Source organism: Actinacidiphila acidipaludis, assembly GCF_019890725.1.
Taxonomy (GTDB): Bacteria; Actinomycetota; Actinomycetes; order Streptomycetales; family Streptomycetaceae; genus Actinacidiphila; species Actinacidiphila acidipaludis.
In genome coordinates, this window is the sequence record NZ_JAINZZ010000003.1 from 172709 (window position 1) to 230379 (window position 57671).

Annotated in this window: 40 protein-coding genes and 1 tRNA gene (2 of these 41 running past the window's edge); 25 read left to right on the plus strand and 16 right to left on the minus strand. The window is 72.1% G+C overall.

Going from position 1 to position 57671, the window contains the following annotated elements; genetic code table 11:
* The 5 genes from K7862_RS04080 to K7862_RS04100 all read left to right on the plus strand — a co-directional run.
* Positions 1 to 644 carry the 3' portion of a response regulator transcription factor gene (locus K7862_RS04080; RefSeq protein WP_222960679.1) on the plus strand. The gene continues 31 nt to the left of window position 1, outside the view, so only the last 644 of its 675 coding nucleotides appear in the window; its start codon lies off the left edge, out of view; it ends in the stop codon at positions 642 to 644.
* A 238-nt stretch (positions 645 to 882) separates the two neighbouring features.
* Positions 883 to 1926, plus strand: coding sequence for a galactose-1-phosphate uridylyltransferase (gene galT, locus K7862_RS04085; RefSeq protein ID WP_222960680.1), 1044 nt, complete (start codon positions 883 to 885; stop codon positions 1924 to 1926).
* Positions 1923 to 2906, plus strand: coding sequence for a UDP-glucose 4-epimerase GalE (galE, locus tag K7862_RS04090; RefSeq protein ID WP_222960681.1), 984 nt, complete (start codon positions 1923 to 1925; stop codon positions 2904 to 2906). Before galT ends, galE begins: the two co-directional genes overlap by 4 nt.
* Positions 2903 to 4042, plus strand: coding sequence for a galactokinase (galK, locus tag K7862_RS04095; RefSeq protein ID WP_222960682.1), 1140 nt, complete (start codon positions 2903 to 2905; stop codon positions 4040 to 4042). Before galE ends, galK begins: the two co-directional genes overlap by 4 nt.
* A gap of 272 nt (positions 4043 to 4314) precedes the next feature.
* Entirely contained in the window at positions 4315 to 5115 is an 801-nt protein-coding gene (locus K7862_RS04100; RefSeq protein ID WP_222960683.1) for a response regulator transcription factor, read from the plus strand.
* Here the strand turns inward: K7862_RS04100 and K7862_RS04105 are convergent.
* Positions 5074 to 5571 (minus strand): MarR family winged helix-turn-helix transcriptional regulator, encoded by a 498-nt coding sequence (locus K7862_RS04105; RefSeq protein WP_222960684.1) that lies wholly within the window; start codon positions 5569 to 5571, stop codon positions 5074 to 5076. The genes K7862_RS04100 and K7862_RS04105 overlap by 42 nt on opposite strands.
* A gap of 145 nt (positions 5572 to 5716) precedes the next feature.
* Here K7862_RS04105 and K7862_RS04110 point away from each other — a divergent pair, with 145 nt between their 5' ends.
* Both K7862_RS04110 and K7862_RS04115 read left to right on the plus strand, forming a co-directional pair.
* Complete coding sequence (locus tag K7862_RS04110) at positions 5717 to 6547, plus strand: trans-aconitate 2-methyltransferase (RefSeq protein WP_222960685.1); 831 nt, start codon at positions 5717 to 5719, stop codon at positions 6545 to 6547.
* Positions 6544 to 6924 carry a VOC family protein gene (locus tag K7862_RS04115; protein ID WP_222960686.1) on the plus strand — a complete coding sequence of 127 codons (381 nt, stop codon included), beginning with the start codon at positions 6544 to 6546 and terminating at the stop codon, positions 6922 to 6924. The genes K7862_RS04110 and K7862_RS04115 overlap by 4 nt, the downstream gene beginning before the upstream one ends.
* Positions 6925 to 6995: 71 nt before the next feature.
* On the opposite strand, the gene K7862_RS04120 is transcribed toward K7862_RS04115, so the two are convergent.
* The 6 genes from K7862_RS04120 to K7862_RS04145 all read right to left on the minus strand — a co-directional run bounded on the left by K7862_RS04120 (position 6996) and on the right by K7862_RS04145 (position 11883).
* A complete protein-coding gene (locus K7862_RS04120; RefSeq protein ID WP_222960687.1) occupies positions 6996 to 7490 on the minus strand; it encodes a hypothetical protein in 495 nt (164 codons plus the stop codon).
* A gap of 59 nt (positions 7491 to 7549) precedes the next feature.
* Positions 7550 to 8152 carry an aminoacyl-tRNA hydrolase gene (gene pth / locus K7862_RS04125; RefSeq protein ID WP_222960689.1) on the minus strand — a complete coding sequence of 201 codons (603 nt, stop codon included), beginning with the start codon at positions 8150 to 8152 and terminating at the stop codon, positions 7550 to 7552.
* Positions 8153 to 8258: 106 nt separating this feature from the next.
* Entirely contained in the window at positions 8259 to 8885 is a 627-nt protein-coding gene (locus K7862_RS04130) for a 50S ribosomal protein L25/general stress protein Ctc (RefSeq protein WP_222960691.1), read from the minus strand.
* Positions 8886 to 9083: 198 nt separating this feature from the next.
* Positions 9084 to 10061: a ribose-phosphate diphosphokinase gene (locus K7862_RS04135; protein ID WP_222960694.1), complete on the minus strand. Its 978-nt coding sequence runs from the start codon at positions 10059 to 10061 to the stop codon at positions 9084 to 9086.
* Positions 10062 to 10257: 196 nt separating this feature from the next.
* Positions 10258 to 11715 (minus strand): bifunctional UDP-N-acetylglucosamine diphosphorylase/glucosamine-1-phosphate N-acetyltransferase GlmU, encoded by a 1458-nt coding sequence (gene glmU, locus K7862_RS04140; protein ID WP_222960699.1) that lies wholly within the window; start codon positions 11713 to 11715, stop codon positions 10258 to 10260.
* A 96-nt stretch (positions 11716 to 11811) separates the two neighbouring features.
* Positions 11812 to 11883 (minus strand) — tRNA-Gln (locus tag K7862_RS04145).
* 250 nt (positions 11884 to 12133) lie between these two features.
* On the opposite strand from K7862_RS04145, the gene K7862_RS04150 reads away from it, so the two are divergent.
* Together K7862_RS04150 and K7862_RS04155 are read left to right on the plus strand one after the other, a co-directional pair.
* Positions 12134 to 13126 carry an acyl-CoA desaturase gene (locus tag K7862_RS04150; RefSeq protein ID WP_222960700.1) on the plus strand — a complete coding sequence of 331 codons (993 nt, stop codon included), beginning with the start codon at positions 12134 to 12136 and terminating at the stop codon, positions 13124 to 13126.
* 85 nt (positions 13127 to 13211) lie between these two features.
* Complete coding sequence (locus K7862_RS04155) at positions 13212 to 13814, plus strand: TetR family transcriptional regulator (RefSeq protein ID WP_262412659.1); 603 nt, start codon at positions 13212 to 13214, stop codon at positions 13812 to 13814.
* 150 nt (positions 13815 to 13964) lie between these two features.
* Here K7862_RS04155 and ppc read toward each other — a convergent pair whose 3' ends face one another.
* Positions 13965 to 16712 (minus strand): phosphoenolpyruvate carboxylase, encoded by a 2748-nt coding sequence (gene ppc, locus K7862_RS04160; RefSeq protein ID WP_222960702.1) that lies wholly within the window; start codon positions 16710 to 16712, stop codon positions 13965 to 13967.
* Positions 16713 to 16891: 179 nt separating this feature from the next.
* Here ppc and K7862_RS04165 point away from each other — a divergent pair, with 179 nt between their 5' ends.
* On the plus strand, positions 16892 to 18244 hold the full coding sequence (locus K7862_RS04165; RefSeq protein ID WP_222960703.1) for a sensor histidine kinase: 1353 nt from the start codon (positions 16892 to 16894) through the stop codon (positions 18242 to 18244).
* A gap of 91 nt (positions 18245 to 18335) precedes the next feature.
* On the opposite strand, the gene K7862_RS04170 is transcribed toward K7862_RS04165, so the two are convergent.
* The 5 genes from K7862_RS04170 to K7862_RS04190 all read right to left on the minus strand — a co-directional run bounded on the left by K7862_RS04170 (position 18336) and on the right by K7862_RS04190 (position 25263).
* Positions 18336 to 19283 carry a DivIVA domain-containing protein gene (locus K7862_RS04170; protein ID WP_222960704.1) on the minus strand — a complete coding sequence of 316 codons (948 nt, stop codon included), beginning with the start codon at positions 19281 to 19283 and terminating at the stop codon, positions 18336 to 18338.
* 243 nt (positions 19284 to 19526) lie between these two features.
* Positions 19527 to 22373, minus strand: coding sequence for an SUKH-4 family immunity protein (locus tag K7862_RS04175; protein WP_222960705.1), 2847 nt, complete (start codon positions 22371 to 22373; stop codon positions 19527 to 19529).
* 7 nt (positions 22374 to 22380) lie between these two features.
* A complete protein-coding gene (locus K7862_RS04180; protein WP_222960706.1) occupies positions 22381 to 23391 on the minus strand; it encodes an HNH endonuclease in 1011 nt (336 codons plus the stop codon).
* Between the two features lie 108 nt (positions 23392 to 23499).
* Positions 23500 to 24189: a sensor domain-containing protein gene (locus K7862_RS04185; protein WP_222960707.1), complete on the minus strand. Its 690-nt coding sequence runs from the start codon at positions 24187 to 24189 to the stop codon at positions 23500 to 23502.
* Positions 24190 to 24402: 213 nt separating this feature from the next.
* Positions 24403 to 25263 carry a hypothetical protein gene (locus tag K7862_RS04190; RefSeq protein WP_222960708.1) on the minus strand — a complete coding sequence of 287 codons (861 nt, stop codon included), beginning with the start codon at positions 25261 to 25263 and terminating at the stop codon, positions 24403 to 24405.
* A gap of 316 nt (positions 25264 to 25579) precedes the next feature.
* Between K7862_RS04190 and K7862_RS37275 the strand changes: the two genes are divergently transcribed.
* The 4 genes from K7862_RS37275 (at position 25580) to K7862_RS04205 (ending at position 30305) form a co-directional block, all read left to right on the plus strand.
* Positions 25580 to 26089 carry a YwqJ-related putative deaminase gene (locus K7862_RS37275; protein ID WP_262412624.1) on the plus strand — a complete coding sequence of 170 codons (510 nt, stop codon included), beginning with the start codon at positions 25580 to 25582 and terminating at the stop codon, positions 26087 to 26089.
* Entirely contained in the window at positions 26086 to 26586 is a 501-nt protein-coding gene (locus tag K7862_RS37280; protein WP_308011832.1) for an SUKH-3 domain-containing protein, read from the plus strand. The genes K7862_RS37275 and K7862_RS37280 overlap by 4 nt, the downstream gene beginning before the upstream one ends.
* A 375-nt stretch (positions 26587 to 26961) precedes the next feature.
* A complete protein-coding gene (locus K7862_RS04200; RefSeq protein WP_222960710.1) occupies positions 26962 to 27738 on the plus strand; it encodes an ABC transporter ATP-binding protein in 777 nt (258 codons plus the stop codon).
* Positions 27735 to 30305 (plus strand): ABC transporter permease, encoded by a 2571-nt coding sequence (locus K7862_RS04205; RefSeq protein ID WP_222960711.1) that lies wholly within the window; start codon positions 27735 to 27737, stop codon positions 30303 to 30305. Before K7862_RS04200 ends, K7862_RS04205 begins: the two co-directional genes overlap by 4 nt.
* A gap of 86 nt (positions 30306 to 30391) precedes the next feature.
* Here the strand turns inward: K7862_RS04205 and K7862_RS04210 are convergent, their stop codons facing one another.
* The gene (locus K7862_RS04210; protein ID WP_222960712.1) at positions 30392 to 31720 is read right to left on the minus strand and encodes a cation:proton antiporter domain-containing protein; all 1329 of its coding nucleotides are present in this window, start codon (positions 31718 to 31720) and stop codon (positions 30392 to 30394) included.
* 527 nt (positions 31721 to 32247) lie between these two features.
* Here K7862_RS04210 and mfd point away from each other — a divergent pair.
* The 3 genes from mfd to K7862_RS04225 all read left to right on the plus strand — a co-directional run bounded on the left by mfd (position 32248) and on the right by K7862_RS04225 (position 38206).
* Positions 32248 to 35793 (plus strand): transcription-repair coupling factor, encoded by a 3546-nt coding sequence (gene mfd / locus K7862_RS04215; protein WP_222960713.1) that lies wholly within the window; start codon positions 32248 to 32250, stop codon positions 35791 to 35793.
* Positions 35794 to 36063: 270 nt separating this feature from the next.
* Positions 36064 to 37164: a glycoside hydrolase family 19 protein gene (locus tag K7862_RS04220; protein WP_372461495.1), complete on the plus strand. Its 1101-nt coding sequence runs from the start codon at positions 36064 to 36066 to the stop codon at positions 37162 to 37164.
* A 94-nt stretch (positions 37165 to 37258) separates the two neighbouring features.
* Positions 37259 to 38206 (plus strand): TolB family protein, encoded by a 948-nt coding sequence (locus K7862_RS04225; protein WP_222960714.1) that lies wholly within the window; start codon positions 37259 to 37261, stop codon positions 38204 to 38206.
* A gap of 86 nt (positions 38207 to 38292) precedes the next feature.
* Here K7862_RS04225 and K7862_RS04230 read toward each other — a convergent pair whose 3' ends face one another.
* Together K7862_RS04230 and K7862_RS37285 are read right to left on the minus strand one after the other, a co-directional pair.
* Positions 38293 to 39948 (minus strand): DUF2079 domain-containing protein, encoded by a 1656-nt coding sequence (locus K7862_RS04230; RefSeq protein ID WP_222960715.1) that lies wholly within the window; start codon positions 39946 to 39948, stop codon positions 38293 to 38295.
* A gap of 212 nt (positions 39949 to 40160) precedes the next feature.
* The gene (locus tag K7862_RS37285; protein ID WP_272493219.1) at positions 40161 to 41852 is read right to left on the minus strand and encodes a DUF2079 domain-containing protein; all 1692 of its coding nucleotides are present in this window, start codon (positions 41850 to 41852) and stop codon (positions 40161 to 40163) included.
* Positions 41853 to 42091: 239 nt separating this feature from the next.
* On the opposite strand from K7862_RS37285, the gene K7862_RS04240 reads away from it, so the two are divergent.
* The 8 genes from K7862_RS04240 to K7862_RS04275 all read left to right on the plus strand — a co-directional run.
* Complete coding sequence (locus tag K7862_RS04240) at positions 42092 to 42613, plus strand: type 1 periplasmic-binding domain-containing protein (protein WP_222960716.1); 522 nt, start codon at positions 42092 to 42094, stop codon at positions 42611 to 42613.
* Between the two features lie 316 nt (positions 42614 to 42929).
* On the plus strand, positions 42930 to 53930 hold the full coding sequence (locus K7862_RS04245; protein ID WP_222960717.1) for a LamG-like jellyroll fold domain-containing protein: 11001 nt from the start codon (positions 42930 to 42932) through the stop codon (positions 53928 to 53930).
* Entirely contained in the window at positions 53917 to 54507 is a 591-nt protein-coding gene (locus K7862_RS04250) for a hypothetical protein (protein WP_222960718.1), read from the plus strand. The genes K7862_RS04245 and K7862_RS04250 overlap by 14 nt, the downstream gene beginning before the upstream one ends.
* Before the next feature lie 825 nt (positions 54508 to 55332).
* Complete coding sequence (locus K7862_RS04255; RefSeq protein WP_222960719.1) at positions 55333 to 55557, plus strand: hypothetical protein; 225 nt, start codon at positions 55333 to 55335, stop codon at positions 55555 to 55557.
* Positions 55557 to 55796: a hypothetical protein gene (locus tag K7862_RS04260; RefSeq protein WP_222960720.1), complete on the plus strand. Its 240-nt coding sequence runs from the start codon at positions 55557 to 55559 to the stop codon at positions 55794 to 55796. The genes K7862_RS04255 and K7862_RS04260 overlap by 1 nt, the downstream gene beginning before the upstream one ends.
* A 458-nt stretch (positions 55797 to 56254) precedes the next feature.
* On the plus strand, positions 56255 to 56773 hold the full coding sequence (locus tag K7862_RS04265; protein ID WP_222960721.1) for a hypothetical protein: 519 nt from the start codon (positions 56255 to 56257) through the stop codon (positions 56771 to 56773).
* Positions 56774 to 56785: 12 nt separating this feature from the next.
* Positions 56786 to 57304 (plus strand): SUKH-4 family immunity protein, encoded by a 519-nt coding sequence (locus K7862_RS04270; RefSeq protein WP_222960722.1) that lies wholly within the window; start codon positions 56786 to 56788, stop codon positions 57302 to 57304.
* Positions 57297 to 57671, plus strand: partial view of an Imm1 family immunity protein gene (locus tag K7862_RS04275; RefSeq protein ID WP_222960723.1) — the 5' portion only. 93 nt of this gene lie beyond the right edge of the window; only the first 375 of its 468 coding nucleotides appear in the window; it begins with the start codon at positions 57297 to 57299; its stop codon lies beyond the right edge, outside the window. The genes K7862_RS04270 and K7862_RS04275 overlap by 8 nt, the downstream gene beginning before the upstream one ends.

Genomic DNA, 57671 nt, shown 5'->3' on the forward strand with positions numbered 1-57671 from the left:
ACCGGCTGCTCGCCGAGGCGCTGGCCTCTGCTCTGAAGCTGCGCGGTCACCGGGTGCTGGCGGCGGCCGCGCCCGCGCAGGGCGCCGCGGAACTGGTGCTGAGCCGCTCACCGGAGGTGTGCCTGCTGGGCACCGCGGCGCCGTCGGAGCCGGGGGTGTTCGATCCGGTGGTACGGATCAAGCGGGAGCGGCCCGCGGTCGCCGTGGTGGTGCTGGGTCCGGTGCCCGATCCGCGGGGGATAGCGGCGGCGTTCGCCGCGGGCGCCTCGGGATACGTGCGGCACGACGAGCGCATCGAGGGTGTCGAGCGGGCGATGGCCAAGGCACGGGCGGGTGAGGTGGCGGTGGCGCCGGGCCTGCTGCAGGGCGCGTTCGCCGAACTGCTCAACCCGGCGCGGCAGCCCGACGACGAGGGCGTGCGGCTGCTGGAGATGCTGACGCCGCGCGAGGTCGAGGTGCTGGTGCGGGTCGCCGAGGGCGAGGACACGCGGGTGATCGCGGCGGGGATGCGGATCGCGCCCAGCACCGCGCGCACCCATGTGCAGCGGGTGCTGATGAAGCTGGGAGTGGGCTCCCGGCTGGAGGCGGCGGCGCTGGCCGCCCGGACCGGGCTGCTGGAGCGCGCGGCGGGCGACCGGGCCTGACGCGGGCCTGACGGGTCCGCCCCGGCTCCTCCGCCGGGATGCGCGCCGATTCCCTCGCACCGCCTCCCCGACGTGTTCGACTCCTGTTCGGCTTTGTTTGTTTGTGCCCGTACCGGGCTTTCGCTGAGCGTCTCTGCCCGCCATGAACTTCGTGCTGCCCCGCGCATTGACTCAACTGTTCTGTTGTGGTTCATTGTGTGCGGTTCTGTTGAGTGCACAGGGTGTGAGGTGCCGCAGGGTGAAGAAGACGACGACGCGGCTCGCGGACGGCCGTGAGCTGATCTACTACGACTCGGCCGACGCCGTCGTCCGCGACGCCGTCGATCTGCGCCCGCTCGAGCCCGTCTCCACGGACTCCGACCTGCGGGCCGACCGGCTGCTCGGCGACACCGTCGCCATCGCCTCGCACCGGCAGGGCCGCACCTACCACCCGCCGGCCGACGAGTGCCCGCTGTGCCCGTCCCGCGAGGGCAGGCTCAGCGAGATCCCGGCGTCGGACTACGAGGTGGCGGTCTTCCAGAACCGCTTCCCGTCGCTCACCGGCGACAAGGGCCGCTGCGAAGTGGTGTGCTTCACCTCCGACCACGACGCCTCGTTCGCGTCGCTGAGCCCGGCCGGCGCCCGGCTGGTGCTCGACGTGTGGACGGACCGCACCCAGGACCTCTCCCAGATGCCGGGCGTGGTGCAGGTCTACCCGTTCGAGAACCGCGGCGAGGAGATCGGGGTCACCCTCGGCCACCCGCACGGCCAGATCTACGGGTACCCGTTCGTCACCCCGCGCACGTCGCTGATGCTGCGCAACGCCGCCGAGCACCTGCAGCGCACCGGCCGCAACCTCTTCGACGACGTGGTCGCCGACGAGTTGGCCGACGGCCGCCGGATCGTGCTGGAGGGCGAGCACTGGACGGCCTTCGTGCCGTACGCCGCCCACTGGCCCTACGAGGTCCACCTCTACCCCAAGCGCCGGGTGCCGGACCTGCTGGGGCTGGACGAGGACGCCCGGGCCGAGTTCCCCGGGATCTACCTGGAGCTGCTGCGCCGCTTCGACCGGATCTTCGGCGAGGGGCAGCCGCCCACCCCGTACATCTCGGGCTGGCACCAGGCGCCGTTCACCGCGGCGGACCGCCGGGACTTCGCGCTCCACCTGGAGCTTTTCACCATTCGCCGCACATCGGGCAAGCTGAAGTTCCTCGCGGGTTCGGAATCGGGCATGAGCGCCTTCGTCAACGACGTGCCACCGGAGTCCGCGGCCCAGCGACTGCGAGAGGTAGCGAGCAATTGAGCACCGCCCAGAAGAAGCTCCTGGTCACCGGCGGAGCCGGATACGTCGGCGGCGTGGTCGCCGCTCACCTCCTCGAGGCCGGCCACCAGGTGACCGTGCTCGACGACCTGTCCACGGGCTTCCGGGTCGGCGTCCCGGAGGGCGCCCGCTTCGTCGAGGGCCGCATCCAGGACGCGGCGAAGGTGCTCGACGGCTCGTACGACGCGGTGCTGCACTTCGCCGCCTCCTCGCAGGTCGGCGAGTCGGTCGCGAACCCGGAGAAGTACTGGCGCAACAACGTCGCCGGCACCCTGGAACTGCTCACCGCCATGCGGGAGTCCGGGGTCCGCACGCTGGTGTTCTCCTCCACCGCGGCCACCTACGGCGAGCCGGACCAGGTGCCGATCACCGAGACCGCCGCCACCGCGCCCACCAACCCCTACGGCGCGACCAAGCTCGCCGTGGACCACATGATCGCCTCGGAGTGCGCCGCGTACGGGCTGTCCGCGGTCTCGCTGCGGTACTTCAACGTCGCGGGCGCCTACGGCCGGTACGGCGAGCGCCACGACCCCGAGTCCCACCTGATCCCGCTGGTGCTGCAGGTGGCGCAGGAGCGCCGTGCCGCGATCTCGATCTTCGGCGACGACTACCCGACGCCCGACGGCACCTGCCTGCGCGACTACATCCACGTCGCGGACCTCGCCGAGGCCCACCTGCTCGCCCTGGACCACGCGCCCGCAGGCGAGCACCTGATCTGCAACCTCGGCAACGGCAACGGCTTCTCGGTCCTGGAGGTCGTGGAGGCCGCCCGCCGGGTGACCGGCCACGCGATCCCGGCGACCGTCGAGCCGCGCCGGGCCGGCGACCCCGCCGTCCTGGTGGCCTCCGCGGACCGCGCCCGGGAGCGGCTGGGCTGGCAGCCGCGCCGCACCGACCTCGTGGAGATCATCCGCGACGCATGGAACTTCGCCACTTCAGCAGGGGAGGACGGCGCGCAATGACCGACGCCGCGTTCGAGATCGCGTTCAAGAACGTCTTCGGGCGCGCGCCCGAGGGCGCGTGGTCGGCACCGGGCAGGGTCAACCTGATCGGTGAGCACACCGACTACAACGACGGCCACGTCATGCCGTTCGCGCTGCCGCACGCCACCCGCGCCGCCGTCGCCCGCCGCGACGACGGCCTGCTGCGGCTGCACTCCGCGGACATGGACGGCGGGGTCGTCGAGCTGCGGGTCGCCGACCTGGCCCCCGGCACCACCGAGGGCTGGGCGCGCTACCCCGCGGCGGTGCTGTGGACGCTGCGCCAGGCCGGTCACGACATCGGCGGCGCGGACCTCCACTTCGACAGCAGCGTGCCGGTCGGCGGCGGCCTGTCGTCGTCGGCGGCGCTGCAGGTCGTCACCGCCCTGGCGCTGACCGAGCTGCACGGCGTGACGGGCCTGTCGCGCCAGGAACTGGCCCTGCTGTGCCAGTCCTCGGAGAACACCTACGTGGGCGCGCCGGTCGGCGTCATGGACCAGACCGCGTCCGCCTGCTGCACCGAGGGCCACGCGCTCCACCTGGATGTGCGCGGGCTGGTGCAGCACCAGGTGCCGTTCGACCTGGCCGCGGAGGGCCTGCGACTGCTGGTGTGCGACACCCGGGTCAAGCACGCGCACGCCGACGGCGCCTACGGGAAGCTGCGGGCCGGCTGCGAGTCCGCGGCCGGGACGCTCGGGCTGCCCGCGCTGCGGGACGTCGCCTTCGACCAGCTCGACGCGGCGCTGGAGTCCCTGCCGGACGAGCGGCTGCGCCGGCTGACCCGGCACGTGGTGACCGAGAACCACCGCGTGGAGGAAGTCCTGGCGCTCCTGCGGGCAGGCCGCACCCGGGACATCGGCCCGGTGCTGACGGCCGGCCACGCCTCGCTGCGCGACGACTTCCAGGTCTCCTGCCCCGAGCTGGACCTCGTGGTGGACACCGCGCTGGCGGCCGGCGCGCTCGGCGCCCGGATGACCGGCGGCGGCTTCGGCGGGTCGGCGATCGTGCTGGTGGAGGAGTCGGACGAGGCGGCCGTCGCCGCCGCGGTGGAGGCCGCGCTGCCTCAGGTCCGGCAGTTCGCGACGGTTCCGGGGCCCGGCGCGCACCGCCTCTGGTGATCGTCCGCGCTGCTGGGCGGGCAGGTCAGAGGTGTAGACCAGTGCAAACGCGCGGAAGAACAGGCCGGTAACTTCCGGCAAGACGGTTCCATATCGCCGCCGAACCCCTACGCTTTTCCCACAGCGCCGGTGGGGGCCGGTGCTCATCAGGGGGCGAGACGCAAGGGGTTCGGCACCCGGACCGGGACGGCGGTCCCGGTCCGGGTGCCGGATCCCACGCGAGCAGTGCCCCGCCACTGGGGGAGTGCCCTGTACCGGGAAAGTGGTGTCCCGTGGGAAGAATCCGCGTTCTCGTCGTCGACGACCACCGCATCTTCGCCGAGTCCCTGGCCGCCGCGCTCGCCGCGGAGCCGGACGTCGACGTGTCCGCCGCGGGCAGCGGTCCCGCCGCCCAGCGGTGCCTGGACCGGGCCGCGGTCGACAACCGGCGCTACGACGTCCTGCTGGTCGACGCCGACCTCGGCGCCGGGCCGCGTCCGCCGGTGACGCTGGCCGCCGTGCCCTCGCTGACCGCGGGCGCCCGCCCGCTGGAGCCCCGCGACCCGGTCATGGACGGCCTGGCGCTCGTGGAGCGGGTGCGCGCCGAGCACCCGGGAACGCGTACGGTCGTGCTCGCCGAGCGGGACGACCCGCTGCGCGCGGCCCGCGCCCTGCAGGCCGGCGCCTCGGGCTGGGTGGCCAAGGACTGTTCGCTGTCGCGGCTGCTGGCCGTGGTGCGCGGCGTGCTGCGGGACGAGACGCATCTGCCGCCGGCCCTGCTGACCGGTGTGCTGCGGGAGTTGACCTCGGCCCGGCGCAACCGCACCGAGAGCGAGCGGCTGGTGGAGTCGCTGACGCCGCGTGAGCAGGAGGTGCTGCGCTGCATGGTGGCGGGCCTCGGTCGCAAGGCGGTCGCCGAGCGGCTGTTCCTGTCCCCGCACACCGTCCGCACCCACATGCAGAACGTGCTCGGCAAGCTCGGTGTGCACTCCACGCTCGCCGCGGTCGCGTTGGCCCGCCGGGCCGGGGTGGGACCGGTCGAACTGGTGCCGTCAGCCGGGGACGTTGTCGAACGGCGCGGTCAGCTGTCGTAGCAGACCGGCGAGTTCGGTGCGCTGACGGTCGCTGAGTTCGCCGAGGATGGCCCGCTCCTGGGCGAGCAGGCCGGCCAGCGCCTGGTCCGCGCGGTCCTGGCCCTCCGCCGTCAGCCGGACCAGCACCCCGCGCCGGTCGCTGGGGTCCGGAAGCCGTTCGACCAGGCCCTTCTTGGCCAGCCGGTCGATGCGGTTGGTCATCGTGCCCGAGGTGACCAGCGTCTGGGTGAGCAACTGCCCCGGGGAGAGCTGGTAGGGCGCGCCCGCGCGGCGCAGCGACGTCAGGACGTCGAACTCCCAGGGCTCCAGGCTGTGCTCGGCGAACGCCAGCCGCCGTGCCCGGTCCAGGTGACGGGCGAGCCTGCTGACCCGGCTGAGCACCTCAAGCGGTTCCACGTCGAGGTCGGGGCGCTCACGGCGCCATGCAGCGACCAGCCGGTCGACCTCGTCCTCCATGGGATCAGTGTAATAGGTCTGTCGACATGAAGTCTCTTGACATCAAGATACTTGGCGGTGGAGTCTGGAACGAGAGGGCCGCACACCCGGCAGTCCCCCCGCGCCGGTGCGTCGGCTTCGCGAACCACCCCAGGGAGTACGAACGATGCAAGCAGCTCCGACGTGGGACCCGCAACAGTATCTCCGGCACTCCACCCACCGCACCCGCCCCTTTCTCGACCTCCTCGCCCGCATCCCCGACCTGCCCGGCGGCAACTCGCCCCGGATAGCCGACATCGGCTGCGGTCCGGGCAACGTCACCGCGCTGCTCGCCGACCGCTGGCCCAGCGCCCGGATCACCGGCTTCGACAGCTCACGGGAGATGCTGGCCGCCGCCGAGCACTACGCCGGACCCACCGCCGGCGGCGGCAGCCTGGACTTCCGGCGGGCGGACGCCGCCCAGTGGGTCCCCGGCGAGACCTTCGACCTGATCGTGTCCAACGCCGCGCTGCAGTGGGTGCCCGGGCACGCGGACCGCTTCCCCGACTGGCTGGACCGCGTCGCGCCCGGCGGCGCCCTCGCCTTCCAGGTCCCCGGCAACTTCACCGCCCCCAGCCACGCGCTGCTCGCCGAGCTGTGCGAGAGCCCGCGCTGGCGCCACCGGCTGAACGGCCACGGCCGCCGCTACGTCCACATCCTCAGCCCCGCCGACTACCTCGAACGCCTCACCGAGCTCGGCTGCGAGGCCGTCGACGTCTGGGAGAGCACCTACGTGCAACTGCTGCAGGGCGAGGACCCCGTTCTGGACTGGACGACGGGCACCGCGCTGCGGCCGGTGCTCACCGCGCTGGAGGACGACCCGTCCGCGAGCTCGGAGTTCGTCGGCCAGTACCGCGACCTGCTGCGCAAGGCCTACCCGGCCGGGCCGCACGGCACCGTCTTCCCGTTCCGGCGGATCTTCGCCGTCGCCCGCACCGCACAGGAGCCGCGCGCATGATCGCCGCCGTCGACCACGTCCAGCTCGCCGCGCCGCCCGGCAGCGAACCGGAACTGCGCGCCTTCTACACCGGGGTGCTGGGCATGACCGAGCTGCCCAAGCCGCCGGTGCTGGCGGCCCGGGGCGGCTGCTGGTTCGCCGCCGGCGGCGCGGTGCTGCACCTGGGCGTCGAGGAGGACTTCCGGGCCGCCCGCAAGGCCCACCCTGGCCTGCGGGTCACCGGCATCCACGCCTTCGCCGAACGCCTGCGGGACAAGGGCGCGACGGTGGTGTGGGACGACGACCTGCCCGGGCACGCGCGCTTCTACAGCGAGGACCCGGTCGGCAACCGCCTGGAGTTCCTGGAGCCGCTCGCGCCGGACGGCGCCTCCTCCTGACAGCCGGGGGCCTGTCCCGGCACGAAGACCGGGCCGGGCCCCCGGGCGCCGGGGCGCGGCGTGCGCCCGCCCTACAGCGTCAGGAACGCCCCGCCGACCAGCGCGGCACCGGCCGCGGCCAGCGTCCAGGCCGTACGCGGCATCCGCAGGCCGCCGCCGACCACGACCGCGGCCAGCAGCAGCGCCCCGCCCAGCGGCAGCCAGGCGAACAGCACGCCGCCCAGGCCCGCCCTGATCCCGGTGTCGGTGCCGGGCTTGAGCACCACCGGCACGTGCGCGCCGACCTTGTGCCGGACCGGCAGGCTGACCGTCACCTTCGGGCGGGCGGTCGCGGCGCCCTCGGGCATGAACGGGCCGGTGCAGCTCGAGTCGCCGCAGGCGGCCAGCGTCACGGTGCCGCGCTCGCGGCCCTTGGTGAGCATCACGTGCTGGGCGGTCTGCCAGGAGGCCCACACCCCGGAGGCCAGGATCAGCGCGGTGATCGCCCCGAGGCCCAGCACGCGGGCGAGCAGCACCAGACCCCAGGCTCTCTCGGCGACGCGCCGGGAACGGCTCCTCTTGACCATGCGGGCGATCTTTGGCCATGGCATGCCGCCGGGTCAACCTGGGGCCGGCAAGCGGCGGTTCAGCTGTTGTACGTGCTCTGCGCCCGCTCCAGACCGTCGCCGATCAGCGCCTCGACGGCGTCGGCGGCCCGGTCGACGAACCAGTCCAGGTCCTTGCGCTCGGCCGACGAGAAGTCCTTGAGCACGAAGGCGGCCACGTCCATGCGGCCCGGCGGGCGGCCGATGCCGGCCCGCACCCGCAGATAGCCGGCGCCCAGCGACTTGGTGATGGACTTCAGCCCGTTGTGGCCGTTGTCCCCGCCGCCGAGCTTCAGCCGCAGCGTGCCGTAGTCGATGTCCAGCTCGTCGTGGATGGCGACGATCTGCTCGGTCGGCACCTTGTAGAAGTCCTTGAGGGCGGTGACCGGGCCGCCCGACAGGTTCATGTAGGACATCGGCTTGGCCAGCACCACGCGCCGGCTCGACGGTCCCGGCGGGCCGATCCGGCCCTCCAGCACCTGGGCCTGGGTCTTGCCCGAGCGCTTGAAGGTGCCGCCGATCCGCTGGGCGAGCAGGTCGGCGACCATGAAGCCGATGTTGTGCCGGTTGCCCGCGTACTCGGGCCCGGGGTTGCCCAGGCCCACGACCATCCAGGGCCCTGCCATGCTGCTGGGGGTGCTCATCGAAGTCTCCGTCCCGGACATGCGGCCGCCGCCGCACCCCAGGAGGGTACGACGGCGGCCGGTGCTGCGGGTGCAGCGGTCGATCGAGGTGGGATCCGCGGGCGGATCAGGCCTCGGCGGCTTCCTCGCCCTCGGCGGCGGCCGGAGCGGCCTCACCCTCGGCCTCGGCCTCCTCCTCGGTCTCCTCGACCTCGACCTGCGCGGCGACGATCTGGATGACGACCGCGTCCTCGTCGACCGTCAGCGTGGTGCCCTTCGGCAGCTCGATGTCCTTGGCGAGGATCGAGGCGCCGGCCTCCAGGCCCTCGACGGAGACGGTGACGCCCTCGGGGATGTGGGTGGCCTCGGCCTCGACCGGCAGGGCGGCGAGGACGTGCTCCAGCAGGTTGCCGCCCGGGGCCAGCTCGCCCTCGACGGCGATCGGGACCTCGACGCTGACCTTCTCGCCGCGCTTGACGGCCAGCAGGTCGACGTGCTCCAGGAAGCCCTTGATCGGGTCGCGCTGCACGGCCTTGGGGATGACCAGCTCGGACTTGCCGTCGATCTCCAGGGAGATCAGCACGTTGGCGGTGCGCAGCGCGAGCAGCAGCTCGTGGCCGGGCACGGAGACGTGCTTGGGCTCGGCGCCGTGACCGTAGATGACGGCGGGGACCTGGTTGGCGCGGCGCACGCGGCGGGCGGCGCCCTTGCCGAACTCGGTACGCGGCTCGGCGGCGATCTTGACCTCGGCCATGATGCTCAACTCCTCGTGGTGGGGAACCTGGCGGTGGAACAGTCGGTCGCCCGACCCACGACAGGCCGTTCTCCTGCGAGGAGCGCGTCGATAACGGAGGACCGGGTCCGGACACGCGTCCGGGGCCTCCCTCGCCGAGCAACGCGGACAGCGTAACCGGCGGGAAGGCCCCGGACGAAATCGATCAGTGCCCCGGGATCAGTGGGAGTCCTCGAACAGGCTCGTCACCGAGCCGTCCTCGAAGACCTCGCGGACCGCGTTGGCGATGGTGGGCGCCATCGACAGCACGGTGATCTTGTCGAGGTCGAGCTGGCCCGGGGTGGGCAGCGTGTCGGTCAGCACGAACTCGCTCACCTTGGAGTTCTTCAGCCGGTCCGCGGCCGGGCCGGAGAGCACCCCGTGGGTTGCGGTCACGATGACGTCCTCGGCGCCGTTGGCGAACAGCGCGTCGGCGGCGGCGCAGATGGTGCCGCCGGTGTCGATCATGTCGTCGACCAGCACGCACACGCGGCCCTTGACGTCACCGACGACCTCGTGGACCTTCACCTCGTTGGCGATGTTCGGGTCGCGGCGCTTGTGCACGATGGCCAGCGGGGCGCCGAGCCGGTCGCACCAGCGGTCGGCGACGCGGACCCGGCCGGCGTCCGGGGAGACGATCGTCAGCTTGGAGCGGTCGACCTTGGAGCCCACGTAGTCCGCCAGGACCGGCAGCGCGAACAGGTGGTCCACCGGGCCGTCGAAGAAGCCCTGGATCTGGTCGGTGTGCAGGTCGACCGTGAGGATCCGGTCGGCGCCCGCGGTACGGAACAGGTCCGCCACCAGCCGCGCCGAGATCGGCTCGCGGCCGCGGTGCTTCTTGTCCTGCCGGGCGTAGCCGTAGAACGGCACGATCACCGTGATGCTCCGCGCGGAGGCCCGCTTCAGAGCGTCGATCATGATGAGCTGTTCCATGATCCACTGGTTGATCGGGTTGGTGTGGCTCTGGATGAGGAAGCAGTCGGCGCCGCGGGCCGACTCCTCGAACCGCACGTAGATCTCGCCGTTGGCGAAGTCGAAGGCGCGGGTCGGCACGAGCTCGACGCCCAGTTCGCTTGCCACCGCCTCCGCCAGATCGGGGTGGGCGCGGCCGGAGAAGAGCATCAGCTTCTTCTCACCGGTCGTCTTGATCCCGGTCACTGCACCGTCTCCTTGGTGTTCGACTGGTGTTCGACGCAGCGTCGGCCGAGGTTCGGCGAGCTGGCGGAATGGTGTGCAACCCACACGGTACGCCCCATCCGCTGCACCTGTGCACCTCAGAGGCGGTGCTGACCGGTGAGTGAGACGACGCTCACGCGCGCCGTGTGAGACGGTCCTCACACGGCGCGCGCGACGCTCACTCGCTGTCCGGATCCCCCTGCTGAGCGGCGCGTTCGGCCGCCTGGGCGGCGGCGCTGCCGGGACGCTTGCGGGCGACCCAGCCCTCGATGTTGCGCTGCTGCCCGCGGGCGACGGCCAGCGAGCCGGCCGGTACGTCCTTGGTGATCACCGAGCCGGCCGCGGTGTACGCGCCGTCGCCGACCACGACCGGGGCGACGAACATGTTGTCCGAGCCGGTCTTGCAGTAACTGCCGATGGTCGTGTGGTGCTTGGCCTCGCCGTCGTAGTTCACGAAGACGCTGGCCGCGCCGATGTTGGTGTACTCGCCGATGGTGGCGTCGCCCACGTAGCTCAGGTGCGGCACCTTGGTGCCCTCGCCGATGGAGGCGTTCTTCATCTCGACGTAGGTGCCGGCCTTGGCCTTCAGGCCCAGCCGGGTGCCCGGGCGCAGGTAGGCGAAGGGGCCGACGCTGGCCTGCTCGCCGATCTCGGCCTGCAGCGCGACGGTGTTGGACACCGTGGCGCCGGCGCCGACGGCGGTGTCGGTGAGCGTGCAGTTCGGGCCGACCTCGGCGCCGCTGCCCACGCTGGTGGTGCCCATGAGCTGGGTGTTGGGCAGGACCAGGGCGTCCGGCTCGAAGGTGACGTCCACGTCCACCCAGGTGGTCGCCGGGTCCACGATTGTGGCGCCGTCCAGCATCGCCCGGGTCAGCAGCCGGTCGTTGAGCACCCGGCGGGCCTCGGCGAGCTGCACCCGGTTGTTCACGCCCGCGATCTCACGGTGGTCGGGCGCGGTGTAGGCGCCGACCCGGTGGCCGCCCTCGCGCAGGATCGCCAGGGTGTCGGTGAGGTACTCCTCGCCCTGCGAGTTGTCCGTGGTCACCTTGCCGAGCGCCTCGGCCAGCAGCGCCGCGTCGTACGCGTACACACCGGAGTTGATCTCCGTGATGGCCTGCTGGGCGACGCTGGCGTCCTTCTGCTCGACGATCTCGGTGACCTGGCCGTCGGCGGCACGGACGATCCGGCCGTAGCCGGTCGGGTCGGGCACCTGGGCGGTGAGCACGGTGACGGCGTTGCCGTCCGTCTCGTGCAGGCGGACCAGGGTCGCCAGGGTCTCGGCGGTCAGCAGGGGGGTGTCGCCGTAGGTGACGACCAGCGTGCCGTCCAGGACGATGCCCTGCCGGGTCAGCTCCTCCAGGCCCATCCGGACCGCGTGCCCGGTGCCGTTCTGCTCGTGCTGCACGGCGATCAGCGCCTGCGGGTCGAGGGCGCCGAGGTGCTCGCCGACCTGCGCGCGGGCGTGGCCGACGACGACGACGAGATGCTCGGGGTCCAGCGCGCGGGAGGCGGCCACGACATGGCCGACCAGCGAACGTCCGCTGATGGTGTGCAGGACTTTCGGGGTGGCCGACTTCATGCGGGTGCCCTCACCGGCGGCGAGGATGACGACGGCAGCCGGACGGTTGGGGCTCACGACGGAGACTCCTCGGCTTCGGGGTGCTGGACCCCCGCAGGATACCGACGCGGTGTACCGGGGGTGACCGCCGGTCGTACCGGCTCCCCACGACTGCTCCGCCGCCAGGACTCGAACCCGGACTTAAGGCACCAAAAGCCCCAGTGCTGCCAATTACACCACGGCGGATCAACTCGACATCCCGGGCCCGCTGTCGGACCCCGTCGGGACGGTCGGACCCATCATGCCGTACGGGCGGGGGTGGTGGCGACGGTGATCCGGGGTAGACATCCCCGTTGATGGATGAAGGCGGGCCTTACCTCGTGTGGTCCTGTTGCCCGGCCACACCCCGCTGCAATACTTACGGAGCCGTAGGTTCCGTGTGCTTACGCCATCACCAGCTTTGACCTGCCCTCACTTCAGCCGACAAGGGACAGACATGACCACACAGACGGACGTGATCACCGAGTCCCGGGAACCCGGGCCTCAAGGACAGGAGCCGGACAATCCCAGCGCCACCCGAGGTGGCGAGAGCAAGCGCTCGATCGAGCAGATCGCGCTGCTCCTGTTCATCTGCATCCCGTTCGTGGCTCTGGTCGCCGCCGTCCCGCTGGCCTGGGGTCGCGGGATGAGCTGGCTCGACCTGGGGCTCATGGTCGGCATGTACTTCCTGGGCTGCCACGGCATCACCATCGGCTTCCACCGGCACTTCACCCACGGGTCGTTCAAGGCCAAGCGGCCGCTGAAGATCGTGCTGGCGATCGCCGGCTCGATGGCCGTCGAGGGCCCGATCGTGCGCTGGGTCGCCGACCACCGCCGGCACCACAAGTTCAGCGACGCCGAGGGCGACCCGCACAGCCCGTGGCGCTACGGCGAGACGCTGCCCGCGCTGATGAAGGGCCTGTGGTGGGCGCACATGGGCTGGCTCTTCGACGAGGAGCAGACCCCGCAGCAGAAGTACGCGCCCGACCTGATCAAGGACCCGGCCATCCGCCGGATCTCCCGCGACTTCTGGGTGTGGACCGCGGTCTCGCTGCTGATCCCGCCGCTGGTCGGCGGCCTGGTCACCATGTCGTGGTACGGCGCGTTCACCGCGTTCTTCTGGGGTTCGCTCGTCCGGGTGGCGCTGCTGCACCACGTCACCTGGTCCATCAACTCCATCTGCCACGCGGTCGGCAAGCGCCCGTTCAAGTCCCGTGACCGTTCCGGCAACGTGTGGTGGCTGGCGGTCCTGTCCTGCGGCGAGTCGTGGCACAACCTGCACCACGCCGACCCCACGGCCGCCCGGCACGGCGTGCTCCGCGGCCAGATCGACTCCAGCGCCCGCGTCATCCGCTGGTTCGAGCAGGCCGGCTGGGCCACCGACGTCCGCTGGCCGGACGCCGACCGGATCGCTTCCCGCCGCCAGGAGCCGGCGAGCGAAGCGGCATGATGGACATGTGAGCGACCGCAACAACGCACGGGGGACGGCCGGCGGTACCGCGGGCCCGTCGGCGCGACGCGCCCGGCGGGTCCGCATGACCGGCAAGGAACGGCGCGAGCAGCTCCTCGACGTGGGACGGGTGCTCTTCGCCGAGCGCGGCTACGAGGGCACGTCGGTCGAGGAGATCGCGCACCAGGCCGGGGTGTCCAAGCCGGTCGTCTACGAGCACTTCGGCGGCAAGGAAGGCCTCTACGCCGTCGTGGTGGACCGCGAGATGCGCCGCCTGCTGGACATGGTCACCGGCGCGCTGACCGGCGGGCATCCCCGCGAACTCCTGGAACAGGCCGCCTTCGCCCTCCTCGACTACATCGAGCAGTACACCGACGGCTTCCGCATCCTCGTGCGGGACTCGCCCGTCGCCCAGTCGACGGGCACCTTCGCGTCGCTGATCAGCGACATCGCCACCCAGGTCGAGGACATCCTCGGGCACGAGTTCTCCGAGCGCGGCTTCGACGCCAAGCTCGCGTCGCTCTACGCCCAGGCCCTGGTCGGCATGGTGGCGCTCACCGGCCAGTGGTGGCTGGACGCCCAGCACCCCGGCAAGGCCGACGTCGTCGCCCACCTGGTCAACCTGTCCTGGAACGGGCTGTCGGGCCTGGAGCCCCGCCCGCGGCTGATCGGCCACCGCAAGAGCTGACCGGGCGCCGCCCGGACCGCCAGGGACCGGCGCTGACCGGCGCGGACCGCCGCGGACCTCGGCGGACTCCGCGAACGACGAGGGCACCGCCGCGACGCGCGGCGGTGCCCTCGGACGAGCCGGTCCGGAGTGGCGGACCGGCCTCGCGTCTCAGCCGGTGTTGCGCAGACCCGCCGCGACACCGTTGACGGTCAGCAGCAGCGCCCGGGACAGCAGCGGATCCGGCGTCTCGTCGGCCTCCACGGCCGCCCGCTGGCGGGCCAGCAGCGACACCTGCAGGTAGGAGATCGGGTCCAGGTACTGGTCACGGATGCGGAACGTCCGCGACAGCGCCGGGCTGCCGGCCAGCAGCTCGCTCTCCCCGGTGATCCGCAGCACCTCCTGCACGGTCAGGTCGTGCTCCGCCTCGATCGTGGCGAACACGTGCTTGAGCTCGTCGGGCACCAGCGTGTCCACGTAGTGCCGGGCGATCCGCAGGTCGGTCTTGGCCAGCGTCATCTCGACGTTGGACAGGAAGTTGCGGAAGAAGTGCCACCGGCCGAACGCCTCGTCGATCACCGCGTCCAGCCCCGCCTCGCGGGCCGCCTTCAGACCGGACCCGACGCCGTACCAGCCGGGCACGATCTGCCGGGACTGCGTCCAGCCGAACACCCACGGGATCGCCCGCAGGCCGTCCAGACCCGCGCCGGAGTCCGGCCGGCGCGACGGGCGCGAGCCCAGGTGCAGCTCGCCGAGCTGGTCGACCGGCGTGGAGGCGAAGAAGTACGGCGGCAGGTCCGGGTCCTCGACCAGCGCCCGGTACGCCGCGTGCGCCGCCTCCGAGACGATGTCCATCGCCCCGTCCCAGCGGGCCAGCGCCTCGTCGGACTGTCGCGGCGCGGTGTGCATGGCCGACGCCTGCAGCGTCGCCGCGACCGTCAGCTCCAGGTTCTCCCGGGCCAGCGACGGGATCAGGTACTTGTCGGAGATGACCTCGCCCTGCTCGGTCACCTTGATCTCGCCCTCCAGGGTGCCCCAGGGCTGGGCGAGCACCGCGGTGTGCGAGGGGCCGCCGCCGCGGCCGACCGTGCCGCCCCGGCCGTGGAACAGCCGCAGCCGCACCCCGTGCCGGTGCGCGACGTCACGCAGCCGCCGCTGCGCCCGGTGGATCTCCCACTGCGAGGTGGTGATGCCGCCGAACTTCGAGGAGTCGGAGTAGCCGAGCATGACCTCCTGCACGTCGCCGCGCAGCGACACCAGCCGCCGGTAGGACGGGTCGGAGAGCATCTCGTCCAGCAGCTTGTCGGCGATCCGCAGCTCGTCGGTGGTCTCCAGCAGCGGCACGATGCCGATCTTGGCGACCCCGGCGTGCAGGTCGATCAGCCCCGCCTCGCGGGCCAGCACGGCCGCCGCGAAGACGTCGTCGGAGCCCAGGCACATGGAGATGATGTAGGACTCGACGACCTCGGGGCCGAAGCGCTCGAACGCCTCGCTGATGGTGTGGAAGACCCCCAGCGTCTTGGCGCCGGCCGCGTCCAGCGGCGCCGGCGTCGGCGCGAGCGGCCGGCGCGAGCGCAGCTCCTTGGCGAGCAGCTTGCGCCGGTAGTCGCGCGGCATGTCCGCGTACCGCCACGACTCCTCGCCCAGCCGGTCGAAGAGCTGGCCGAGCGCGTGGTGATGGGCCTCGGCGTGCTCGCGCACGTCCATCGTGGCGAGCTGCAGGCCGAACGCGGAGAGCGTGCGGATCGTCCGGTCGAGACGGCCGTCGGCGATCAGGCCGCCGCGGTGCGTCCGCAGCGAGTCCTGGATCAGCTTCAGGTCCTGCAGCAGCCCGCCGGTGCCCAGGTAGTCGCGGCCGGCGACGTGCGGAGTGCCGCCGGCCAGCCGCTCCCGGGTGTTGACGAGCTTCTGGCGGATGCAGGTGGCCTTGAGCCGGTAGGGCTCCTCGGCGTTCAGCCGCTTGTAGCGCGGGCTGATCTCGGGCAGCGCCACCAGGTCGTCGGAGAGGGAGTCCAGCAGCTCCTGGCTCGCGCCGGAGTTGCGGATGGAGTTCGACAAGGCGCCGCGCAGGAAGTCCACCAGCTCCAGCGCGTCGGTGATGCCGTGCTCGTGCTGGAGGATCAGCACGTCCCAGGTGACCTGCGGGGTGACGTTCGGGTTGCCGTCGCGGTCGCCGCCGATCCAGGTGCCGAAGGTCAGCGGGCGGGTCTCCGGCGGCAGCGGGAAGCCGACCCGCTCCAGCTCCGCCGCCAGGTCCTCCAGGACGTCGCCGACCGCACCGGCGTGGAGTTCGTCCAGGTAGTAGATGGCGTTGCGGGCCTCGTCCGCGGGCTCGGGCCGCACCACCCGGAGCTCGTCGGTCTGCCACAGCAGGTCGATGTTCTCGGCCAGCCGCAGGTCGGCACGGCGCCGGTCGCCCGCCGCGTTCGCCGAGCCGTCGCCCTCGCTCTGCTCCAGCAGCTCGGCGATCCGGCGCAGCTTGTTCAGCACCGAGCGGCGGGCCGCCTCGGTCGGGTGCGCGGTGAAGACCGGGCGCACGTTGAGGTTCTTGACCGTCTCGCGCACATGCGCGGGGTCGCCGTCCTTCAGCAGGTCGGCGGTCTGGGCGAGCAGGCCGCCCTCCTCGGCCCGGCGGTCGCGCAGGTCGCGGCCGCGGTGCACCTGCTCGGTGACGTTGGCCAGGTGGAAGTAGGTGGAGAAGGCACGGACCAGCTTGGCGGCGGTCTCCAGGTCGGTGTCGCCGAGAAGGGCGGCGGCTGCCTCGCCGTCGCTGCGGGTCAGCGCCCGCACCTTCTCCACGAGGTCCAGGAGTTCCTGACCCTCCTGCCTGACCAGGGTGCCGCCGAGCAGCTCGCCCAGGCGTCGGATGTCGGCCCGGAGGGCGGTGCTGCTGTCCGGGGGGGTGTCGGCACTGCTCACAGGTGCGGCTCCTTGTGCAGGTGATGGACGGGATGTGACGGAGCACGTCGTGCTCACGGACCGCGCTGTCCGACCCCACCAGGATAAGTGGCGGTCCTGTGGCCGAGACGGGCCGCCCACCAGCCGGACACCCGGACGGGGCCGGTGCGCCGCCCGGCGCACCGCCTACGCTGGACGCCATGAGTACGACGGGGGCGCACGTACCGGACGACGGGGCTGGAGGACGGCCCGGGTCCGGCTGGTGGTGGTGGCCGAGGCGGCGCAGCCTCGTCTTCGACGCGGGTCTGGCCGCGGTGTCGGCGCTGGAGTGCGCCTTCGAGGGCGCCACCTTCGCGCAGAAGACCGGGATCGCGACGACACTCGGCGCGCTCTTCGGCATGCTCGTGGGCGCGGTGCTGCTGCTGCGCCGGCGCTGGCCGGTGGCGGTGGTGCTGGTCGGCATCGCGGTCAGCCCGGCCCAGATGGGCTTCCTGCTCTCCCTCGTCGGCCTCTACACGCTCGCGGCCTCCGAGGTGCCGCGGCGCATCACCGTCGCGCTCGCCTCGATGAACGGCTTCGGCACGATGCTGGTGGCGTTCCTCAACTTCGAGGACAGCATGCGCGACTCCGGCAGCCACTCGATGACGATGCTGGTGACGCTGATCGTCTCCGCGCTGATGGCGCTCGGACTGACCGCGCCGCCGGTGCTGCTCGGCCTGTACGTGCGGGCCAGGCGGCGGCTGGTGGAGAGCCTGCGGGAGCGGGCCGACGGCCTGGAGCGCGAGCTGGAACTGCTCGCGGAGAAGGCGCTGGAGCGGGCCGAGCGGGCCCGCGCCGACGAGCGCACCCGGATCGCGCGCGAGATGCACGACGTCGTCGCCCACCGGGTCAGCCTGATGGTGGTGCACGCGGCCGCGCTCAAGGCCGTCGCCCTCAAGGACCCGCAGAAGGCGTCCGCGAGCGCGGAACTGCTGGGCGACATGGGGCGGCAGGCGCTGACCGAGCTGCGGCAGATGCTCGGTGTGCTGCGCACCGCCTCGGTCGCCGTGTCCGGCACGGCGGCCGGGACCGGGGCCTCGTCCTCCTCGGTCCCGGACGGCGCCACCGTGGTCGCGGTGGCCGGCGCCGCCCTGACGGCCGCGGGGACCGAGGAGGACGAGGGCCCCTGCCTGGAACAGCTCGCCGCACTGGTGGAGGAGTCGGCGGCGGCCGGCATGGGCGTGGAGTTCCTGACCGAGGGCGAGTCCCGGCCGTGCGGCAAGCGGATCGAGGCGACCGTCTACCGCGTGGTGCAGGAAGCGCTGACCAATGTGCACAAGCACGCGGCCGGCGCCAAGGCGCGCGTCCTGCTCGTCTACCGCGAGGCCGAGGTGGCGGTGCTGATCACCAATGGCCCGTCGGACGGATCGGCTCCCACCCGGCTGCCCAGCGGGGGCCACGGCCTGGTCGGCATGCGCGAGCGTGTCACCTCCCACGGCGGCGGCTTCGCCGCCGGGCCGACCCCCGAAGGCGGCTTCCGGGTCTCCGCGATGATCCCGCTCGCGGCCGTCTGAACCCTCAGCGGGTGGCCGGGGGGCCTGATCCTCAGGGGAGTGGCCAGGGACCCGTATGACGCTCAGGGCGCGGCCGGGGGCCGGGTGAGCCTCAGGGCGCGTCGGGCTGCTCCGGCACCTCGGGCACCTCGGGCTGCTCCGGCGGCTCGGGGTCCCGGCCGGTGAGCGCGGCCAGGGTGCTGCGGATGTGGGCCAGATGGGCCCGGATCTCGTCCCGGTGCTGCTCGTGCTCGCGCAGCGTGCGTTCCGCCTCGCGGCGCACCCGCTCCTCGTGGACCCGGGCCTGCGACAGCAACGCGGTCGCGCGCGCCTCGGCGTCGGCCTGCTGGGTGCGCAGCGCCTCCTCCGCCTCGGTCCGCTCCCGGTTCGCCTCCTCCAGCCGCCGCTCGGCGTCCGCCAGCAGGTCGGCCAGCCGGCCGTCCACCACGGCCTCGCGCTCGGCGAGCTCCCGCTCCAGCACGTCCAGCCGGCTCTGCCGCGCCTGGTCCGCCTCGTCCTTCTCCCGGCCGAGCCGCGCCTGCACCCCCTCCATCGCCGAGGTGGCCTCGCCGCGCACGGCGTCCGCCTCGGCGCGGGCCTGCCCGAGGATCTCCGCGGCCCGCCCGCACGCCTCGTCCATGACGGCCTGCGCCTGGTCCTCGGCGGCGGCCAGCCGTGCGGAGGCCGCGGCGCGGGCCTCGTCCTGGAGGGCGCGACGTGCGGTGTCCGCGGCGTCCCGGGCGTACTGGGCCTCGGTCTCGGCCCGTTCGCGGACCGCCGCGGCCTCCTCCTCCACCGTCCGCAGCAGGTCCACCGCGCCGGGCCCGAGGGACTCGTAGCCCGTCGCCGCCAGCGCGTCCACCTGCCGGCGCAGCGCCGTGCACTCGGCGTCCATCTCGTTCGCCAGGACGGTCAGCCGGGCCGCCCGCTCCCATGCCGCGTCCCGGTCCTCGGAAAGCTCGTCCAGGAAGCGGTCCACCTGGTCGGGGCGGTACCCGCGGCCGCGGACCGTGGAGAACCGCCCCTCCGCTGCTTCCGGTGTGGTCGTGTCACTGCTCATGCCGTGTGCCCCTCGCCGTCGGGCCGGTCCGCGTCATGGCGCCTGGTCGCGCGCTGTCCCCTTGTCCGGATATGACCGAATTGTACGGGCTACGCCACTCCCGTCCCTCTCCTACCCCGCGACGCGCCGGACAACGAAAGGGCCGGGTGGAGGGGTTCCTCCACCCGGCCCTTTCGTCCCGCCGCCGCGGGCGCGGCGCACGGCATGACGTGCCGTTACAGCAGTCCGTCCAGAGCAGCCCGTCTAGAGCAGCCCGTCCCACATCTGCTCGATGAGCACCGACCACCAGTTGTCCGGCGAGGCGATGGCCGCCGGGTCCTGCGCGGCGAGCTGCGCCTGGAAGTCGACCGTCCAGCGGCCGGCCTGCTCCGGCGTCAGCCCGAGCCGCAGCCGCCACATCCGGCCCAGCAGCGCCAGGCAGCGGGCGAACTCCGGCAGGCTGGAGTTCACGAACTGCGGCGCCTGCGCGGGCGTGCCGCCCGGACCGGCCTCCAGCGGCACCGCCACGATGTGCGCGGTCCCGTACTGCACGCAGAGCTGACGGCCGAAGTCGTTGCCCATGACGAGGTACGAGCCCGCGTCGGCGGCCGCCTGCACACCGCGCTGCGCCGCCAGTTCGGCCAGCGTCGGCACCGGCTGCCCCGGCTGGGCCTGCGCCCAGAAGAAGGGCCCGAAGTCCACCGGCAGCCCGGCCCACACCAGCGTCTGCGCGACGATGTCCGGCACGCCGGCCCGCGAGACCGCGCGCTGGTCGAAGCGGAACACCGCCTGCGGGCCGAACGCGCCCGCCAGCTCCTGCCCGATGACGTCCAGACCCACCGGCGGCACCCGCACCACGGAGTGGGCGTCCGGCATCGGGACGCGCTGCGGCTGCGGACGGGCGGGCGCACCCGCCACCTGGTGCAGTTCGCCCTGGTGCGTCAGCAGGTGCTGGACACCCTGCCGGCGCCCGGCGTGGTCACGGCCGTAGGGCGCGGTGTGGCTGATCCGCACCTGCGGCCAGGTCTCCCGCACCATCCGGGCGCAGTAGCCGCCCGGCAGGTCGCACGACTCCAGCTCGGTGTGCAGCTCCAGTACCTGCTCCGGGCGGATGTTCATCGACCGCAGCTCGTGCAGGATCTGCCACTCCGGGTGCGGCGTACCGGGCGCAGAACGGCGGATGAGCTGCTGCTCGCTGCCGTCCTGACCGCGGTAGCGCAGCACGGCCATGTAACCGGGCCCGACCGTGGGCACGGCGGGGCCGCCCTGCGGGTACCCGTAGGCCGGCGGCGGGGGTGGCGGTGCGCCCGCGCCCGGTCCCGGCGGCGGGGTGCCGGGACCGGCGAGCATCGTCGCCGCGTAGTGCGGGTTGCCCGGTGCCGGGGGAGGTGGCGGCGGACCGCCCGCGCCCGGTCCGGGGGGCGGGACGCCCGGTCCGGCGAGCATGGTGGCGGCGTAGTGCGGGTTGCCGGGTCCGGGCGGCGGAGTGCCGTTGCCCGGCGGCGGGGGCGGCGGAGTGCCCGCGCCCGGTGCCGGGGGAGGCGGCGGTGGGCCGCCCGCGCCCGGCCCCGGCGGGGGAGTGCCGGGTGCGGCCAGCATCGTCGCCGCGTAGTGCGGGTCGTTGCCCGCGGGCGGGGCGGGCGGGGACCCGGGCCCCTGAGGCGGGGTGTTCGGCCCGGGCGAGGCCATCATGGTCGCCGCGTACGCCGGGTTGCCCGCGGCGGGCGGCGGGGGCGGCGCGTCCGCGGCGGGCTGCGGCGGACCGGCCGCCGGCGGCACGCTGCCGCGCGGGGCCCTGGCGGTCTCCAGGTCGGCGATGTCCGCAGCGCCGGGCACGTGCGGTGCGGGCGCGGCGGGGCCGCCCTGCGGATACCCGTACGACCCGTACGCGGGCGGCACAGGGGGAGTGCCCGCGCCCGGTCCGGGGGGCGGGTAGCCCACGCCCGGGGGCGGCGGCAGCGGGACGGCGGGGCCGCCCGGCGGCGGGTACGGCGAGCCGCCCATGGTGTGCGGGACGCCCTGCGCGGGCGGCGCGGGCGGGCCCTCCGCGGGGGCGATCATCGTCGGGGGCAGGGCGCTGCCCTGCGGCAGCAGTTCGGTCCGCGCCTCGGCGGCGGCGCCGGGCCCGTCCGGCCGCCGGCCGGTCTCGCTGATCGGCGGCGCGAAGACGGTGGCGGGCACCGCGACGGACGAGCCCTGCCCCGAGTCGCTGACCGTCTTCCCGGCCCAGCCGCCGCCGTCGTCGGCGGAGGCGGCGGGGGTGGGGGTGTCACCGGGCTTGCGGTAGTCGATCCCGCCGGACGGGGCGGAGTCCTGGCCGGGCCTGCGGTAGTCGATCCCGACGGACGGGGTCGCGGAACCTGTGTCGGCCGATCCGGCACCGGCGGCGGCTGCGAGGCCTGCCTGCGCCGGTACCCCCGCACCGCCGGACGCGCCTGCGTCGGCCGTGGCGGGGTCGCCCGTCGCGCGCTGGGGCCTGCGGTAGTCGATTCCGCCGGACGGTGTGGATCCGAGGTCGGCCGCGCCGGCACCCGGGGCGGTGAGGCCCGGGCCTGGGTCGGCCGTGGCGGGGTCGCTCGTGGCGTGTTCGGGCCTGCGGTAGTCGATGCCGCCGGACGGGGTGGATCCGAGGTCGGCCGCGCCGGCACCCGCGCCGGCTGCCAAGCCTGCCTGCGCCGGTACCCCCGCGCCGCCGGACGACGTGCCCGCACCCGCGCCGGAGGCGTCCCTGCGGCGGTCGGGGATGCCCATCCGGTCGGCGGCGTCCTGCAGCCACTGCGGCGGGCTCAGCAGGAAGGACGTGGCCTCCAGGTCGATGCGCTGGGGCGGTTCCGGAACCGCGTCGTTCGGCACGGCGCCGTACTCCTCCTCGTAGCGGCGGACGAGTTCACCGACGGGCAGGGCCGGCCACAGCGTGGCCTCGCCGCTGTCCCGGGCGATGATCACCCGGACCAGGCCGTCGTCGGTCAGCGGCCCGCCCTCGCGGGTCTCGGACCACACCACGAAGCCGAGGTCGAACTCGCGGACCCGGACCTCCCGGGCCTGGTACGACGGGACGTCGCCGTTGATCCAGCGCTCGGCGCGCTCCTGCGCCTCTGCGAAGGTCACCATCGCGGCCTCACCCCTCCACCGGGACGGCGGTCGCGAACCCGCCGTCCACCATCAGGTTCGCCACCGTCTCCAGCTCCGGCGGGTTGCCCGCCAGCCGCAGCAGGAACTCGTCCAGCGAGTCGCCGCAGGGCAGCAGCAGTTCGGCGACCCGGTCCGCCGGGGAATCCCAGCGCTCGCCGTCGCGGATGTCGTCGTACGCGCAGAACCAGACGGAACCGAACCGGTCGCCCTTCACCTTGACGGCGAGCACGCCGCCCTGGAGATAGCCGATCGCCAGGTAGTCCTTCGTCAGGTGGTCGCGCAGGCACTTGTTGACGTAGATCAGGTCGTTGACCGCGGCGTCGTCGCGCACGGTGAAGAACGGCTGGTCGAGCAGCAGGCCGAGTTCGGGGTCGAGGGCCACGCCCTTGGGGGCGCAGCCGCCGGCCGCCTTGAGGAAGGTGCGGTAGGCGCCGGGCAGCCGGTAGCCCAGCTCCTCCTCGACGTCGCACACCTGCTGCTCCGTCACGGCCACCGCGTCCTTGGGCAGGCCGAAGTGCACCGGGCGGGTCTCCTGGAGCGGGCGGGTGCCGCGCTTGGCGTGGTCGGCGGTGGAGGTCGCCAGGCCACCGTGGTGCCGCAGCAGCGCCTTGACCTCGACGGGTATCAACTCCAGGCGGCGCGTGCCGTGCACGTGGTGCCACGTCCAGCCGTGCGGGGTGGCGACGGGGGACAGGCTGCCCCACAGCTCGTGCCCGGCGGCGTGCAGCGCCGCGTTGGCCGACACGTGGTCGGTCAGCCGCAGTTCGTCGACGCCGAAGCCCTCGGGGGGTTCGGCGATCTCGGCGGCGGCGCGGGCGTACGGGGAGAAGTCGGGGTAGCCGTCGTCGTCGACCCAGACGCCCTGCGGGTGTCTGGCCGCGCGGACCGGGTCGGGAAAGTGCACGACCTGTCCGGAGTAGGCCGCGTTGGGCGGCGCGGAGTGCTCCGCGGCTCCGGGCCCGGGAGGTGCTCCCAGCCCTTGCCGGCCTGTCGTCATGGCGGTTGCCCCCTGCTGCATCTGGCTGATGACGACAGCCTAGGGGGTGTGGCAAGGGAGCTGAACTCCCTGGTCCGGCAGCCGTCGTCGGGGTGGAGGCCGGCCGGGTCAGTCGTTCTTGGCGGCGTCGCGGAGCTTGGCGACCTGGCGGAGCGGGACGGCGTCGCGCAGGGTGGCCGGCTTGTGGTCGGCGCGCAGCGTCTCGTACGCCGCGGTGGTGTCGCCGACCCTGATCACCGTGACGAGCACGGTGCCCGCCTGGCCCTTCCTCGTGTCGCCGATGGTGTAACTGGCCTGCTGGTCGCCGTAGGTGGTCGTCGCCGGCACCGGCTTCACGGCGAAGGTGGTGCTGACGCCGTTGCGGGTGGAGGAGAACGACGTGCAGGTCTTCAGCGACGTGGTCAGGTCGTCCAGCACGGCTTTCGCCTCGCCCGCGGTGTAGGAGGCGACCACGGTGAGGCTGATGGTCTTGGCGTTCTTGTCCGACGCCGCGGTGTCGGTGATCATCGCGCCGACGTAGACCTGCCGCGGGTGCTTCGGCTGGCTGCTCCACTGGTCGGCCACGGGCTGGCAGGCGGGCCGGTCGGCCGTCTGCGGGCCGCCGAGCAGCTGGCCCTTGGAGCCCGCGGGCAGCACCTGGACGTGGGGGACGTCCTTGGACGTGAGCAGCGCCTGCGTCAGGTTGGCGGTGGAGACCGCGCCGGACGCCCGGACGTTCTTCGGCTGGTCCTTGCCGCTCTTGCCGTCCCCGCCGCAGGCCGCGGTCAGCGCGAGCGCGGGCAGCAGGGCGGCGGCCACGACCGCCGTACGTGAACTACCGGTGAGTAGGCGACTGCGTGCACATATCCGCATCGAATCGATCCCCATGTGTCGTGTCCGTCCCCGCGGCCCGGGGCCCCGCGCGTCCCGGCACGGGCTGAGCGGGCGGACGGCCCGCTGCCGCGCGACTCTACGGCACCGGGCGCGCCCGCCTGGTGGTGCACTGCTCACAGAACGGTCACGACACGGCGTTCACCGCTGCCGGGCCAGGACCGCCCGCAGCTTGGCGTCCTGCTTGCGGGCGACCGCCAGCGGCACCGGTCCCGCGCCGCCCGCCGACCGCGTGGACAGGTAGGAGGTGATGGTGTCGCCGGTGCGGACGACCGTCACCAGCGCGGCGCCGGTCTTCTTGTCGGACACGTCGGTCATCAGATAGGCCACCGCCTCGTCGCCGACCGTGACCTTCGGGCCGCCCGCGATGCTGAACGGCGTCCGGGTGCCGTCGCCGCCGGTCGCGGTGAAGCGGGTGCAGGTGGTGAGCGCGGTCCGCAGCGACGCCATCACCTTCTGGGCGTCACCGGGCGCGTGGCTGGCGACGAGCATCTGGTTGACGGTCGTCGGCACGACCTTCGCCGCCCCCGGGCCGAAGGACCCGGAAGACCCGGCGGACCCGGCGGACCCGGCTGACCCGGAGGACGCAGCCTGCGGGGCGGGCGCGAACTCGGCGCCCACCGAGGCCATACGGTGGATCCGCGGCTGGGTGCTGGCGGTGTCGGCCAGCGGCTGGCAGCCGGGGATGTCGGCGTGCAGCACCGCCTGGCCGCCGGAGTCGCCCTGGGCGGACAGGTCGTCGGGGTTGAACTCCTCGGGCGCGGTGGTCTGCACGCCGTCGGACGACGAGGACTGCTCGATCACCCAGCCGGGCAGGTCGGTGTCGGTGACCAGGGCGCGGCTCAACTGCTGCACGGTGAGCGGCGCGTGACCGGCGAGCGTGGAGAGCGTCGTGGGGGACGCGCTCGGTGTGCCGTCGGTGTGGGAGGAGCCGGTGGAGCAGGCCGCGAGCAGCAGCAGCGCGGGCAGCGCGGCGCTCGCGGCTGTAAGGGACTTGCGCATGGGGTCACGTTCCCTCGGGTTCGGCGGTGGGGGGATCCGCGGGTGCGGGGCCGGATTCCGATCCTCCCGTCGGCCGCCGACGGCGTCCATGGCGTCGGCGCAGGTTGTGGACCCGCTGTGCCGGCTCTGTGAAGCCAAAACGTGTACACGGCGTGTCGGTCGCACCGACGGACCGTCACACGGTGGTGACATGGCCCACACGACACGCGCGCGGCGCGGTGCGGCGCTTCCCCAGCGGACGGCGGATTTGGCACTCTGATCGCCCTGCGGGGGAACGCCCGCCGTGGCGGGCGCATGGAGGGAAAGTACGCACGACATGACACTTCACCTGTCGGCGGCGGAGTCCGCCGATCCGAGGCTGACCTGGAGAGCGGCACACGATCCCGTCGGCCCGCCGGTCCTGCGGCACCGCAGGGACGGCATCCTGCCCGCGGTGGGCGCCGCGCTGTCCATCCGCGACGAGGTGCTCTCCTGCACCGGCGCCAAGGGCGAACACGCCCCCGTCCTGCACCCGATCGTGCAGGACTTCCTCGACGCGCTGCCGGTCGCGCAGCGGGAACGTTTCACCGGGCGCTGCCCGGAGGCCGTGCTGATCTCCCGTCATCTCACGGCGGTCGAGGCCGGCCGCGGCAAGCGGGCCTCCCGCAAGCCGCTCACCCAGAGCGAGGCCCGCAAGGCGCTGCGCGGGGCCAAGCTGACGGCCCGGCGGATACGGGAGGCGGGCGACCCCACCCACGGCACGTACGTGGCGCCGTGCCGGTCCTGCGCGCCGCTCCTCGCCCACTTCGGGGTGCGGCCGGTCGACCCGGGCGAGGGGCGCGGGTGACGGCGGGCCCGTCCGGCGGCACCCGCTTCCCCGTCGGCGTGGACGCCGCGCTGCGCGCCGCGGGCTGGCAGCCGGGCCGCTGGGACATCAAGCAGGCGGAGGAGTGGGCCGACGCGCTGCGGGCGCACGTCTCGCCCGGCGGTCACCGGCACGCGGTGTTCCCGGCGGCGGTCGAGGCCTGGGCGGAGTTCGGCGGTCTGACGGTGCCGGCCGCCTCGGGACCGGGCCGGCAGATCGCGCCGGTCACCGTCGTCGTCGACCCGATGCGCGGGCTGCACCTGGCCCGCACCCTCGGCGACCTGGGGCGTGCCCTGGACACCGAGATCAGCCCGCTCGGCGAGGAGCCGGGCTCCGGGGCGGTGCTCGCCGTGGACGCGGAGGGGCGCGTCTACGCCGTGGACCACACCGGCGACTGGTACGTGGGTCCCGGCATCGACCTCGGGCTCACCCACCTCCTGTCCGGCGTCACTCCGTCGCGCCTCGCCGTCGCCCCGTAGGCCCGGTGGCAGCGACCTGCCAATCTCCGTGTACACGACACCGGCCACGGAGACCCGCAGGTCGCCGCCGTGCGGCGTTTCCGACCCTGACACCGGTATGAGACTCAAGTAGCAGTCCCCTAGGGGGAGGTACCTACTTTCGGCTCCCTGTGGTTCGTGCTGCCGGATGACGAACGGGCCTTATGCGCTCCCTACTGTCATAGGGCGGGGTGTGACGCCCCACTCCGGCAGGGGGTGGGGACAGCCCCACCCTCGATACGGAGACCCGCCCCATCGTGGACGGGACCCCGTCTCCCGCAGGCTGAGACGTACGCCGACCCGTGCGGCTCGCACCCGTCCCCGAACCCACATCAGGAGATACCAGTGACATCGGCCATGACGATTCCCACGGCTGGGGGCAGCGGAGAACGTTCGGCCGTCGCCGCTGCAGGCCGCGCCGTCACCAAGGCGTACGGCATGGGCGAGACCCGCGTCCTCGCACTGGACGCCGTCGACGTCGACATCGCCCGCGGCCGCTTCACCGCGATCATGGGCCCGTCGGGCTCCGGCAAGTCCACCCTCATGCACTGCCTGGCCGGCCTGGACACCGTCTCCGAGGGCCGCATCTGGATCGGTGACACCGAGATCACCGGCCTGAAGGACAAGAAGCTCACCCAGCTCCGCCGGGACAAGATCGGCTTCATCTTCCAGTCGTTCAACCTGCTCCCGACCCTGAACGCGGCGGAGAACATCACTCTGCCGATGGACATCGCCGGCCGCAAGGTCGACCGGGACTGGATGGACCGCGTGGTGGAGACCGTCGGCCTCGGCGGCCGGCTCAAGCACCGCCCCACCCAGCTCTCCGGCGGCCAGCAGCAGCGTGTCGCCGTCGCCCGCGCCCTGGCTGCCCGCCCCGAGATCATCTTCGGTGACGAGCCGACCGGAAACCTCGACTCCCGCGCCGGCGCCGAGGTCCTCGGCTTCCTGCGCCGCTCGGTCGACGACCTCGGCCAGACCATCGTCATGGTCACCCACGACCCGGTCGCCGCCTCCTACGCCGACCGCGTGCTCTACCTGGCGGACGGCCGCATCGTCGACGAGATGGCCAACCCCACCGCCGAGTCCGTGCTGGAGCGCATGAAGTCCTTCGACGGTCGCGGGAGGACGTCGTGACCGTCCTCAAGACCTCCGTGCGCAACTTCTTCGCGCACAAGGGCAGGATGGCGCTGTCGGCGATCGCCGTGCTGCTCTCGGTGGCCTTCGTCTGCGGGACGCTGGTGTTCACCGACACCATGACGGCCACCTTCGACAAGCTCTTCGGCTCCACCGCCTCCGACGTCACCGTCTCGGCGAAGAAGGTCGACCACGAGCAGCACACCGGCCTGCCGGACATGGTGCCCGCCGCGCTGCAGGACAAGCTGACGCACGTCAGCGGCGTCGCCACGTCCGACCCCGACGTCACCAGCCAGGACGTCACGGTGGCGGACGCGCACAACAACAAGATCAGCCCGTCGTCGGGCGCGCCGACCGTCGTCAGCAACTGGGACCCGACGGAGACCCGCGCCGTCGAGCTGTCCTCCGGCCACCTGCCGCAGGGCCCGAACGACGCGGTGCTGGACGCCGACACCGCGAGCAAGAAGCACCTGAAGATCGGTGACACGCTGCGCGTCATCGCCGCGCCCGGCGACTTCGACGTCACCATCTCCGGGATCGTCACCTTCAAGACCACCAACCCCGGCGCGGCCGTGGTCTACATCGACACCGCCACCGCCCAGTCCAAGCTGCTCGGCCGGACCGACGCCTACACCGGCTTCGGCCTGACCGCGGCCAAGGGCGTCAGCGACGACCAGCTCAAGGCCAACGTCAAGGCGGCCATCGGCGGCGGCTACACGATCGACACCGCGGCCGAGACCAAGAAGAAGGACAAGGACGACGTCGGCGGCTTCCTGAACTTCATGAAGTACGCGATGCTCGGCTTCGCCGGCATCTCGGTGCTGGTCGGCATCTTCCTGATCGTCAACACCTTCTCGATGCTGGTCGCCCAGCGCACCCGCGAGATCGGCCTGATGCGTGCCCTCGGCTCCAGCCGGCGGCAGGTCAACCGGTCGGTGCTGATCGAGGCGGTCATGCTCGGCGTCACCGGCTCGGTGCTCGGCATCGGCGGCGGCATCGGCATCGCCGTCGGCCTGATGCACCTCATGGGCAAGGCCGGGATGAAGCTCGACACCTCCCAGCTGACGATCAAGGCCACCACGCCGATCGTCGGCCTGATCCTCGGCGTCGTCGTCACCGTTCTCGCCGCGTACATCCCCGCCCGCCGGGCCGGGAAGATCTCCCCGATGGCCGCGCTGCGGGACGCCGGCACCCCGGCGGACGGCCGGGCGGGCCGGATCAGGGCCGCGATCGGCATCCTGATCTGCGCGGTCGGCGTGCTGGCGCTGATCGGCGCGACCCAGGCGAGCAAGGCGTCCTCGGGCGGCGGTCTGCTGGGCCTGGGCGTGCTCTGCTCGCTGGTCGGCTTCGTGGTCGTCGGCCCGCTGCTGGCCGGGTTCGTGGTCCGCGGCGTCAGCGCGGTCGTGCTCCGCTTCTTCGGCCCGATGGGCCGGCTGGCCGAGCGCAACGCGCTGCGCAACCCGCGGCGCACCGGCGCCACCGCCTCCGCGCTGATGATCGGCCTGGCCCTGGTGGCCGGCCTGTCGGTGGTCGGCTCCTCGATGGTGGCCTCGGCCGACGACCAGCTCGACAAGTCGGTCGGCGCGGACTTCATCATCACCGGAGCGGGCAACGGCGCCCAGCCGATCACCGCCGCGGAGAAGACGGCGCTCAAGCAGGCGCAGGACATCCAGCACCTCACCGAGTACACCATCGTCAACGCCGCGATCACGGCCCCCGACGGCAAGGTGATCAACGGCGACCTGAGCGCCGCGGACCCGAGCTACGCCGACGACCTGCGGCTGGAGACGGTCCAGGGCAAGCTCCAGGACGCCTACGGCAAGGACGCCATGTCCGTGCCGGAGGGCTGGGCGAAGGACCACCACGTCAAGCTCGGCGACGAGCTGAAGGTCACGATGACCGGCGGCCGGCCCGCCACCCTCGCGGTCCGCGCGATCACCAGCGACGACACGTCCATCGAGCACGGCTCGATGTTCACCAACATCGCGACCGCGCGCGACCACCTGCCCGCGAACAAGATGCCCGGCGACTTCATGCTCTTCGCCAAGGCGGCGGACGGCAAGCAGGACCAGGCCTACGCCTCGCTCAAGACGGCGGTCCGGAACTACCCGGAGATCGACGTCCGCGACCAGGCCGACTACAAGGACCTCATCCACAAGCAGGTCAACCAGCTGCTCTACATGATCTACGGCCTGCTCGCGCTGGCGATCATCGTCGCCATCCTGGGCGTCGTGAACACGCTGGCCCTGTCGGTGGTCGAGCGCACCCGGGAGATCGGCCTGATGCGGGCGATCGGCACCTCACGCCGTCAGCTGCGGCGGATGATCCGGCTGGAGTCGGTGGTCATCGCCCTGTTCGGCGCGCTGGTCGGCCTGGCCCTCGGCCTCGGCTGGGGCGCCACCGGGCAGCGGGTGCTGGCCTCGCAGGGCCTGCAGATCCTGCAGATCCCGTGGTCGACGATCATCACGGTGTTCATCGGTTCCGCGGTGGTCGGCCTGCTGGCCGCGCTGCTGCCGGCCTTCCGCGCCGGGCGGATGAACGTGCTGAACGCGATCGCCACGGACTGACCCGCGGGCGTCCGGCAGGAACCGGGCCGGGCCCCGGAGCGCGGTTCCCCCCGCGCTCCGGGGCCCGGCCGCCGTGCGTCCCGGGGTCACCCGCGCGGGGCGGTGGCGGCCAGGCCGGGCACCGGCACCTCGACGTGCGTCAGCTCCATGAGCACCGCGGCCCTGGGCAGCAGCGGCCCGGCCAGCGCCGTGGTGACCAGCGCCATGACGACCATCATGGTGAACATCTGGCCGTCCAGGATGCCGAGCTGGACCGCGGTGTCGAGGATGATCAGCTCGGTCAGGCCGCGGGTGTTCATCAGCAGGCCGAGCGCCCGGGACTCCAGCCGGCCCAGCCCGAGGATCCGGGCCGGGACCATCGCGCCCAGCAGCTTGCCGCCGCACGCCACGACGAGGATGGCGGCCAGCTCCAGCCACTGCCGGGTGTGCAGCCCGGCGATGTCGACGCCGAGGCCGGTGATGATGAAGAACACCGGCAGCAGCACCGTGCTGACGTTGTCCAGTGGCTTGCGCAGGTGCTCGGCGAGCTGCATGGCGGGCTCGCGCGGCATCACGATGCCGAACAGGAACGCCCCGAAGATGCTGTGGATGCCGATCCAGGTGGTGGCGTAGCCGGACAGGAAGGTGCCGGCCGCCAGGACCACCAGCAGGTCGCGCCACTGCCCGCGGGCGCCCAGGCGGGCCACCAGCCAGGCCAGCGCCGGCCGCACCAGGAGGAACATCGCGGCCACGTACACCGCGCTCAGGCTCAGCACCTGGAGCAGTTCCCGGGAGCCGCCGGAGGCCGCCAGCGCGGAGACGTACGCCAGCATGCACCAGGCGAGCAGGTCGTCCACGGCGGCGCTGGCCAGGGCGAGGGAGCCGACGCGGGTGTGGGTGATCCGGTTGTCGGCGAGGATGCGGGCGAGCACCGGGAAGGCGGTCACCGACATCGCCGCGCCCATGAAGGTGGCGAAGGTCAGGAACGGGACATGGTGCCCGGCCACCCGGTCGTGGTGGGGGTACAGCAGCGTCGAGACCGCGACACCGAGGCCGAAGGCGAGGCCCACCGAACCCAGCGAGACCGCGGCGGCCATCCCGCGGTGCGGCCGGATGAGTCTCTTCTCGAACTCCCAGCCGATCATGAACATGAACAGCATCAGCGCGACCTGGGAGACGGCCGACAGCAGCGGCCGCACATCGGCGGGGAACAGCCGGTGCGGCAGATCGCCGGGCAGCCGCCCGAGCAGGCTGGGGCCGAGCGCGATGCCCGCGAGGATCTCGCCGATCACGGCCGGCTGGCGGACGCGCTTGCACAGGGCGGCGAGCACGACGCCGGTCAGCAGGACGACGGCGATCCCCGCCGCCATCGTGGCGAGCTGCAGGTCGGCGTTCGGGGCGAGGCTGGAGAAGGCGAGGGACCTGGGACTGTTCATCGGCGGTGTGCTCCTGGGAACGGGCCCCGCGACTGCGGGGAACGGACGTGTGCCGTGGGGCGCTGCTCGGCAGGAGCGCGGGCCGGAGGGCGCGCGCTCCGGTGCCGCCCGGGAGGAAGGACTCTCCGGCTCGCCGGCGGCGCAGAGGATGAGTCGTTCGCCGTCACACCCGACGGTGACGGGGGCGCTCCGGCGTGGGGGCCGGACCAGTCGCTGAGCGTAGGCAGCGGGGCGTCACCGGAGACGCTCCGTGTCAGGAAACGGTCAGCCGCCCGGCCTGCGGTCGGCCCCGCCGGCCGCCGCCGCGCCCGCACGGCCGTGGGAGCGTGCGCGCTTGGCACGTGGAGGACGGGGACGGCACCCGAGGTGCCCGGCGGCGGCCCGGGTGGCGCTTGCGCGAGAGGCGGGCGGCGGCCCGTGCACGGGAGGCGGACGGCGTCCGGGGCGGCGGCGACGTAGGCTGGAGCACCCCGGCCCGTGAGACGTGTCGGGTGGTTCGCGTTGCCCCCACTCCCCCCGGGACGGAAATGAGTCTGAACGGTCTGGTCGGCGTCCTCACCGAGGACCCCGCCCTCGCGGAAGCCGTCGAAGCCGCCACCTCCGGCACCCGGCCCCAGGTGGACCTCGTGGGCCCGCCGGCCGCCCGGCCGCTGGCCGTGGCCGCCCTGGCGGCGCGGGCCGGCCGGACCGTGCTCGCGGTCACCGCGACCGGCCGCGAGGCGGAGGACCTCGCCGCGGCTCTGCGCACCCTGCTGCCGCCGGACGGCGTCGTGGAGTACCCCGCGTGGGAGACGCTCCCGCACGAGCGCCTCTCCCCGCGCAGCGACACCGTCGGCCGCCGCCTGGCCGTGCTGCGCCGGCTGACCCACCCCAGCGCCGACGACCCGGCGGCGGGTCCCGTCCAGGTCGTCGTCGCCCCCATCCGCTCGGTGCTGCAGCCGCAGGTCAAGGGGCTCGGGGACCTGGAGCCGGTGTCCCTGCGCACCGGGCGGACCGCCGACCTCGGCACGGTCGTCGAGGGGCTGGCCGCCGCGGCCTACTCCCGCGTCGAACTCGTGGAGAAGCGCGGCGAGTTCGCGGTGCGCGGCGGCATCCTGGACGTCTTCCCGCCGACCGAGGAGCACCCGCTGCGGGTGGAGTTCTGGGGCGACGACGTCGAGGAGATCCGGTACTTCAAGGTCGCCGACCAGCGCTCGCTGGAGATCGCCGAGCACGGCCTGTGGGCGCCGCCCTGCCGTGAGCTGCTGCTGACCGCGGACGTGCGGGAGCGCGCCGCGGTGCTCGCCGAGCAGCACCCCGAACTGTACGAGCTGCTGGGCAAGATCGCCGAGGGCATCGCGGTGGAGGGCATGGAGTCCCTGGCGCCGGTGCTGGTCGACGACATGGAGCTGCTGCTGGACGTGCTGCCGGCCGGCTCGATGGCCGTGGTGTGCGACCCGGAGCGGGTCAGGACCCGGGCCGCCGACCTCGTCGCCACCTCGCGGGAGTTCCTGGAGGCGTCCTGGGCGGCGTCGGCCGGCGGGGGCGAGGCGCCGATCGACCTGGGCGCCGCGTCCCTGTGGTCGATCGCGGACGTAAGGGACCGGGCCCGCGAACTGGACACCCTGTGGTGGTCGGTGAGCCCGTTCGCCGCCGACGTCGAGGGTGCGCTGCCGGACGACGGCGACACCCTGCGGCTGGGCATGCACGCCCCCGAGCTGTACCGCGGCGACACCGCCCGCGCGCTCGCCGACACCAAGGGCTGGCTCGCCGACGGCTGGCGCGCGGTGTTCGTCACCGAGGGGCACGGCCCGGCCGCGCGCCTGGTGGAGGTGCTCGGCGGCGAGGGCATCGCCGCCCGGCTCGACGTCGACCTGGCCGACCTGGCGCCCTCGGTGGTGCACGTGGCCACCGGCTGCATCGAGCACGGCTTCGTCGACCCCGCGCTGCGGCTGGCGGTCCTCACCGAGACCGACCTGTCCGGCCAGAAGTCGTCCACCAAGGACATGGGCCGCATGCCGTCGCGGCGCCGCAAGACCATCGACCCGCTCACCCTGGTCAGCGGCGACTACATCGTGCACGAGCAGCACGGCGTCGGCCGCTACGTGGAGATGGTGCAGCGCACCGTGCAGGGCGCCACCCGCGAGTACCTGGTGGTGGAGTACGCGCCGGCCAAGCGCGGCCAGCCCGGCGACCGGCTGTTCGTGCCCACCGACCAGCTCGAACAGGTCACCAAGTACGTCGGCGGCGAGGCGCCGTCACTGCACCGGCTGGGCGGCGCGGACTGGACGAAGACCAAGGCGCGGGCGAAGAAGGCCGTCAAGGAGATCGCCGGGGACCTCATCCGGCTGTACTCCGCGCGGATGGCCGCCCCCGGCCACTCCTTCGGCGCGGACACCCCGTGGCAGCGCGAGCTGGAGGACGCCTTCCCGTACGCGGAGACGCCCGACCAGCTCACCACCATCGCCGAGGTCAAGGAGGACATGGAGAAGACCGTGCCGATGGACCGCCTGATCTGCGGCGACGTCGGCTACGGCAAGACCGAGATCGCGGTGCGGGCGGCGTTCAAGGCGGTCCAGGACGGCAAGCAGGTGGCCGTGCTGGTGCCGACCACGCTGCTGGTGCAGCAGCACTTCGGCACCTTCTCCGAGCGTTACGCGCAGTTCCCGGTCAACGTGCGGGCGCTGTCGCGCTTCCAGACCGACACCGAGGCCAGGGCCGTGCTGGAGGGCCTGCGCGACGGCTCGGTGGACGTCGTCATCGGCACGCACCGGCTGTTCTCGTCCGAGACCAAGTTCAAGGACCTGGGCCTGGTCATCGTCGACGAGGAGCAGCGGTTCGGCGTCGAGCACAAGGAGCAGCTGAAGAAGCTGCGGGCCAACGTCGACGTGCTCACCATGTCGGCGACGCCGATCCCGCGCACCCTGGAGATGGCGGTCACCGGCATCCGCGAGATGTCGACGATCACCACGCCGCCCGAGGAACGGCACCCGGTGCTGACGTTCGTCGGACCGTACGAGGAGAAGCAGATCGGTGCGGCGATCCGCCGTGAACTGCTGCGCGAGGGCCAGGTCTTCTACATCCACAACCGGGTGGAGTCCATCGACCGGGCGGCCGCGCGGCTGCGGGACATCGTGCCCGAGGCGCGGATCGCGACCGCCCACGGGCAGATGGGGGAGTCCCAGCTCGAACAGGTCGTGGTCGACTTCTGGGAGAAGAAGTTCGACGTCTTGGTGTCGACCACCATCGTGGAGTCGGGCATCGACATTTCCAACGCCAACACCCTCATCGTGGAACGCGGCGACACCTTCGGCCTCTCGCAGCTCCACCAGCTGCGCGGCCGCGTCGGCCGGTCCCGGGAACGCGGCTACGCCTACTTCCTCTACCCGCCGGAGAAGCCGCTCACCGAGACCGCGCACGAGCGTCTGGCCACCATCGCCCAGCACACCGAGATGGGCGCGGGCATGTACGTGGCGATGAAGGACCTGGAGATCCGCGGCGCCGGCAACCTGCTCGGCGGCGAGCAGTCCGGTCACATCGCGGGCGTCGGCTTCGACCTCTACGTGCGCATGGTCGGCGAGGCCGTCGCCGACTACCGGTCGGCGCTGGAGACCGGCGGCGAACCGGAGGAGACGCTGCTGGAGGTGAAGATCGAGCTGCCGGTCGACGCGCACGTCCCGCACGACTACGCGCCGGGCGAGCGGCTGCGGCTGCAGGCCTACCGGTCGATCGCGGCGGCCACCTCCGAGGACGACATCAATGCGGTCCGCGAGGAGCTCACCGACCGCTACGGCAAGCTGCCGGAACCGGTGGAGAACCTGCTGCTTGTCGCGGGCCTGCGGATGCTCGCCCGCAAGGTCGGGGTCAGCGACGTCACCCTGCAGGGCGCCAACGTGCGCTTCGGACCGGTGGAGTTGCGCGAGTCGCAGGAGCTGCGGCTGCAGCGGATCTACCCGCGGTCGGTGATCAAGCACGCCACCCGGCAGGTGATGGTGCCGCGCCCGTCGACCGCGCGGATCGGCGGGAAGCCGGTCGTGGGCCGCGAACTCCTGCAGTGGACGGCCGAGTTCCTCACCACGGTGCTGGGGAGCTGACGCCCGGACGACCGGGTCCGGCGGTGTGCCCGGCCCAGGGGCTCAGCGCCGGTGCCGTGGTGGCCGCTGGCGTGGACGTCGTGCTTGGGCGCGCGGTCGGGCACGAGACCGGCTGACCCGGGGAAAGTTGCCCGCCGCGGGCGAGTGACCGCTGCGCGGCGGGGCGGTGAACCCGAAGGCGGCACGGGATTGGTCTGGACTATTGACAGGTCCAGACCAATGCGCTGGACTGCGATGCGACCCCACCGAACCCCCATAAGGAGTGGTCACTTGTCCAGACAGCGGATCGTCGCGTTACTGGCCGCACTCGTGGCCGTCGTGGGCCTCGCGGTCCTGATCCCGATGGCCTCCACCGCCTCGGCGGCCACCTGCGCCGCGGCGTGGAACTCCTCCTCGGTGTACACCGGCGGCATGGCCGCCTCGTACAACGGCCACAACTGGTCGGCGAAGTGGTGGACGCAGGGCGAGACGCCCGGCAACGCCGACGTCTGGGCCGACCAGGGCGCCTGCGGCGGCTCCTCCGGCGGCAGCGGCGGCACCACCGGCGGGTCCGGCGGCTGCAGCTACCCGGCCTGGGTCGCGGGCCGTTCGTACGTCACCGGCGACATCGTGCAGTACACCAACGGCAACGACTACATCGCCACGCACGACAACCCGGGCTACGACCCGACGATCAGCACCTGGTACTGGAGCCCGTACACCTGCTCCGGCAGCGGCGGCACCACCGGCGGCACCACGCCGCCGCCCAGCGGCGGATTCGTGGTCACCGAGGCGCAGTTCAACCAGATGTTCCCGAACCGGAACTCCTTCTACACCTACAGCGGCCTGACCGCCGCGCTCAGCGCCTACCCCGGCTTCGCCACCACCGGGAGCGACACGGTCAAGAAGCAGGAGGCCGCGGCGTTCCTGGCCAACGTGGCCCACGAGACCGGCGGCCTGGTCTACGTCGTCGAGCAGAACACCGCGAACTACTCGCACTACTGCGACACGACCCAGCCCTACGGCTGCCCGGCCGGGCAGTCCGCGTACTACGGCCGCGGGCCCATCCAGCTGAGCTGGAACTTCAACTACAAGGCGGCGGGCGACGCCCTCGGCATCGACCTGCTCGACAACCCGAACCTCGTCCAGACCGACGCGGCCGTCGCCTGGAAGACCGGCCTCTGGTACTGGGACACCCAGTCCGGCCCGGGGACCATGACCCCGCACAACGCCATGGTCAACGGCGCCGGGTTCGGCGAGACCATCCGCAGCATCAACGGCAGCATCGAGTGCAACGGCGGCAACCCCGCCGAGGTCCAGGACCGGGTCAACGACTACCTGTCCTTCACCTCCATCCTCGGCGTCCCGGCAGGCGGCAACCTCTCCTGCTGACCCCGCCCGGCGGGCCGTCGCCCGTCGGCACGCCGTGACGGTCCCCGTGACGCGCCCCGTCCCCCCACCGGGCGGGGCGCGTTAGGGTGCCGGGGTGACGATCACCGCAGCGGGTACCGCCGTCCGTCCGCTCGCACCGGGCCGGCGCGCCCGGCTCCTCGTCGGCGACATCGACGGCGGCACGCCCCGGCTGGTCCACGAGACGACGGGCAGCGCCCTGGAGGCGCCCAACTGGTCGCCCGACGGCCGCTGGCTGGTGTTCAACCAGGACGGGCTGCTGCTGCGGATCGCCGCCGACGCCGAGCCCGGCCGCGGCCCGGGCCCCGAGGTCATCCCCACCGGCGCCGTCACCGACGCGAACAACGACCACGTCATCTCGCCCGACGGCCGCACGATCTACCTGTCCGCGGGCGACGGCCACATCCACGCCGTGCCCTTCGAGGGCGGCGAGCCGACGCGCGTCACCAACCTCCCCGCGCCCGGCGACGGCAAGGCCCACCCGTTCCGGCACTTCCTGCACGGCGTCTCACCCGACGGGCTGACCCTGGCCTACGTGGGCGTCGAGCCGTACGGCGGCGACGACTGGGGATACCGCAACATCTACACCATCCCGGCGGCGGGCGGCCCGGACACCCGGCTGACCGACACCCGTTCCCCCGCCGACGGGCCGGAGTTCAGCCCGGACGGCGCCTGGATCTACTTCAACTCCGAGTACGGCGCGACGATCCCGGGGCACGCGCAGATCTTCCGGATGCGGCCGGACGGCAGCGAACTGGGCTGCCTCACCGACGACGACCGGGTCAACTGGTTCCCGCACCTGTCGCCCGACGGCCGCCACCTGCTCTACCTGAGTTTCCCGCCCGGCACCGAGGGGCATCCCGCCGACCGCGAGGTGATCCTGCGGCTGGTGGACCCCGACGGCGGTCTCCCGCGCGACGTGCTCGCCGTGTTCGGCGGCCAGGGCACCCTCAACGTCAACAGCTGGGCGCCCGACAGCCGCCGGTTCGCGTACGTGGACTACCCGGAGGACGACGGCGAGTAGCCGGTGCACGGCGTGTACCCGGTGCACGGCGTGTACCCGGTGGACGGCGCGGCCGCTGGGTTCGGCGGCCCGCGCCGCCCTCCGGGTCAGTCGCGGCGCATGATCACGTAGCCCTCGGAGTTCGCGATGACCGAGTACGTCACCCCGGGGTGGAGCTGCGTGGCGTAGACGGCCGGATCCGGCACCCACCCGTCCGAGTCGTCGAACGCGATGTACTGCGGCACCACCCCGGGGGTGTCGCCGATCCAGTACACGGTGGTGCGGTGCACGAGCCGGCTGATCGGCCCGACGTTGGCCTCCACGGTCGCGCCGTCCGGGATCTGGTCGAGCAGCCTCTCGACGGCCTTGGTGTGCGCGTCGACCTTGTACGTCTGCCCGTGCGACAGCGTGGCCAGCGGCAGGGTCAGGGTCAGCGCGAGGGCCGCGCCCGCCACGGCGGCCGGGGCTCCGGAGGCGTACGAGCGCAGCCACGGCATCCGGCTGCGGCGGGACCTGTCGGCGGCGTCGACCAGGGCGAGGAAGACCACCGGCATCAGCACCGCGCTGTAGTGCCAGTCGGTGCCCCAGTAGTGGTCGTCGTGCGAGACGAACCGCCAGCCGAGGGTGGGGAGCGCGGCGAGGAACAACGGCGAGCGCAGGGCCAGCAGGCCGCTGGTGGGCAGTAGGATCCACAGCAGCGTGTGGACGGCGGTGCCGAACGGGATGTGGCCGGGCATCGGGGCGCCGTGGCCGTTCAGCTTGTTCCAGTAGTCGTAGCCCCCGGTCTTGTTGAAGGCCGGGATGATCACGCCGAAGGCCAGGGCGGAGGCCGCGACGCCGAAGGCCGCGACGCCGATGGCCCACGGGCCGAAGCGCTGGCCGTCGGACAGCGGCTCGTCGGTGTCGGTGTCGGGGTAGGTATCGGAGTCGGCGTCGGCGTCGGAGTCGGCACCGTCGGCGTCATGGACGTCATGGACGTCATGGACGTCATGGACATCATGGGCGTCACGGGCGTCGTCGGGACCGGGGGCCGGCTCCGGGGCGGGCTCCTGCCGGGTGCGCCACCACACGATCACCCCGATCGCGGCGGCCGTGACCCCCATGTCCTCCTTGACCAGGACCAGCGGTACCGCCCACCACAGGGCGGCGGTCCACCTCTTGCGCAGCACCGCCTCCAGGGACAAGGCCAGCAGCGGCATCGCGAAGGCGATCTCGTGGAAGTCGAACTCGACCGCCTTCTGCACGCCCCAGGACAGCGCGTAGGCGGTGCCGATCGCCAGCCCGCGCCCGCGGCCCAGCACGTACGCGGCACCGCGGGTGACCGGGATGATCGAGAGCGCGAAGAGCACGGCCTGCGCGGCCAGCAGCGTCACCGGGCTCGGGAAGACGCGGTAGAAGGGCGCGATCAGCGCGGTGATCGGGCTGAAGTGGTCGCCGAGGATGTTGAATCCGGGGCCCTTGAGGTCGGCGACCGGTGCGTGCAGGTGGGCGTAGGACTTGACCGCCTGCTCGAAGATGCCCAGGTCCCAGGACATCGTCAGCATCCGCCGGTAGCGGGTGACCGACAGCAGCAGGTAGCCCACGAAGAAGACGACGGCCAGCAGGTACGGGTCCAGGCGGGCGCCCGGCGGGCGGAGCCGCGTTCCGTGGCCGGCCGGTGACTGCTCGGCGCCGGCGCCGGCGGGCGCCGAGTCGCGGGCGGAGGTGCTCTCCGCGGCGGCCCGGGCGCCCTGCGCCGGTATGACGGCCTCGGCCCTGTCCATCGTTGTCCTCCCGTGGCATCGGGTCGGGGTCTGCCGGAAAAGATACGGGACGACGCTGTGCCGGCGGGACCCGTGGGACACCGCGGACCCGCGCCGGCGACGTGAACCGGCCGCGGGCGCCCCCCGCGCGGACGAGCACCGGGCGCGCGGGCGACCGTGCCCGGGCCGCCGCCCAGGCGTTCTCCAGGTCACCGGGGACGGCGTGCCCGGCGTCACACCCTGCGCAGGATCAGGCAGTTGTCGGCGCGGGCCACCAACGTCCAGCGGGAGCCCGGGTGCAGGGCCCGGGCGTGCCGCACCGGGTCGTCCAGCCAGTCCGTGGCGTCGCCCAGCGCGATGTACCGCGGGACCACGTCCCCGCTGCCGCCGATCCAGTAGACGGTGGTCCGGTGGACGAGGCGGCTCAGCGGGCCGACGTCGGACTCCACGGTGGCGCCGTCGGGGATGCGGTCCAGCAGCCGCTCCACGGCCCGGGTGCGGGCGTCCACCCGGTAGGCGGCGGCGTGCGTCAGCCCGGCCAGCGGGAGCTGCACACTGAGGGCCAGCGCGGCGCCGGCCGCGGCGGCCGGCATCGCCGCGGCGTACCCGCGCAGGGGTCCTCGTGGCAGCCGCGGGCCGGGCGACGGCGACGGACGGGGAGCGGGCACACCGTGCTCGTGCGCGTCCCCATCCCCATCGCCGTCGCCGTTGCCGTCGTCACGAGCACCCGCCGCGGTGGCGTCGCGTCCCGGTCCGTCCTCGCCGGGGGCGTCCTCCACGCGCGAGCCCCCCGCGGCCGAGCCCCCCTCGCGCGGGACCCCCTCGTGCAGAACCCCCTCGCGCGTGCCGGACACGGGATGCGGGCCGCGGCGTTCGAGGGCGGCGATCGCGTCGACCAGGGCGAGGAAGACCACCGGCATCAGCACCGCGCTGTAGTGCCAGGCGGTGCCCCAGTTCTCCGGGTAGTGCGAGACGAACCGCCAGCCGAGGGTGGGCAGCGTCACGAGCAGCAGGGGCGAGCGCAGCGCCAGCAGCCCGCCGGCGGGCAGCAGCACCCACAGCAGGGTGCGGACCGCGGTGGCCGCCGGGATGTGCCCAGTGAGCGCCCCCTCGCCGTTGATGTGCGCGAACGCGTCGTAGCCGGGGCCGTGGAAGGCCGGGATCAGCCACCTGATCTCCCAGGCCGAGGCCGCGATCCCGAACGCCACCAGGGCCAGCGCGTAGGTGCCCGCCGTCCCGCCGCGGCGGGCCCGCCGCTCGTGCCGCGTACGGATCCGGACCAGCAGGCCGATCATGGCGGCGGTCGCCCCCAGGTCCTCCTTGACCAGGACCAGCGGCACCGCCCACCACAGCGCCGCGGCCCACCTGCCGCGCAGCACCGACTCCAGGGAGAAGGCCAGCAGCGGTACCGCGAACGCGACCTCGTGGAAGTCGAAGTCCACCGCCCGCTGCACACCCCACGACAGCCCGTAGGCCGCGCCCACCGCCAGTCCCCGCCCGCGTCCGAGGAACCGCTGCGCGACGCGGGTGACCGGGACGACGGCGAGCGCGAACAGCAGCGCCTGGGCGACGAGCAGGGTGAGGGGCGTCGGGAAGACGCGGTAGAACGGCGCGATCAGCGCGGTGACCGGGCTGAAGTGGTCGCCGAGGACGTCGAATCCGGGGCCCTTGAGGTCGGCGACCGGTGCGTGCAGGTGGGCGTAGGACTTGACCGCCTGCTCGAAGATGCCCAGGTCCCAGGACATCGTCTGCATCCGCCGGTCGCGGCTGACCGACAGCGCCGCGTAGGCGCAGAAGAACGCCGACGCCAGCAGGCAGGGGTCGGGCCGGCCGGTGCGCGGGGCGGGCACGTCCCGGCCGGTGGCCACCACCGCCTGCGCCGGAATGGTGGTCTGCCCGTGGCGGACGGCTTCGGCTCGCTCCATGCGCGGCCCTCTTCCTCTCGGGTGTTCCCGCGTGCGGTCCGGCGCCTGCGCGGAGGCCGCCGGTACGGACGGTCTGGGTCGGATTGCTGGAGGTTTCATCGGTTCTGTGCGAAATTGCGCGTTCTGAAGATACGCGGTCACCCCCTGTCGGACCGGTGATGCGCGCGCACCGTAGGCTCCCTGCCTCGACGGGCGGGCCGCCGGACACCGGTGGCCGCCGACTTCCTGGGAGGGTGGCCGTGAAGGCGTGGATCAGGGCGCACCGGCGCCTGCTGCTGATGGTGGGCGGGGGAGTGGCCGCGGCGGCCGCGGTGACGGCGATCGTGGTGGCCGTGGTCGGGCCCGGCGGGAGCGGGCGGCGCCAACTGCCACCGGCGCGCGCCCGGGTCTACACCGCGCAGCAGGCGTGCCTGCTCACCGGTGAGCGGGGGATCGCGGACCCGGCGGCGGCGCCGGTGTGGGCCGGGATGCAGGAGGCGTCGGCCAGCACGCACGCGAAGGTCACCTATCTGGCCATGGCCGGCGAGCAGACGCCGGCCGCGGCGGGGCCGTACCTGTCCACGCTGGCGGCCCGGCAGTGCACGGTCGTGCTGACGGTCGGTGCGGCGCCGGACGGCGCCGCGGCCGGGGCCGGGGCGCGCTTCCCGCACACGCGGTTCGTCGTGGTCGGCGCGAGCGCCGGCGGGCCGTCGAACGTGACCGCGGTCAGCGGCACGAAGGAGGCGGTCGCCTCCGCGGTCGAGGCGGCACTCGCGAACTGATGAACCGTCAGGACTTTTGTGTGTGGGCGAACTGACGGGACGCCAGCGCATGTGACAGGGGTTCGTCAAGTGCCGCAAGTAAATTCTGTGCCTGTGTTCGGGCCGGACAATCGGCACAAGGGGCACGGTTGACCGTGGTCAGGCAAAGGATGTCTATAAATCTCTTGGGAGATCTTCTCCTGGGGTGACAGCGACGGGCAGGATCTGCGCGTTTTCTGTGTCGATCCTGTCTGGAGCCTGTGCCGTGCGCGCATCCTTCCGTCGTCGCTCACCGCGACGCACCGCCCTCCGTCGCCTGTGGCTGCGGTGCACGGCGATGCTGGCGTTCGTCGCCCTCGCGTTCATGCTGGCGACGGAGCAGGCAGCCGCCGACGGCTCCACGCTGCCGGCGCTGTCGGTGCCCTCCCTGTCGTCGCTGACGGCCTGGCTGAAGCACCCGCACTGGAGCCGGGTCCCCGAGCAGACGGGCGGCACGGCGGCCGGCCGGAGCCACCGTGCGTCCGCGGCCTCCACCCGGTCGGGCAGCGGCGTCGGCCACCCGCCGGGCCACGCGCCGGGCGAGCTCGACGCGTACCACCCCTACGCCAAGTCGGTGAAGGCCGGGCGCAGTTCGGTGGTCGGAGGCTGGTCGGCGAAGACCAGCAAGCGGGACGCCGCCCACTCCGGGCGGACCGTCACGGTCTACGACAACGCCGACGGCTCGCACACCCGCCAGGTCTCCCTCGACGCCGTCAACTACCAGGACGCGCACGGCGACTGGCAGCCGATCGACACCCGGCTCAGCCGCGGGGCCGACGGCAGCCTGCACGAGCGCGCCAACTCCCTCGGCGTCGTCTTCGCCCAGCGCGCCGCCGATCCGCGCCTGGGTGTCCTGACCACGGGCAGCGGGCAGTCGGTCGGCTACGCCCTGGGCGGCGCCGCCCCGGTGGCCGGCACCCTCGCCGCCGACGGCGCCGCGGTGACCTACCCGGGCGTGCTGCCGGGCACCGACCTGGTCGCCGCCGCCTCGCCGACCGGCGTCAAGGAGGCCGTGGTCCTGCACTCCGCGCAGGCCGGCAACACCTGGACCTTCCCGCTCTCCCTCAAGGGCCTCACGCCGTCCCTCGCCCGGGACGGCTCGATCGAACTGCGGGACGCCGCGGGCAGGATCGCCGCCCGGATCCCGCGCGCCTACGCCTACGACTCCCGCGTCGACCGCCGCTCCGGCGACCCGACCACCACGTACGCCGTGCACTACGCGCTGGTCGACGACCACGGCACCACGGCGCTGAAGGTGACCCTCGACCCGTCCTGGCTGCACGACCCGGCCCGCGTCTTCCCGGTGACCGTCGACCCGACCATCACCGACGGCTGGACCACCACCTACGCCGAGTCCGGCAACACCGGCGACCACTCCTTCGAGCAGACCGTCAAGGTCGGCTCCTACGACTCCGGCACCCACTCCGCCAACTCCTTCGTCAACCACTGGTACGGCGGCTGGGACGGCTCCAAGGTCACGGTCACCGCGGCCGACCTGCACCTGTTCGACACCTGGGCGTCCACCTGCACTGCCGAGCGCTTCGACGTCGCGCTGGTCACCAGCGCCTGGACGCCGACCGGCGTCACCACCTACCCCGGCCCGTCCAAGGGCTCGTCGATCGGCAACCTGACGCCGAGCGTCCCCGACGCCTGCGCCAACACCGGCGCCGACCGCACGGTGGGCGACTGGGTCGACGTGCCGCTGACCGTCTCCGCCATCCAGGGCTGGGTGAACGGCACCACGCCCGACTACGGCCTGGCCGTCTACGCCGCGACCACCGACGCCCTGCACTGGAAGCAGTTCGGCTCGTTCAGCGACGCCTCCAAGGGCCCGTACCTGACGGTCACCTACACCGGCACGACGCCGCCGCAGGTGTACCAGCAGTACCCGGACAACAACGCCGTCGAGTACACCACCACCCCCGAACTGACCGCGTGGTCCGGCGGCGCCAACTCGCAGGCCAACACCACCACCAAGTACGACTTCCAGGTCTACGACAACACCAACACCAAGGTCGCCGACTCCGGGCTGCTCGCCACCGGTGACTGGACGGTGCCGGCCGGCAAGCTCAAGTGGGGCCAGACCTACTCCTGGACGGTGCAGTCGTACGACGCGAGCCTGTACTCGGGCGCCACGTACTACGCGATGTCCATCCAGGTCCCGCAGCCGCTGGTGACCTCCGGCCTGTCGCAGAACAGCAGCGACCACGGCTTCGACCCGTCGATCGGGAACTACACGACCTCCGACACCGACGCGACGATCTCGGTGGCCGGCCCCAGCCTGGACGTCGACCGCGACTACAACTCCCGTGACCCGCGGTGGACCGGCGCGTTCGGCGCCGGCTGGTCGAGCGTCTTCGACGCCCGCGCCACCGAGCAGTACAACACCGCGGGCGCCGTCGTCGGCAACGTCGTCACCTACCCCGACGGCTCCCAGGTCGGCTTCGGCAAGAACGGCGACGGCAGCTACTCGCCGCCGTCCGGCCGGTTCGCCACCTTCAAGGCCGTCACCGGCGGCTACACGCTGACCGACAAGAACGACACCGTCTACACCTTCACCCAGTCGCTCGGCTCCGGCGGCTACGGCATCACCTCCGTCACCGACGCCGACGGCCGCTCCGTCACCTTCACCTGGAGCGGCGGCCACATCACCACGATGACGTCGGTCACCGCCGGCCGGGCCCTGCACCTGACCTGGCAGACCCCCTCCGGCGCGAGCGCCGCGCACGTCGCGACCGTCGTCACCGACCCGGTCGTGGCCACCGACCCGAGCTCCGCGCTCACCTGGACCTACGGCTACACCGGCGACCAGCTCACCACCGTGTGCTCGCCGATCTCCACCACCCAGTGCACCACCTACGGCTACACCGCCGGCTCGCAGTACCAGAACGCCTCGCTCGACCTGGGCCCGCACGCCGCGTGGCCGATGTCCGAGGCCTCCGGCACCGCCGGCAAGGACGCCGTCCTGGCCAACCAGGGCACGGAGAACCTCACCTACAGCGGCGTCACCCTCGGGTCGGCCGCGGGCACCGGACCGCTCACCGGATCCACCGCGACCGCCGCCCTCTTCAACGGCACGAGCTCCTACGCGACCATGCCGTTCGACATGGGCAACGACACCGACTCCGGTGCCCTGTCCCTGTGGTTCAAGACCTCCGCCGGGCCCGGCGTGCTCTACTCCTACGCCTCGCAGCCCGTCACCGCCGGCGACTCGCCCGGCGCCTACACCCCGGCCGCCTACGTCGGCACCGACGGCAAGCTCAAGGCCGAGTTCTGGTACAGCGGCGGCATCGCGCCGATCAGCAGCACCGCCTCCGTCGCGGACGGCAAGTGGCACCACATGGTGCTGTCGGCCGCGGGCAACTCCCAGACCCTGTTCCTGGACGGCGCCAAGGTCGGCTCGGTCACCGGCAGCGTCTCCATCAAGCCCGGCGTCGCCTTCGGCAAGAACCAGCCGTACAACACCCTCGGCGCCGGCTTCCTCGGCGGCAACTGGCCGGACGAGCCGCACCAGAGCAGCACCGACCCGACCGGCACAGCGACGTACTTCAACGGCGCCATCGCCGACGCCGCCTGGTTCGACCGCCCGCTGGTCGCCGCCGACGTCGCCACCCTGCGCGGCTACGGCACGCACGCCGCCAGCCTGCTGAGCAGCATCAAGCGCCCGTCCGGCAAGACCTACCAAGCCATGGCCTACGACGCGGCGACCACGACGCTCACCCAGCTCACCGACGAGAACGGCGGCGTGTGGAAGCTGGCCACGCCGACCGTGGCCGGCTCCAGCCAGACCTACCGCGGCGCCGTCCTCGGCGGCGCGCCCGCCACCTACTTCCGGCTCGGCGAGGCCGCCGGCGCCACCACCGCGCTGGACGAGACCCGCGGCGGCACCGGCACGTACAACGCCGTCACCCTCGGCCAGACCGGGCCGTTCAGCGACCAGAAGGCCGCCACCTTCAACGGGACGTCGTCCTGGGTGCAGGTGCCCGACGTGCAGACCGGCCACACCGCCGCGTCCGCCGAGCTGTGGTTCAAGACCACCCACGGCGGCGCCATCCTGATGAACTCGCAGAGCGGGCCCATCGGCGGCACCGTCTCCTCCACCACGCCCCAGCTGTGGATCGGCAGCGACGGCAAGCTCTACGGCGGCTTCTACACCACCTCCGGCTCCGTCCAGCTCGGCACACCCGGGACCGTCATCGACGGCCAGTGGCACCACGCGCTGATCAGCGCGACCGGCACCTCCCAGACGCTGTACCTGGACGGCACGCAGGCCGCGACCAAGACCGGCACCGCGGCGCTGACCAACTCCAACCGCACCTACACCTACCTGGGTTCGGGCACCACCGGCGCCGGCTGGAGCGGTCTGACCAACGGCACGGTGGCGTACTTCAACGGCTCGCTGGCCGAGGCCGCCACCTACCGCACCGCGCTCACCTCCGACGACGCCGCCGCGCACGTCGAGGCCGCGAAGAACTCCGCCGGGCTGCTGCCCGTCGAGACCGTCAAGGTGACCGGCCCCGCCCCGGCGACCGCCGTCTCCACCTACAAGTACGACCTGCTCAACAACGAGCGCGAGCTGAGCGAGACCGACGGCCTCGGCTACACCACCAGCTTCGGCTACGACACCGGCGGCTTCGAGCACACCGTGGTCGACCCCAACGGCGCGATGACCGTCACCGGCCACGACCCGCGCGGCAACGTGGTGTCCTCCACCACCTGCCAGGACCAGGCCGCCAACCACTGCTCCACCGAGTACTACACCTACTTCCCGGACGACACCACGGCGCAGCTCACCACCGCCGACGCCCGCAACGACGTGCTGCTCACCGAGCGGGACGGCCGGTCGGTGTCCGCCACCGACACCACCTACCTGACCACCCACACCTACAGCACCACCGGCGACGAGACGGGCGTCACCACCCCGCCGGTCGCCGGCTTCCCGGCCGGCCGTACCACGTCCACCGTCTACAGCGACGGCACCAGCGCCTTCCCGGCCGCCGACACCGGCAACGTGCCCAAGGGCCTGGCGGTGCGCACCACCAGCCCCGGCGGCGCGGTGAGCTCCGTGGCGTACTTCCACAACGGCGACGTCGCCTCGACCACCGACCCGCTCGGCCTGGTCACCTCCTACACCTACGACGGGCTCGGCCAGGTCCTCACCAAGAAGGTCGTCTCCGACACCTACCCGGCGGGCCTGACGTCCAGCTACGTCTACGACGCGGCCGGGCAGGTCACCCAGGAGAGCGACCCGTCGATCACCGACCGCGTCACCGGCGCCACCCACAGCGCGGTGAGCACCACGCAGTACGACGCAGACGGCGACGTCACCTCGCAGACCGTCGCCGACGGCTCGGGCGGCGACGCCCCGCGCACCGAGAACCAGACGTACAACCAGTACGACCAGGTGCTCACCGACAGCGACGCCAACCAGGCGGCCGGCGCGGCCAACGGCAACACGACGACGTACACCTACGACGCGTCGGGCAACAAGACCAGCGAGGTCACGTCCTCCGGCACCACCACGCAGTACACCTACGACGACGACGGCCACCTGCTGACCCAGGGCATCCAGTACACCGGCGACCCGGTCAACCCGCAGCCGGCGAAGCTCCTCGTCGAGTCCTCGCGCGCCTACGACCCCGCCGGGCGGCTCGCGTCCATCACCGACGCGATGGGCAACACCACCGCGTACACGTACACCGACAACGGCCTGACGGCGAAGATCACCAAGACCAGCGCCGACGGCAAGAGCAGCAGCGTCCTGACCGCCAACGCCTACGACGCGGCCGGGAACCTGCTCAGCCAGACCACCGACAACGGCGCGACCGTCACCAACTACACGGTGGACGCCGCGTCGCGGACCACCGCCACCACCGTCGACCCCACCGGCGTCAACCGGACGACCACCGTCTCGTACACCCCGGACGACCTGGTCGCCACCCAGACCGACCGTGACGCGTCGGGCAACCAGACCACCACCGCGCACACCTACGACGCGGCCGGCGACCAGCTCAGCGAGAGCGTCTACGGCGACACCACCGGCCACCCGTCGGGCTGGTGGAAGCTCGACCAGGACTCGGGCAGCACCGTGCCCGACGCCTCCGGCACCGGCTACACCGCCGCCGCCACCGGCGCGACCTGGGGCAACGGCGCCGCGACCTTCGCCGGCACCAGCGGGCAGCAGATCGCCACCAACGGCCCGGTCGTGGACACCACGGCGTCCTACTCGGTGTCCGCGTGGGTGAACATGGCCTCGCTGCCCACCAAGAACGCCACCGTGGTCTCCCAGTCGGGCACCACCAACAGCGCCTTCATGCTGCAGTACAACTACGCGCACACCAGCGCGCCGCTGTGGAGCATGGAGACGACCAACGGCGACACCACAGGACCGTCGTTCCCCTCGGCCTACTCCACCGCGGTGCCGACGTCCGGCACCTGGACCCACCTGGTCGGCGTCTACAACGCGGCCACCGGCGGCCTGCAGATCTACGTCAACGGCACGCTGTCCGGCAGCGGTTCCACCACCACGCCGTGGAGCGCCGGCGGCCCGCTGACCATCGGCGCCGCCAAGTACAACGGCAACCCGACCGACTTCCTGCCCGGTTCGGTCTCCAACGTGCAGGTCTACCCGCGCGCGCTGACCGCCGCCGACGTCACCAAGCTGTACGGCAACGGCCGCACGGGCGGCACGGTCGGCTCCGCCTCGGTGAGCACCACCAAGTGGACGTACGACCAGCGCGGTCTGCCGACGTCCATGACGGACGCGAACCTCAACACCACCGACTACTCCTACGACGAGGCCGGCAACCTCGCGGTCACCACCGCTCCCGCAGTCCAGGTCGAGACCGGCGGTGGCACACCGACCACGCAGCGGCCCGTCACCACCAGCGGCTTCAACACCTACGGCGAGGCCGTCGAGGAGGTCAGTCCCAACGGCGACCAGACCACGACCGCCTACGACGCCGACGGCAACAAGGTCTCCGAGACGCTGCCTCCCTACACCCCGGCCGGCTCGTCCACCCCGCTGACAGCCACCACGTCGTGGACGTACGACAGCGACGGCAACCAGACCAGCGTCACCACACCCGGCAACGAGACCACCCACTACCTGTACGACCAGCTCGGCGACGTCGCCCAGACGACCCTGCCGGACGGCACCAGCACCCACGCCGTCTACGACACCAACGGCGAGGCGCTGTCGGTGACCGACGCGAACGGAGCCGTCACCCAGGCGACGTACGACTACCTCGGGCGCCCGCTGACCTCCACGGTCCTCGAACGCTTCCCGACCGCCGCCACGCTGACGTCCACCAACTCGTACGCGCCCACCACCGGCAACCCGTACGGCGCGTACCTGTCCTCCACCACCACCCCCGGCGGCGTCACCACGTCCTACGCCTACAACCGGGTCGGTGAGACCACGGCCGTCACCGACGGCGCCGGGAACACCACCTCGTACGCGTACGACTACCAGGGCGACCAGACCAAGGTCACCTCGCCCGACAGCACCTGGACGCAGACCGAGTACGACCCGGCCGGACAGGCCACGTCCCAGGAGCAGTACGACGCGACCGGCACCCTGCTGCGGCAGACCTCCCAGGTCTACGACGGCACGGGCAACGTGTTGGCGTCCACCGACGCCAACCACCACACCACCCACTTCACCTACGACGCGGCCGGCACCGTGACGCAGGAGGTCCAGCCGGTCTCCGACACCGAGTCGATCACCACGAGCTTCGGCTACGACGCGGCCGGCAACCAGACCCGCTACACCGACGGCCGCGGCAACTCCTGGTACGACACCTACACCCCGTGGGGCCAGCAGGAGACCGTCCGCGCACCCGCGACGGCCGACTACTCCTCGGCCGCCGACTCCACCACGACCAACGTCTACGACATCGACGGGCAGCTCGTCTCCAGCACCCAGCCGGGCGGCGTCAGCACCACGATGACGTACGACACCGTGGGCAACCTCAAGACGGCCACCGGCAGCGGGGCCGACGCGGCGACCGCCACCCGGCACTTCACCTACGACGCCGACGGCCAGATCAAGACCGCCGCCACGGACGAGGCCGGCACCACCGGCGCCCGCGACCACCAGGACGCCACCAGCGAGTCGTTCAGCTACGACGACCGCGGCGACCTGCTGTCCGCGGACGGGTCCGCGGGCTCGTCCAGCTTCACCTACAACCAGGACGCGTCCCCGCTCACCCGCACCGACGCGGCCGGCACCACGTCCTACGGCTACGACACCGCGGGCCGGCTGCACACGGTCGACGACGCGTCCTCCGGCACCGAACTGACCTACGGCTACAACACGATGGACCAGGTCAACTCGGTGAAGTACGGCGCCACCGGGCAGACCCGCACCTACACCTACGACGGCGCGCACGAACTGACCGGCGACACCCTGGTCCAGGGCGCCTCCACGCTCTCCGCCATCAGCTACGGCTACGACGCCAACGGCAACCTGACGAGCAAGAACACCGTCGGCGTCGCCGGGGCCTCGAACAACACCTACACCTACGACTACGCGGACCGCCTCTCCTCGTGGAAGAGCGGCAGCACCACCACCGCGTACAAGTACGACGCCTCGGGCAACCGCATCCAGGTCGGCTCGAACGTCTACACCTACGACGCCCGCGACCAGCTCACCTCCGACGGCGTCCACAGCTACGCGTACTCCGCGCGCGGCACGATGACCTCGGACACCAGCACGGCCCAGGGCACGGTCGCGTACACCACCGACGCGTTCGGCAACCAGATCACCGCGGCCGACCACTCCTACACGCTCGACGCCGCCGGCCGGAACATCACCGACACCAACGCCGCGGACCAGTCGACCCGCACCTTCCAGTACTCCGGGGCGAGCGACACCATCGCCTCCGACGGCGCCTACCGCTACAGCTACGACCCGTCCGGCGGGCTGGTCGGCGTCAACGCGGGCAGCGCGCCCGGCGACGGGGTGCTCGCGGTGACCGACGCCCACGACGACGTGGTCGGCACCTTCACCTCCGGCGCCACCACCCTCAGCGGATCGGCCAGTTACGACCCGCTGGGCAACGTCACGGCCACCACCGGCGTGATGGGCCTGCTCGGCTTCCAGTCCGGCTGGACCGAGGCCGACACCGGCAAGGTCGGCACCGCCTCACGCTGGTACAACCCGGCCACCGGCACCTTCCTCAACAAGGACTCGGTGACGCTGAACCCCGTCCCGAACGAGGCGGCGGCCAACCCGTTCGCCTACGTCGGGGACAACCCGCTGGACGGCACCGACCCGAGCGGCCACTGGGGCTTCTCCAGCCTGTGGCACGCCGCGTCGCACGCCGTGTCCCACGCCACCTCCTGGGCGTCCAGCAGCTTCAGCTCGAGCTGGGACGACTTCAGCTCGTTCGTCTACCACTACACGCCGCCGATCGTGCACCGCGTGGTGCGCGCGGCCAAGCACGTCATCCACCACGTCGTGCACCGGGTGCAGGACTACTACCACGCCACCGTGCGCCGGGTCCGCCGCGTCTACCACTACGCGGTACGGCACGTGAAGCGGTACTACCACGCGGCCGTCCGCAAGGTCTCCTCCGCCTACCACGCGGTCAAACGCAAGGTGCAACGCGTGGTGGCGAAGGCCAGGAAGATCGCCCACGCCGTCGCACAGAAGGCCAGAACGGCCATCCACAGAGCGGCCAGCGCGGCGCGCACCGCCTACCACGCCACGGTGAAGGCGGTGAAGACCGCCGCCACGTACGCCAAGCACCACGCGGCGGCCATCACCTCGTTCGTGGTCTCCACCGCGGTGTTCGCCGGCTGCGAGGCGGTGACGGCGGGCGTCGGATCCATCGGCTGCGCGGCGGCCGCGGGGGCGGCGGGCTCGCTCGTCGAGCAGGGCTTCAACTGCGCGGAGCACGGCGGATCGGCGTGCAGCGCCGGGTCGTTCGCCAAGTCGGCGATCACCGGCGCGGTGAGCGGCGCCATCGGCGGCGCGCTCGGCTCGCTGGGCGGCAAGATCCTCGGCAAGGTCGCGCCGAAGGCGATGGAGGCGGTCGGCGGACTGTTCGGGAAGGGCGCCACAGAGGCGGCGGAATCCGGTGCGGCGGACGCGACGGACGAGGCCGCGGCGAAGGCGGCGTCCGAGGAGTCGGGTTCGGCCGCGGACGGTGAACAGGGGACGACCTGCACCAAGCACAGCTTCACGGGCGGCACGAAGGTGCTGCTCGCCGACGGCTCGACCAAGTCCATCGACAAGGTGAAGGTCGGCGACACCATCGCCAACTCGGTGCCGGGTGTTGCCGGTACGGAGGCGCACAAGGTCACGGCGGTGATCGTGACGAAGACCGACCACGACTTCGTGGACCTCACGATCAAGGAGCGGACGCGCACCGCGGTGAAGGCGGTGGCGGCGAAGGCCGCGAAGAAGGCGGCGTTCGGCCTGGCCGCGTCGGCGGCCGTGCTGGGCGCGCTGGCCGGCACGCACCACGCGGGCGCGGACCACACCGGCGCGGACCACGCGGCGCCGGCGGCTGCGGTCGTCAGCCAGGCGGCGGTCTCACCGGGGACGGCCGGGGCTCAGGCAGCGTCCAAGGCATCCTCGCCTGAGGCGACGGCCAAGGCCGCCCACCTCACGACGACCTTCCACCACCCCTTCTACGACGAGACCCGCTCCTCCTTCGTCGACGCGCGCGACCTGCACGCCGGCGACGTCCTGCAGACCCCGACCGGCACCGCCGAGGTCACCGGCGTCCGCATCTACCACGCCAACACCACCACCTACGACCTCACCATCGGATCCCTCCACACGTACTATGTGGAGGCCGGGGCGACGCCGGTCCTGGTGCACAACTGCCAGTTCAGCGACCGGGCCACTGAGATCAATAACGTTCTTGACGACGGGACACCCGGTGGCAAGATGCTCGCCAAGAACGGGACAACTGCCGTAACCCGGGCGATGAAGCCGAACGGGGATATGGTCGACGTCGTCGCGGCCAACGGCGACGGACTGACGGAAGCGCAGATTGCCTCTCTGCGGACGGGGGGGAAGATTCCCGAGATTGCCGCCGACAACGACCCCGCCCTGCACGCAGAAATCAATGCTCAGGCCTACATCGACAAGATGGGGTGGACGAAGATCGCTGGCGGAACCAACAGGAACACCTGCCCTTATTGCGAGAACGACATTCGTGATGCGGGAGGTTGGCTGACGGGGCCGTCGGACAAGAGGCAGCGCATCCAATTCATGCTCGATGGTATTTTGAAGACCAAATATCCCAAGGGGCAGAGGTCGTACGAGTATGGATCCGAATGACGCTGCGGTCGCCGAGGCCAACTCCGGTCTCAGCGCCCGGGGCATGAGGGACGTCGCCTACGCCGCGGTGGTGAAGTACTCGGCCATCGCGGCCAGCAGGACTGTCGATTCTCCCTTCTATCCTGCCGACGGCCGGTTCTTGGACGTCATGCGGATGGCGGGGGAGGGTGCGTGGACTCCGGACGACGTGTCGTTCTTGGGGCAGGTGAGCGAGGTGGTCGGCGACTACCTGGATACGTTTGAGGAGGAGCCCGACGGGTGGGGTTACTACCGCTACATGGCGGCGATGCTCGTCCTGATCGCTCTGCCCAACCTGATCGGCGGGCCGGGAAGCGACACAGTGGCCTCCCTGTGGGAGTTCACGCGTCGGTTCGCCGATCACGTCGACTGGGATCTCGGCCGTGCGCAGGGGCAGCACCCCGCTACGCCTGAATTGTCCTTCCGAAGGAGGGAGGGCGTGGTGTGGTTGCGCAACGCCGAACTCGCCCGGGCCGGCGGCAACACCACGGTGATTGCTGCGGAGTCGGCGGCCTGGGGCCGTACGTTCGTCGCCGCACTCGACGTGATTGCTCGTTGATTGTCGGTTGAGGTGGAGGATCCTCAGGATCCGTCGTGACCGCCCCTCCGCACAGCCGCGTCCCGTGGACGCGGGGTCTGGTTCGTCCCGGGCTATGCGTGCCGGGAGGTGTGGCCTCGTAGGTGCCGGCTGGCGTGCTGTGCTGTGCTGTGCATGTGACGTTGCCTTGGGCTTCTTGACGGCAACGCCAGCGGACACTGGAGCCCCCGCCGATGGTTTCAGGGTGGGGGCTCTGGCGTCTCTGCGCGGGGCGGTCAGCGGGGAAGGGCTGCCTGCATGGTGGGTCCAGCGGCGAGGAGGCCGGCGGTCATGCGCGGGCGCGTCGTAGCGCGGTATGAGTGGCTGCCGTGGTGGGTCCCTCCTCGGCCGGCGCCAGAGGCGAACCAGGGTTCTCCAGAGGCCGCCAAGGCCGAGCGCAAGCGTCACGACTGAGCCTTGGGGGTCCGGGCGAACCCTGATTCGGTGAAGCTGCCCGACCGAGGGGGGGCCCACCCGCTCCGACCAGCCGTGTGCCGGTAGACCGGATCGGCAACCCGCACGACAGGCACGGCCGTTGACGGCAACGGCGACGGGAACCCACGCCAGCACACATCGACGGACGCCGACGGACCGCTGATTCCTCCCTCACCCGCGAAAACGCAGGCGGGAACGGTCCGCCTCCCACACGTACTATGTGTAGGCCGGGGCGACGCCGGTCCTGGTGCACAACTGCGGAGTTGAAGACAGGGCCGGTGCGACCGCGGAATGGGTGCCGGAGGCTGGTGATCAACGGGCAGGAGCCTTGCCCCGAGGCTACGAATGCCTGGGGCGGATGGTGAGGACGTGATGGCGAAGTTCGACGGTGCCTTCGGTGATGAGATGATCGACCGAAAGCTCTCGCTTCCGAGTTTTGCCGACAAGATGGAGCACGCCCAGCGGCAGGCTGGAACGGCGGCCTATCACGGACTCACGCCAGTTTATGAATTTCCCACCCAGGCGACTGCCGACGACGCTCGGAAGCTGTTGGATAGCTGGGGTATTACGACCATCGTCACAAGGCAGGCAAATTAGTGATTGAAAGCTATCTTGCAAGGGCCGTGCTCTCTGCCATTATGTTGCTCGATCATTCATCAGCCGATGAGATCGATCGCGATGTTGCTTCTCAAGGGCTTGAGAACATTGCATCTGACCTGAATCTGATGAACGAAGCGGAGCGTCAGGAGTTCAGGCGTATACTCGGCGGTATTGCTGAGGAAGAGCCGGACTATGCGCCATACATCGAAGAATTGCCCAACCTCCTGGGCTGGTGAGATCGGAGAATGGCTGGCACATACGGGCCGGCTCGTATGCGCCAGCAGCCGGTGAAACGGTGGCGGTCCCATCGGAATATGTATCCGATGGGACCGCCACCGTGTCTGACGGCAGTAGCTGACGGGAACGTCAGCGGACGGGGGCCGCACGAACCGGCGGGTCGTCGCCGTCGTTGGGCTCAAGGGCTGGCCGAGGTTGCCGAGGGGGTGGCCCAGGGGGTCGATGGCCTGGCGCTGGAGGCGCAGGCGGTCGTGGCGTAGACAGCGGGCGTTCGCGCCGATGTGGGCGTGACCCAGCAACGTTCGATCGCCGCGTCCAAGAGGGCTGTCCGGGGCCCTCGGACTGCATGGTCGTGGTGGTTGTCAACGTTCAGGTGATGCTTGACGATTCGGCTTCGGGTGATGCTTGACGTCGGGGCTTGTTCTCATAGGGGATGTGGCCGGAGGCGCGGTGGCGGGTGAGTTCCTTGGTGTGGGGTAGTCGCGTTGCCGTTGCGTTCGCTTCGAAGGGCTTCGGTAACCATGCGGAGGGCAAACTGGTGAACAATTTTGCTCTCGATGAGGGCGGGTCAGTTGCGGAGGTTTACTCGGAGCGGCGAGCCGCGAGCGAGGTGGTCGGCGACTACCTGGATACGTTTGAGGAGGAGCCCGACGGGTGGGGTTACTACCGCTACATGGCGGCGATGCTCGTCCTGATCGCTCTGCCCAACCTGATCGGCGGGCCGGGAAGCGACACAGTGGCCTCCCTGTGGGAGTTCACGCGTCGGTTCGCCGATCACGTCGACTGGGATCTCGGCCGTGCGCAGGGGCAGCACCCCGCTACGCCTGAATTGTCCTTCCGAAGAAGGGAGGGCGTGGTGTGGTTGCGCAACGCCGAACTCGCCCGGGCCGGCGGCAACACCACGGTGATTGCTGCGGAGTCGGCGGCCTGGGGCCGTACGTTCGTCGCCGCACTCGACACGATCGGCCGGTCGTAAGGGGAGTGTCTCGTGATCGATCCGCTGCCTGAGTTGCCGAAGCCTGAGTTCGGTGTGGTTCGCCTCGCGGCTCCGCCGGAAGTGGCGGACGGAGTGGCCGGGGCGCTCCGCGAAGCCGGAGTCCTGCGGGGGTTGACCAGGTACGAGTACCGCGCACTTGCGGAGACGGAACTCCTCGAAGGCCGGGGTTCGAGCGGCTTGGTGGCCTTCGGGAGGAGCGGGCTCCTGGGAAGGATCTGCGTCGACGTCGCCACGGGCGAAGTCGTCCACGTCCCCAAGGCCGAGTCGGCGCGGGTCACGCACGTCAACGCGGACCTGCAGACGTTCACGCGATGCGTGTCGGCGGTGATCGCCCGCTTCCCGTTCTACCGGGAGGACGAGGGTGCGGAACGCTTCGAGCGGGTGGCGGACGAACTGCGGGGCCTGATCGCAGGCGTCGACGAAACGGCCCTGACCCATGACGGGTTCTGGGACGGGCTGTGCGAGGACGTGGCCCTGGGCGACTACGCGGACTGGGGTCGCGATGGCTGAGCCGCTCGCGCGGGCGCAAGAGAGGCGGGACACCCGGAAGGGCGCTGAAGCAGTCTTCGAGGAAGAGCATCTCGAGACGGGCTTCCCGCTTGCTTCGGCGGAGGCTGTTGATCTGATGATCGACGCACTCATCGCCGGCCACCCCAGTCACAACATGGCGAGGGTGTTCTCCCTGGACCGAACGCCTCTGTCGTCGGGCGGTCCGGATCACGAGTTCGTGGTCGGGATCGACCCCGATGCGCAGGTTGGCATTGTCGGCTTCGCCGACGGTGAGGGCAGTTTCGTTCCGAGTGGCGTGGCCGACAAAGCAGAGATGACGTACATGCTGCTCACGTACCCGAGGAACTTCCTGGAATCACCGGAGATT

Bases quoted from the DNA above. Each gene is read 5' to 3' on its own strand.
- K7862_RS04210 (WP_222960712.1), bottom strand. From the start codon at position 31,720: ATGAACAGTCCCAGGTCCCTCGCCTTCTCCAGCCTCGCCCCGAACGCC.
- K7862_RS04155 (WP_262412659.1), top strand. From the start codon at position 13,212: ATGACCGGCAAGGAACGGCGCGAGCAGCTCCTCGACGTGGGACGGGTG.
- galK (WP_222960682.1), top strand. From the start codon at position 2,903: ATGACCGACGCCGCGTTCGAGATCGCGTTCAAGAACGTCTTCGGGCGC.
- K7862_RS04250 (WP_222960718.1), top strand. From the start codon at position 53,917: ATGGATCCGAATGACGCTGCGGTCGCCGAGGCCAACTCCGGTCTCAGC.
- K7862_RS04165 (WP_222960703.1), top strand. From the start codon at position 16,892: ATGAGTACGACGGGGGCGCACGTACCGGACGACGGGGCTGGAGGACGG.
- K7862_RS37285 (WP_272493219.1), bottom strand. From the start codon at position 41,852: ATGGAGCGAGCCGAAGCCGTCCGCCACGGGCAGACCACCATTCCGGCG.
- pth (WP_222960689.1), bottom strand. From the start codon at position 8,152: ATGAGCACCCCCAGCAGCATGGCAGGGCCCTGGATGGTCGTGGGCCTG.
- K7862_RS04190 (WP_222960708.1), bottom strand. From the start codon at position 25,263: ATGCGCAAGTCCCTTACAGCCGCGAGCGCCGCGCTGCCCGCGCTGCTG.
- K7862_RS04130 (WP_222960691.1), bottom strand. From the start codon at position 8,885: ATGGCCGAGGTCAAGATCGCCGCCGAGCCGCGTACCGAGTTCGGCAAG.
- mfd (WP_222960713.1), top strand. From the start codon at position 32,248: ATGAGTCTGAACGGTCTGGTCGGCGTCCTCACCGAGGACCCCGCCCTC.
- K7862_RS04150 (WP_222960700.1), top strand. From the start codon at position 12,134: ATGACCACACAGACGGACGTGATCACCGAGTCCCGGGAACCCGGGCCT.
- K7862_RS04170 (WP_222960704.1), bottom strand. From the start codon at position 19,283: ATGAGCAGTGACACGACCACACCGGAAGCAGCGGAGGGGCGGTTCTCC.
- K7862_RS04110 (WP_222960685.1), top strand. From the start codon at position 5,717: ATGCAAGCAGCTCCGACGTGGGACCCGCAACAGTATCTCCGGCACTCC.
- K7862_RS04120 (WP_222960687.1), bottom strand. From the start codon at position 7,490: ATGGTCAAGAGGAGCCGTTCCCGGCGCGTCGCCGAGAGAGCCTGGGGT.
- K7862_RS04245 (WP_222960717.1), top strand. From the start codon at position 42,930: ATGCTGGCGTTCGTCGCCCTCGCGTTCATGCTGGCGACGGAGCAGGCA.
- K7862_RS04255 (WP_222960719.1), top strand. From the start codon at position 55,333: ATGGCGAAGTTCGACGGTGCCTTCGGTGATGAGATGATCGACCGAAAG.
- K7862_RS04105 (WP_222960684.1), bottom strand. From the start codon at position 5,571: ATGGAGGACGAGGTCGACCGGCTGGTCGCTGCATGGCGCCGTGAGCGC.
- K7862_RS04175 (WP_222960705.1), bottom strand. From the start codon at position 22,373: ATGGTGACCTTCGCAGAGGCGCAGGAGCGCGCCGAGCGCTGGATCAAC.
- K7862_RS04230 (WP_222960715.1), bottom strand. From the start codon at position 39,948: ATGGACAGGGCCGAGGCCGTCATACCGGCGCAGGGCGCCCGGGCCGCC.
- K7862_RS04200 (WP_222960710.1), top strand. From the start codon at position 26,962: ATGACGATTCCCACGGCTGGGGGCAGCGGAGAACGTTCGGCCGTCGCC.
- K7862_RS37275 (WP_262412624.1), top strand. From the start codon at position 25,580: ATGACACTTCACCTGTCGGCGGCGGAGTCCGCCGATCCGAGGCTGACC.
- K7862_RS04115 (WP_222960686.1), top strand. From the start codon at position 6,544: ATGATCGCCGCCGTCGACCACGTCCAGCTCGCCGCGCCGCCCGGCAGC.
- K7862_RS04180 (WP_222960706.1), bottom strand. From the start codon at position 23,391: ATGACGACAGGCCGGCAAGGGCTGGGAGCACCTCCCGGGCCCGGAGCC.